Origin of the sequence: Rhodoplanes sp. SY1 (assembly GCF_046000175.1) — a bacterium.
GTDB lineage: Bacteria > Pseudomonadota > Alphaproteobacteria > Rhizobiales > Xanthobacteraceae > Rhodoplanes.
Map to the genome: position 1 here is coordinate 55,206 of NZ_JBEOMB010000005.1, position 57,671 is coordinate 112,876.

At 70.8% G+C, this 57,671-nt stretch carries 42 protein-coding genes (2 of these 42 cut by a window edge); 21 read left to right on the forward strand and 21 right to left on the reverse strand.

The window, feature by feature from the left end; genetic code table 11:
* From fliD to ABTU92_RS01530, 3 genes are all read right to left on the reverse strand, one after another.
* Window positions 1-739, reverse strand: partial view of a flagellar filament capping protein FliD gene (fliD, locus tag ABTU92_RS01520; RefSeq protein WP_408086974.1) — the 5' end (the start) only. It extends 935 nt beyond the left edge of the window; 739 of the gene's 1,674 nt are visible here — the first part of the coding sequence; the start codon lies at window positions 737-739; the stop codon falls past the left edge of the window.
* 68 nt (window positions 740-807) lie between these two features.
* Complete coding sequence (locus tag ABTU92_RS01525; protein WP_408086976.1) at window positions 808-1,647, reverse strand: flagellin; 840 nt, start codon at window positions 1,645-1,647, stop codon at window positions 808-810.
* Window positions 1,648-1,787: 140 nt separating this feature from the next.
* Window positions 1,788-2,447: an RNA polymerase sigma factor gene (locus tag ABTU92_RS01530; protein ID WP_408086978.1), complete on the reverse strand. Its 660-nt coding sequence runs from the start codon at window positions 2,445-2,447 to the stop codon at window positions 1,788-1,790.
* 539 nt (window positions 2,448-2,986) lie between these two features.
* Here ABTU92_RS01530 and nifJ point away from each other — a divergent pair.
* The 3 genes from nifJ (at window position 2,987) to ABTU92_RS01545 (ending at window position 9,010) form a co-directional block, all read left to right on the forward strand.
* Entirely contained in the window at window positions 2,987-6,646 is a 3,660-nt protein-coding gene (gene nifJ, locus ABTU92_RS01535; RefSeq protein ID WP_408086980.1) for a pyruvate:ferredoxin (flavodoxin) oxidoreductase, read from the forward strand.
* Window positions 6,647-6,785: 139 nt separating this feature from the next.
* On the forward strand, window positions 6,786-7,802 hold the full coding sequence (locus ABTU92_RS01540; RefSeq protein WP_408086982.1) for a dihydroorotate dehydrogenase-like protein: 1,017 nt from the start codon (window positions 6,786-6,788) through the stop codon (window positions 7,800-7,802).
* Window positions 7,803-8,062: 260 nt separating this feature from the next.
* Window positions 8,063-9,010 carry a hypothetical protein gene (locus tag ABTU92_RS01545; RefSeq protein ID WP_408086984.1) on the forward strand — a complete coding sequence of 316 codons (948 nt, stop codon included), beginning with the start codon at window positions 8,063-8,065 and terminating at the stop codon, window positions 9,008-9,010.
* Here ABTU92_RS01545 and ABTU92_RS01550 read toward each other — a convergent pair.
* The 3 genes from ABTU92_RS01550 to ABTU92_RS01560 all read right to left on the reverse strand — a co-directional run bounded on the left by ABTU92_RS01550 (window position 8,980) and on the right by ABTU92_RS01560 (window position 14,193).
* Window positions 8,980-9,555, reverse strand: coding sequence for an SRPBCC domain-containing protein (locus tag ABTU92_RS01550; RefSeq protein WP_408086986.1), 576 nt, complete (start codon window positions 9,553-9,555; stop codon window positions 8,980-8,982). The two genes, ABTU92_RS01545 and ABTU92_RS01550, sit on opposite strands and share 31 nt — an antisense overlap.
* A 131-nt stretch (window positions 9,556-9,686) precedes the next feature.
* Window positions 9,687-11,693, reverse strand: a complete 2,007-nt coding sequence (locus tag ABTU92_RS01555) for a protoglobin domain-containing protein (RefSeq protein WP_408086988.1) — start codon at window positions 11,691-11,693, stop codon at window positions 9,687-9,689.
* A 160-nt stretch (window positions 11,694-11,853) separates the two neighbouring features.
* On the reverse strand, window positions 11,854-14,193 hold the full coding sequence (locus ABTU92_RS01560) for an amidase family protein (protein ID WP_408086990.1): 2,340 nt from the start codon (window positions 14,191-14,193) through the stop codon (window positions 11,854-11,856).
* A 236-nt stretch (window positions 14,194-14,429) separates the two neighbouring features.
* On the opposite strand from ABTU92_RS01560, the gene ABTU92_RS01565 reads away from it, so the two are divergent.
* The 3 genes from ABTU92_RS01565 to ABTU92_RS01575 all read left to right on the forward strand — a co-directional run bounded on the left by ABTU92_RS01565 (window position 14,430) and on the right by ABTU92_RS01575 (window position 16,318).
* A complete protein-coding gene (locus ABTU92_RS01565; RefSeq protein WP_408086992.1) occupies window positions 14,430-15,632 on the forward strand; it encodes an AI-2E family transporter in 1,203 nt (400 codons plus the stop codon).
* A gap of 103 nt (window positions 15,633-15,735) precedes the next feature.
* Window positions 15,736-16,038, forward strand: a complete 303-nt coding sequence (locus ABTU92_RS01570) for a type II toxin-antitoxin system RelE/ParE family toxin (RefSeq protein ID WP_408086994.1) — start codon at window positions 15,736-15,738, stop codon at window positions 16,036-16,038.
* Window positions 16,031-16,318, forward strand: coding sequence for an addiction module antidote protein (locus ABTU92_RS01575; RefSeq protein ID WP_408086996.1), 288 nt, complete (start codon window positions 16,031-16,033; stop codon window positions 16,316-16,318). Before ABTU92_RS01570 ends, ABTU92_RS01575 begins: the two co-directional genes overlap by 8 nt.
* A 29-nt stretch (window positions 16,319-16,347) precedes the next feature.
* Here ABTU92_RS01575 and ABTU92_RS01580 read toward each other — a convergent pair whose 3' ends face one another.
* Genes ABTU92_RS01580 through ABTU92_RS01590 form a run of 3 tightly spaced genes read right to left on the reverse strand, consistent with a single transcriptional unit; the run spans window position 16,348 to window position 18,512 of the window.
* On the reverse strand, window positions 16,348-16,635 hold the full coding sequence (locus ABTU92_RS01580; protein ID WP_408086998.1) for a type II toxin-antitoxin system HicB family antitoxin: 288 nt from the start codon (window positions 16,633-16,635) through the stop codon (window positions 16,348-16,350).
* A gap of 9 nt (window positions 16,636-16,644) precedes the next feature.
* Window positions 16,645-17,340 carry a hypothetical protein gene (locus tag ABTU92_RS01585; RefSeq protein WP_408087000.1) on the reverse strand — a complete coding sequence of 232 codons (696 nt, stop codon included), beginning with the start codon at window positions 17,338-17,340 and terminating at the stop codon, window positions 16,645-16,647.
* The gene (locus ABTU92_RS01590) at window positions 17,337-18,512 is read right to left on the reverse strand and encodes a vWA domain-containing protein (RefSeq protein WP_408087002.1); all 1,176 of its coding nucleotides are present in this window, start codon (window positions 18,510-18,512) and stop codon (window positions 17,337-17,339) included. Before ABTU92_RS01590 ends, ABTU92_RS01585 begins: the two co-directional genes overlap by 4 nt.
* A 266-nt stretch (window positions 18,513-18,778) precedes the next feature.
* Between ABTU92_RS01590 and ABTU92_RS01595 the strand changes: the two genes are divergently transcribed.
* The 7 genes from ABTU92_RS01595 (at window position 18,779) to ABTU92_RS01625 (ending at window position 28,894) form a co-directional block, all read left to right on the forward strand.
* Window positions 18,779-19,540, forward strand: coding sequence for a hypothetical protein (locus ABTU92_RS01595; RefSeq protein ID WP_408087004.1), 762 nt, complete (start codon window positions 18,779-18,781; stop codon window positions 19,538-19,540).
* A 12-nt stretch (window positions 19,541-19,552) separates the two neighbouring features.
* On the forward strand, window positions 19,553-19,990 hold the full coding sequence (locus ABTU92_RS01600; RefSeq protein ID WP_408087006.1) for a phage holin family protein: 438 nt from the start codon (window positions 19,553-19,555) through the stop codon (window positions 19,988-19,990).
* A 4-nt stretch (window positions 19,991-19,994) separates the two neighbouring features.
* Window positions 19,995-21,404: a DUF3618 domain-containing protein gene (locus ABTU92_RS01605; RefSeq protein ID WP_408087008.1), complete on the forward strand. Its 1,410-nt coding sequence runs from the start codon at window positions 19,995-19,997 to the stop codon at window positions 21,402-21,404.
* Between the two features lie 144 nt (window positions 21,405-21,548).
* A complete protein-coding gene (locus tag ABTU92_RS01610) occupies window positions 21,549-22,535 on the forward strand; it encodes a YihY/virulence factor BrkB family protein (protein WP_408087010.1) in 987 nt (328 codons plus the stop codon).
* Window positions 22,536-22,648: 113 nt separating this feature from the next.
* Window positions 22,649-24,835, forward strand: a complete 2,187-nt coding sequence (locus ABTU92_RS01615; protein WP_408087012.1) for a hypothetical protein — start codon at window positions 22,649-22,651, stop codon at window positions 24,833-24,835.
* A 337-nt stretch (window positions 24,836-25,172) separates the two neighbouring features.
* Entirely contained in the window at window positions 25,173-27,176 is a 2,004-nt protein-coding gene (locus ABTU92_RS01620; protein WP_408087014.1) for an FAD-dependent oxidoreductase, read from the forward strand.
* Window positions 27,173-28,894 (forward strand): [Fe-Fe] hydrogenase large subunit C-terminal domain-containing protein, encoded by a 1,722-nt coding sequence (locus ABTU92_RS01625; RefSeq protein ID WP_408087016.1) that lies wholly within the window; start codon window positions 27,173-27,175, stop codon window positions 28,892-28,894. Before ABTU92_RS01620 ends, ABTU92_RS01625 begins: the two co-directional genes overlap by 4 nt.
* Before the next feature lie 34 nt (window positions 28,895-28,928).
* Here the strand turns inward: ABTU92_RS01625 and ABTU92_RS01630 are convergent, their stop codons facing one another.
* Window positions 28,929-31,961 carry an autotransporter domain-containing protein gene (locus ABTU92_RS01630; protein WP_408087018.1) on the reverse strand — a complete coding sequence of 1,011 codons (3,033 nt, stop codon included), beginning with the start codon at window positions 31,959-31,961 and terminating at the stop codon, window positions 28,929-28,931.
* Window positions 31,962-32,216: 255 nt separating this feature from the next.
* Entirely contained in the window at window positions 32,217-33,272 is a 1,056-nt protein-coding gene (locus ABTU92_RS01635) for an NAD(P)/FAD-dependent oxidoreductase (RefSeq protein ID WP_408087020.1), read from the reverse strand.
* A 166-nt stretch (window positions 33,273-33,438) separates the two neighbouring features.
* On the opposite strand from ABTU92_RS01635, the gene ABTU92_RS01640 reads away from it, so the two are divergent.
* Window positions 33,439-33,900: an acyl-CoA thioesterase gene (locus ABTU92_RS01640; RefSeq protein WP_408087022.1), complete on the forward strand. Its 462-nt coding sequence runs from the start codon at window positions 33,439-33,441 to the stop codon at window positions 33,898-33,900.
* A gap of 140 nt (window positions 33,901-34,040) precedes the next feature.
* Here ABTU92_RS01640 and ABTU92_RS01645 read toward each other — a convergent pair whose 3' ends face one another.
* From ABTU92_RS01645 to ABTU92_RS01655, 3 genes are all read right to left on the reverse strand, one after another.
* Window positions 34,041-34,361, reverse strand: coding sequence for a 2Fe-2S iron-sulfur cluster-binding protein (locus ABTU92_RS01645; protein WP_408087025.1), 321 nt, complete (start codon window positions 34,359-34,361; stop codon window positions 34,041-34,043).
* Between the two features lie 308 nt (window positions 34,362-34,669).
* The gene (locus ABTU92_RS01650; protein WP_408087027.1) at window positions 34,670-35,068 is read right to left on the reverse strand and encodes an Hpt domain-containing protein; all 399 of its coding nucleotides are present in this window, start codon (window positions 35,066-35,068) and stop codon (window positions 34,670-34,672) included.
* Window positions 35,069-35,307: 239 nt separating this feature from the next.
* Entirely contained in the window at window positions 35,308-35,451 is a 144-nt protein-coding gene (locus tag ABTU92_RS01655; protein ID WP_408087029.1) for a hypothetical protein, read from the reverse strand.
* Between the two features lie 426 nt (window positions 35,452-35,877).
* On the opposite strand from ABTU92_RS01655, the gene ABTU92_RS01660 reads away from it, so the two are divergent.
* Window positions 35,878-43,032, forward strand: coding sequence for a hypothetical protein (locus ABTU92_RS01660; RefSeq protein ID WP_408087031.1), 7,155 nt, complete (start codon window positions 35,878-35,880; stop codon window positions 43,030-43,032).
* Window positions 43,033-43,371: 339 nt separating this feature from the next.
* On the opposite strand, the gene ABTU92_RS01665 is transcribed toward ABTU92_RS01660, so the two are convergent.
* The 3 genes from ABTU92_RS01665 to ABTU92_RS01675 all read right to left on the reverse strand — a co-directional run bounded on the left by ABTU92_RS01665 (window position 43,372) and on the right by ABTU92_RS01675 (window position 46,235).
* Complete coding sequence (locus ABTU92_RS01665; protein WP_408087033.1) at window positions 43,372-44,217, reverse strand: MlaD family protein; 846 nt, start codon at window positions 44,215-44,217, stop codon at window positions 43,372-43,374.
* Between the two features lie 90 nt (window positions 44,218-44,307).
* Window positions 44,308-45,090: an ABC transporter ATP-binding protein gene (locus ABTU92_RS01670; RefSeq protein ID WP_408087035.1), complete on the reverse strand. Its 783-nt coding sequence runs from the start codon at window positions 45,088-45,090 to the stop codon at window positions 44,308-44,310.
* A 2-nt stretch (window positions 45,091-45,092) separates the two neighbouring features.
* Entirely contained in the window at window positions 45,093-46,235 is a 1,143-nt protein-coding gene (locus tag ABTU92_RS01675; protein WP_408087037.1) for an ABC transporter permease, read from the reverse strand.
* 109 nt (window positions 46,236-46,344) lie between these two features.
* On the opposite strand from ABTU92_RS01675, the gene dgcA reads away from it, so the two are divergent.
* Both dgcA and ABTU92_RS01685 read left to right on the forward strand, forming a co-directional pair.
* On the forward strand, window positions 46,345-47,328 hold the full coding sequence (gene dgcA, locus ABTU92_RS01680; protein WP_408087039.1) for an N-acetyl-D-Glu racemase DgcA: 984 nt from the start codon (window positions 46,345-46,347) through the stop codon (window positions 47,326-47,328).
* A gap of 138 nt (window positions 47,329-47,466) precedes the next feature.
* Window positions 47,467-47,967, forward strand: a complete 501-nt coding sequence (locus tag ABTU92_RS01685; protein ID WP_408087041.1) for a hypothetical protein — start codon at window positions 47,467-47,469, stop codon at window positions 47,965-47,967.
* Here ABTU92_RS01685 and ABTU92_RS01690 read toward each other — a convergent pair.
* On the reverse strand, window positions 47,904-49,046 hold the full coding sequence (locus ABTU92_RS01690; RefSeq protein WP_408087043.1) for an MFS transporter: 1,143 nt from the start codon (window positions 49,044-49,046) through the stop codon (window positions 47,904-47,906). The genes ABTU92_RS01685 and ABTU92_RS01690 overlap by 64 nt on opposite strands.
* Before the next feature lie 178 nt (window positions 49,047-49,224).
* On the opposite strand from ABTU92_RS01690, the gene ABTU92_RS01695 reads away from it, so the two are divergent.
* Window positions 49,225-52,266 (forward strand): hypothetical protein, encoded by a 3,042-nt coding sequence (locus tag ABTU92_RS01695; RefSeq protein WP_408087045.1) that lies wholly within the window; start codon window positions 49,225-49,227, stop codon window positions 52,264-52,266.
* 158 nt (window positions 52,267-52,424) lie between these two features.
* On the opposite strand, the gene ABTU92_RS01700 is transcribed toward ABTU92_RS01695, so the two are convergent.
* The 3 genes from ABTU92_RS01700 to ABTU92_RS01710 form a co-directional block, all read right to left on the reverse strand.
* On the reverse strand, window positions 52,425-53,420 hold the full coding sequence (locus ABTU92_RS01700; protein ID WP_408087047.1) for a threonine/serine dehydratase: 996 nt from the start codon (window positions 53,418-53,420) through the stop codon (window positions 52,425-52,427).
* 184 nt (window positions 53,421-53,604) lie between these two features.
* The gene (locus ABTU92_RS01705) at window positions 53,605-54,291 is read right to left on the reverse strand and encodes a class I SAM-dependent methyltransferase (protein ID WP_408087049.1); all 687 of its coding nucleotides are present in this window, start codon (window positions 54,289-54,291) and stop codon (window positions 53,605-53,607) included.
* Window positions 54,292-54,343: 52 nt separating this feature from the next.
* On the reverse strand, window positions 54,344-55,126 hold the full coding sequence (locus tag ABTU92_RS01710; RefSeq protein WP_408087051.1) for a UDP-2,3-diacylglucosamine diphosphatase: 783 nt from the start codon (window positions 55,124-55,126) through the stop codon (window positions 54,344-54,346).
* A gap of 190 nt (window positions 55,127-55,316) precedes the next feature.
* On the opposite strand from ABTU92_RS01710, the gene ABTU92_RS01715 reads away from it, so the two are divergent.
* From ABTU92_RS01715 to ABTU92_RS01725, 3 genes are all read left to right on the forward strand, one after another.
* Window positions 55,317-56,447: a ceramide glucosyltransferase gene (locus ABTU92_RS01715; RefSeq protein ID WP_408087053.1), complete on the forward strand. Its 1,131-nt coding sequence runs from the start codon at window positions 55,317-55,319 to the stop codon at window positions 56,445-56,447.
* A 98-nt stretch (window positions 56,448-56,545) separates the two neighbouring features.
* Window positions 56,546-57,100, forward strand: a complete 555-nt coding sequence (locus ABTU92_RS01720; protein ID WP_408087055.1) for a hypothetical protein — start codon at window positions 56,546-56,548, stop codon at window positions 57,098-57,100.
* 121 nt (window positions 57,101-57,221) lie between these two features.
* Window positions 57,222-57,671, forward strand: the 5' portion of a protein-coding gene (locus ABTU92_RS01725; RefSeq protein WP_408087057.1) for an SDR family oxidoreductase. Its footprint extends 330 nt past the window's final position; only the first 450 of its 780 coding nucleotides appear in the window; it begins with the start codon at window positions 57,222-57,224; its stop codon lies beyond the right edge, outside the window.

Below are 57,671 nucleotides of genomic sequence, written 5' to 3' on the forward strand. Positions count from 1 at the left end.
TGATCGCGTCCTGGGCGGCCTGCAGCTCGTTGGCGAAGGCGCCGTCTTCGTCGATGATGCCGAGCGTCCCGAGCACGTCGTCACCCGATACCGCCGCGGCCGTGATGTCCTTGCCGGTGTCGGTCGCCGTGAGGACCAGCTTGTACGAGCCCGAGGTGACCTGCAGCACCGTCGCCTTGACGCCGCTGGTCGCGCTCGTGTCGTTGATCGCCTCGGCGAGGTCGGCGAGGCTCATGTCCTCGGTGACCGTAATCTCGACCGCGGAGCCGCCCTCGACCTGAAGGCTGAACACGCCGGCCGATCCGAGTGCGGTCGTCTTGCTGCTCTGCGAGTCGCTCGCGACCTTGTGGGACGTGGCGAGCTGCTTGACGACGAGGTCGTAGGTCCCGACGTCGACGTCCCGATCCGCCGTCACCGAGACGACGCTGCTCGCGTCGACGTCCCCGTTGGCGGTGAGATAGGAGGCTCGATCCCCGAAGACGTCGTCGTCCTTCGCCAAAGTTCCGGAGGGTGCGCGCAGCGCCTGGGCGGCGTCGGCGATGTCCTGCAGCAGCGACTGCATCTCCTCGTAGGCGGCGATCTTCGCCTCGTTGGCCGTGATCTTGGTCTCGATGGCGTCGGCCTTGGTGAGCTTCGCCGCGACGGCCTCCTCGATCAGCGCGTCCCAGTCGGTGCTGACCGCGCTCGACGTCGTCGACGTGCTAGACGTGTTGGTCGTGACGCTGCTGATGGTGGTCATGGCTCACTCGCTCTGCGTTCCGGGCCGGGGTGGTGCCCCGGCCCGGCCGTCTCCTGTCGGGACCTGCGTCACTGCAGCAGCTTGAGCAGCTCCTGCGGCATCTGGTTGGCCTGCGCGGCGGCCGCGACGGCGGCCTGGGTCTTCACCTCGGCCGACGAGAGCTTCGCCTGCTCGGCCGCGATGTCGACGTCGGCGATCGCCGAGTTGGCGGCCTCGAGGTTCTCGTTCTGCGTCTCGATCGAGTCGGCACGGAACTCGAAGCGCGACATCGCGGCGCCGAAGCCGGCGCGGGCGTTGGAGACCGCGTTGATCGCCGTGTCGAGCGCCGTGAGGGCGGTGCCCGCGTTGGTCGTGGACGTCACGTCGGTCGAGGCGAGGCCGGACAGCAGTCCGCCGGTGCCGGTGGTGAGGTCCACCATGGTGAGAGCGATCGTGTCGCTGGAGCTCGAGCCGACCATCACGTTGCCGCTGGTGAAGGTCGAGGTGGCATCGGAGTCGAGCAGCGACAGGCCGTTGTAGCGGGTGCTCGCGCCGATGCCGTCGATTTCGTCGATCAGCGCCTGATATTCCGCGTCGATGTAGGTGCGCTCGGTGGTGCCCATCGTCGACGACGACGACTCGGAGGCCAGCGTCTTCATGCGTTCCAGGATGTCGCTGATGTTGCTGGCTGCGCCGTCGGCGATCTGCAGCACGGCGATGGCGTGCGAGGCGTTGGTGGCGGCCTGGTCGAGCGCGGCGATGTCGGACTGCAGCTTGGTGGAGATGGCGAGACCGGCGGCGTCGTCGGACGCGCGGTTGATGCGCGATCCCGAGGCGAGCTTGCCGAGCGAGCTCGACTGGTCGTCGGCGTTGCTGTTCAGGTAGCGGACGGCGGTGTTGGCGGCCGTGTTGGTGGAAATGACGGGCATGGCTCTCTCCTCGCGTCGAACGTCTGACCCGCGCCCGGTCGCCGGGCGGCGGAGCGGCGCGGATCATCCGCGGCTGAGAGTTCAACGAGGCGTCCGGCGAAGGACGGGCGGCGAAAGTTTCGCGGGCCACGCCGGCGTGGTTAATCGTCCGTCAACGCCTGCCGGATGTCGGGCTCCGAGCGGCGCAGCAGCTTGCGCAGCTGCTGGCGGGCACGCTTGAGGAGCGACTCGACCGCCGCCACGGTGGTGTCCATCACGTCGGCGATCTCGGCGTTGCTCATGGCCTCGTGATACGACAGGATGATGGCGATCCGCTGCTGGTCCGGGAGCCGGTTCATCGCGGCGTCGAGCAGCTCGGAGACCTCGCTGCGATGCATCGCCGTCACGGCGTCGGGGGCACCGTCGGCGACCTCGCCGACCGCCTCGACGTCCTCGTTGCGCGGCCGGCGGCGCAGGTCGATGCAGCGGTTGGTGACGACGCGGTAGAGCCAGGTGGAGAACTTGGCGCGGCCGCACTCCCAGCGATGGCGGTGGGTCCACACCTTCAGGAGCGAGTCCTGCACCACGTCGTCGGCGTCGGCCCGGTTGTCGAGGATGCGCAGCGCCAGCGCGAAGGCGCGGTCGACGTGTCGCTCGACCAGGGTCCGGAACGCCAGCTCGTCGTTCTCGCCGATTCGCCGGAGCAGCTCGTCGTCGTCCGGCGCGCCGGCGTTCTCCACGGCGGGGCTCACCGCATCCGTCGTCGGCTCGGGGGACGCACGAAAGGCGGGGTCGTCCCAGGACACGCACGCAACCGTCATGACACTCTCTCCCCAGCGACCGTGGCCGACCCGAAGGCGCACCCACACGAGGCTCCCGAGCATTCAACGGGCGGCGGGAACTATTCAGGCGGAGAATTTTCGGTCGATCTGGGATTATTTCAGTCTTTACACTCGGAATTTTCTGCCGAGCACTGGGAAGAAAATTCCTATCATAGTATAGTTTTCGCGTCTTAAATAATTGCTGCACCATACGGAAGTGGACACCGCGGCGAGACCGGCATCCGCCCGCGCGACTTGCGTCGTGATGGCGCCCATGACTCCGGCTGGTCTGTGCAACGCCGCGCCTCCAGGCGGGACGACCCGCGCCGGCCGGGCGATCCGCCCGCCGCGTCCCGCACACGCTCGCGGTTTTCCGGCACCACTGTGGGGCACAACACGGCCCGACGAACGCCGCCGGGCCATTCCCGAACGCGGGGGCGGCACTGCGCAGGACATTTATATCGCATGACGCAGGTCAAGCGAGCCGGGTTGGCCGTGGGCTAGGGTGCCGGCTTCCCTTTCGGCGACTGGAGGCGTTCATGCACGGGGTGGAGCGGCGAGACGGGCAGGTGGCGAACCGCACGCGCTCGATCGTCGACGGCAACGAGGCGGCCGCGTCGATCGCCTACCGGCTCGCCGAGGTGATCGCGATCTACCCGATCACGCCCTCGTCCAACATGGGCGAGTGGGCCGACCAGTGGAAGTCCGAAGGGGCGAAGAACATCTGGGGCACGATCCCGGACGTCGTCGAGATGCAGAGCGAGGGCGGCGCCGCCGGCGCGCTCCACGGCGCCCTGCAGGGTGGCGCGCTGGGCACGACCTTCACGGCCTCCCAGGGCCTGCTCCTGATGATCCCCAACATGTACAAGATGGCGGGCGAGCTGACCTCGGTGGTCATCCACGTCGCCGCCCGCGCGGTCGCCACCCATGCGCTGTCGATCTTCGGCGACCACTCGGACGTGATGGCGACGCGGCAGACCGGCTTCGCGCTGCTGTCCTCCGGCTCGGTCCAGGAGGCGGCCGACCTCGCCCTCGTCGCCACCGCCGCGACGCTCGAGAGCCGGGTGCCGTTCCTGCATTTCTTCGACGGCTTCCGCACCTCGCACGAGGTCAACGTCGTCGACCTGCCGACCGACGACGACCTCCACGCGATGGTCGACGACCGCTTCGTGCGCGCCCATCGCGAGCGCGCGCTGTCGCCGGACCGGCCGGTGCTGCGCGGCACCGCGCAGAACCCCGACGTGTTCTTCCAGGCCCGCGAGGCCTGCAACCCGTATTACCGGGCCTGCCCGGAGATCGTCCAGGACGTGATGGACCGGTTCGGCCGGCTCACCGGCCGCACGTATCGCCTGTTCGACTATGTCGGCGATCCGGACGCCGAGCGCGTCGTGATCCTGATGGGCTCGGGCGCCGGCGCCGCCGAGGAGACGGTCGAGGCGCTGCGCGCCAAGGGCGAGAAGGTTGGCCTCCTGAAGGTGCGGCTGTTCCGGCCGTTCGCGACCGAGGCGTTCCTGTCCGCCCTGCCCGCCTCGGTGAAGTCGATCGCCGTGCTCGACCGCACCAAGGAGCCGGGCGCCGTCGGCGAGCCGCTCTATCAGGACGTGATCACGGCGCTGGCCGAGCGCATCGCCTCGGGCGCCGCGACCACGATGCCGCGGGTGATCGGCGGGCGCTACGGCCTGTCCTCGAAGGAGTTCACGCCCGCCATGGTGAAGGCCGTCTTCGACGAGCTCACCAAGCAGGCGCCGCGCAACCACTTCACAGTCGGCATTCTCGACGACGTCTCGCACACCAGCCTGGAGGTCGACCCGTCCTTCTCGACCGAGCAGCCCGGCACGGTGCGGGCGCTGTTCTACGGGCTCGGCGCCGACGGCACGGTGGGCGCCAACAAGAACTCGATCAAGATCATCGGCAAGTACACGCCGAGCTACGTCCAGGGCTACTTCGTCTACGACTCGAAGAAGTCCGGCTCCGGCACGGTGTCGCATCTGCGCTTCGGCCCCGACCCGATCCGCTCGACGTACCTGATCAGCCGCGCCAACTTCGTCGCCTGCCACCAGTTCCAGTTCCTCGCCCGCATCGACATGCTGGCCGGCGCCGAGGACGGCGCCACCTTCCTGCTCAACGCGCCCGGCGCGCCCGAGGAGGTGTGGGACAAGCTGCCGCGTCAGGTGCAGGAGACGATCGTCGCCAAGAAGCTGCGCCTGTTCGTGATCGACGCCTACGCGGCGGCCCGCGAGGCCGGCATGGGCAACCGCATCAACACCATCATGCAGACCTGCTTCTTCGCGATCTCCGGCGTGCTGCCGCGCGAGGATGCGATCGCGAAGATCAAGCAGTCGATCCAGGACACCTACGGCAAGCGCGGCGCCGCCGTGGTGCAGAAGAACTTCGCGGCCGTCGACACGACGCTCGCCCGCCTGCACGAGATCCCGGTGCCGGCAGCCGCGACCTCGACGCTCGCCATGCTGCCGCCGGTGTCGCCGACGGCGCCCGCCTTCGTGCGCGACGTGCTCGGCGAGTCGATCGCCGGCCGTGGCGATCTCCTGCCCGTGAGCGCCATGCCGGTCGACGGCACCTTCCCGACCGCCACGGCGCAGTGGGAGAAGCGCAACATCGCCCAGCAGATCCCGGTGTGGGACACCGACATCTGCATCCAGTGCGGCAAGTGCGTGCTGGTCTGCCCGCACGCCGTCATCCGCGCCAAGGTGGTCGACCAGGCGGCGCTCGAAGGCGCGCCCGAGACCTTCAAGCACGCCAAGGCGAAGTGGCGCGAGTTCGACGGCTGGCGCTACGCCCTGCAGGTCTCGCCCGAGGACTGCACGGGCTGCAAGCTGTGCGTCGAGGTCTGCCCGGTGAAGAGCAAGACCGAGACCAAGCACAAGGCGCTCAACATGGCCGAGCAGGAGCCCCTGCGCGCGGCCGAGAACACCAACTGGGACTTCTTCCTGTCGCTGCCGGAAGTGCCGCGTGAAAAGGTGCGGCACGACAACGTCAAGGACGTCCAGCTCCTCGAGCCGCTGTTCGAGTTCTCCGGCGCCTGCTCGGGCTGCGGCGAGACGCCCTACATCAAGCTGCTCACCCAGCTGTTCGGCGACCGGCTCATGATCGCCAACGCGACCGGCTGCTCGTCCATTTACGGCGGCAACCTGCCGACCACGCCCTACTCGGTGAACGGCTGCGGCCGCGGCCCGGCGTGGTCGAACTCGCTGTTCGAGGACAATGCCGAGTTCGGTCTCGGCATGCGGCTCGCCGCCGACAAGCAGATGGAGTTCGCCCGCGAGCTCGCCACGCGGCTCTCCGGCCGGCTCGGCGACGGCCTCGTCACGGCGCTGATCGAGGCCGATCAGACCAAGGAGGCCGGCATCGAGGCGCAGCGCATCCGGGTCGCCGAGCTCAAGCGGCTGCTCGCGAGTGCCGAGGACGACGAGGCGAAGGCGCTCGTCGCGCTCGCCGACAGCCTGGTGCGCAAGAGCGTGTGGCTGCTCGGCGGCGACGGCTGGGCCTACGACATCGGCTATGGCGGCCTCGACCACGTGCTCGGCTCGGGCCGCAACGTCAACGTGCTGGTGATGGACACCGAGGTCTACTCCAACACCGGCGGCCAGATGTCGAAGGCGACGCCGCGCGGCGCGGTCGCGAAGTTCGCGGCCGGCGGCAAGATCACGAGCAAGAAGGACCTCGCCATGGAGGCGGTCGCCTTCGGCTCGGTCTACGTCGCCCGCATCGCGATGGGCGGCGGCGACATGCACACCGTGAGGGCCTTCCAGGAGGCCGAGTCCTATCCGGGGCCGTCGCTGATCATCGCCTACAGCCACTGCATCGCGCACGGCTACGACATGACCATCGGTCTCGACCAGCAGAAGGCCGCGGTGCAGTCCGGCTACTGGCCGCTGATGCGCTTCGACCCGCGGCTGTGGGACGAGGGCAAGAACCCGTTCCAGCTCGACTCCAAGCCGCCGACGATCCCGTTCAAGCAGTACGCCTACAACGAGGCGCGCTACACCATGCTGGTGCGCTCCAACCCGCTGGCGGCCCGCGAGCTCCTCAAGCATGCCCAGGACGACGTCGAGCGCCAGTGGCGCGTCTATGCCGACCGCGCCGAGATGGCCGGCCGCGGCGACACCCCGGACGTGACCCCGAAGCCGGCCGCCGACGACGACGCGGCGCCCGCCGCCGCGAACGGGGGCGACGAGTGAGGAGTGTTCGTCATTCCGGACGCCGGCCGCAGGCCGGCTGTCCGGAATCCATAACCCCGGCCTGTGTGTATGGATTCCGGGCCCGCGGGCTGCGCCCGCGCCCCGGAATGACCAAGGAAATCGCGCGAAGGAGCGCCGCATGACCGACCTGACGACCCGCTATCTCGGGCTGAAACTCGGCTCGCCTCTGGTCGCCTCGGCCTCGCCGCTGTGCGACTCCGTCGACGGCATCTGCCGCCTCGCGGACGCCGGGGTCGCCGCCGTGGTGCTGCCGTCGCTGTTCGAGGAGCAGCTCACGCTGGAGAGCCTGGCGCTGCACGCCGACCTCGAGCGCGGTGCCGACACGTTCGCGGAGGCCGCCGGCTTCTTCCCCGATCTGCACACCTACAATCTCGGCCCCGACGGCTGCCTGGAGCTGATCTGCCAGGCCAAGGCCCGGGTCGACATCCCGGTGATCGCCAGCCTGAACGGCGTCACGGTCGGCGGCTGGATCGAGTACGCCAAGCTGATGCAGGACGCCGGCGCCGACGCGCTGGAGCTCAACACCTACTCGATCGCGGTCGATCCCGAGAAGAGCGCCGCCGAGATCGAGGACGGCTATGTCGAGCTCCTGAAGGCCATCAAGGCGCAGATCAAGATCCCGGTCGCCGTGAAGCTGTCGCCGTTCTTCTCGGCGCCCGCCAACATCGCCCGCCGCCTCGGCGAGGCCGGCGCCGACGGGCTGGTGCTGTTCAACCGGTTCTACCAGCCCGACTTCGACATCGAGGAGCGCGAGGTGGTCGCCTCGCTGGCGCTCAGCCGGCCCGAGGAGCTTCTGGTGCGGCTGCACTGGGTGGCGATCCTGTACGGCCGGGTGAAGGCCGACCTCGCCATCACGGGCGGCGTCCACTCCGCCACCGATGTGGTCAAGAGCGTGATGGCGGGTGCCAAGGTCGCCTGCATGACCTCCGCCCTGCTCCAGCACGGCCCCGGCTATGCCAAGGCGCTGCTGCGCGACCTCGCCGCCTGGCTGGATGCGCACGAATACGAGTCGGTCAGCCAGATGTGCGGCTCGATGAGCCGCGACGCGATCCGCAACCCGTCCGCCTACGAGCGGGGCAACTACATGAAAGTGCTCAGCTCTTACACGCTTCGCGACGACATCCTGGCGGTGTGACCGCCGGCCGCGCGGTCGGCTTCACCATGACGGGCGGTCCTTCGGACCGCCCGTTTTCGTTGCCACGCCCGCGCCGCATTGATCACGCTTTCTTGAGGTGCCGCTCCGGGGGGAGGGCCGGGTCGAAAGACCCATTAACCAGACGATAACCCTGCGGGACGAGGATGGCTCGTCGTGCAGGCGGTGGTCGAACCCCGTCGCTGCAACCTGCCGCCGGCGCCCGAAGGCGCCGCCACGAGAACAGAAGATCCGGGTTCGCAATGACTGCCACTTCCGCCGGTTCAGGCGACAACGTGTCCTTCTGGTCGGCGCTCGCGGGGGCGGTCGGCTGTGGCGGCCTGATGTTTTTCGTCGCCCTGCCGCTCGCCGTGTCGAGCCCCTTCCCGACCCCGAAGGAGCGGCACTGGATCGTCGAGCACACGCGGCCGGTCGCGCTGCTGCCGGCCGATCACGACGCGGACGACGCGGCCGAGGCCGAAGCCGACCTCGAATCGAGCGAATCGGGCCCGGAAGGCGGCAACGGCAGCCCGGCCGACGTACTCTCCTGGGAACCGACCTTCACGCTCGCCGCGGCCTCGATGGTCGAGGTGGACCCGACCGAGACCGGCAGCCTCGGCCTCGGCCGGCGCGCCGTCGCCAGCCTGCCGCCGGCCGCGTTGGACGACGGGCCGCGCGACGAGATCGACGACTATCTCTGGGAAGCCTATCTGCGCACGCCGATCAAGAAGGACGGCTCCGGCGACTTCACCTGGAAGGATCCGGCCGCCGCCAAGCGCATGGGCATGTCGCTGAAGGACTATGTCATCCGCGGCATGGACCGCGACTTCCGCGAGACCCTCTATCACATGGGCAAGGCGCTGGAGGCCGACGGGCTGCGCTGGTCGATTCTGAGCGCCTTCCGCGACGACTACCGCCAGCGCCTCGCCTCCGGCCTCAAGGCCCGCACCGGCTACTCGCTACACGGCGGCAGCATCCGCACCGGCGGCTACGGCCACGGCCGCGCCATCGACATCACCATCGAGCCGGGCGGCGACGCCTCCGAGGTGTGGCGCTGGATCGACCGCCACGGCGCCCGCTACGCCATCGCCCGCCCGATGCCGGGCTACGACCCGGCCCACATCCAAGCGCGCGGCAACTATCAGCAGATCGCCTCGTCGCTGCGCGCCAAGCGCAGCCGCTACGCCGGCGCGGTGTCGCCGCGCGACTGATCCGCCCGCGACCGATCGCCGTCCCGGCCGGCCGCCAGCAGACCGGCGAGCCGCTCGAGATTGCCGGCGACGCCGTCCGGCATCGGCGATGCCAGCGCGCCGTCCCGCGCCTCCTTGCTGGCGTACCGCATCGCCATCCCGAGCCGTGTCCCGCCGTCGACCGGCGTGAAGGTCAGCGTCACCTCGACGTCGCCCGGATCGCCGGCGCAGCTGCCCATCGCGAATCGCTCGACGCCGACGATCCGGCGGCCCGGCTCGAGCGCGCGATAGACGCCGTCGAGCCGCATCTCGGTGCCGTCGGGACCGCGCCAGCCGAGCCGGTAGACGCCGCCCACCCGCGGCTCGATCTCGCACGCCACCAGGCTCCAGCCGGGCGGCCCGGCGAGCCACCGGCGCATCAGGTCGGGATCGGACCAGCCCTGGAACACGCGCTCGGGGGGCACCGCGAACATCCGGGTGAGCACCACCATGTCGTCGCCCTGAGGGATGACCTGCAGGGCGCCGATGGTCTCGACGGACGAGTCGGTCCGGGTCGTGTCGGTCATCGGGGGCTCCCTCGTTCGGCCGGGCCGCCACGGCCCGACTGTCCCGAGGACGCAGGAGCGCCCGCCCCACCGACACGGCGGAGAAAATAGACGAGCGAAATCCCGGGCCGGCGCGCTCCCGCCGACGCCGGTCAGGAGGCCCGGCGCGTCTCGCCGTAATGGGCGGCCATGTCGGCCGCCAGCCGGTCGAGGCCGCGGACGATCTCGTCGGAGAGCTTCTCCAGCTCGGCGAGCTTGGTCCGGGCGAGCGCCGTGTGGCCGTCCTTGACCGCCGCCAGCGCGCCGAAGCCGGCCTGGTGGAGCGACAGATGCGGGTGCGCGATCGCCTTGAACGACGCCAGCTCGGTGAGGACGTCGTCGCCGACATTGTCGTACCACTTGCCGAACCGGCAGGTGTGGTGCGTCACCTCCCCCTCGCCCGCCGCCGCCTTGCCGCCGACCACGTCGCGCACCCGCGCCACGAAGGCGCGATGATCCTGCTTGGCCGTCTCGATCAGCAGCGCGAAGTACTTCTTCGCCAGCCCGTCGACCTGCGCGCTGTCGAGCTCGTCGGTGAAGTTAACGTGGTGGATGCCCTCGCTGCACGCCACCACGGTGCCGTGTACCCGCAGCCCTTCCGACGGGACCGAGAGCACCACGGCGGCATGGCTCGCGATCCGGCCGCCGCCGTGCAGCAGCGCGCCCGCCTCCGAGAGATCGAGGATCCGCACCGGCTCGGTGGTTCCGCCGGACGCCACCTGCGCGTCGATCATCACGCCGCGCCGGCGATAGCGCCGCCGCTGCGCCACCGCCGAGGCGGTGCGCACCGCCTTGGTCAGCATCCGGCCGAGCGTGCCGACCACGGCGTCGAGGCTGCGGGTGGAATCGTGCACCGAGAGCGAGGCGCCCTGCGCCTTGGTGACCCGGCCGAGCACGTCCTCCATCAGTCGGCTCACCTCGCCGACATGGGTGGCCGTCTGGCCGACGTTCTGGGCGATGTCGCTGGTCGCAGCCGACTGCTCCTCGACGGCGGCCGAGATCGACGAGGAGATTCCCTCGAGCTCGCGGATCGTCGCGGCAACCTCCTCGATCGCCGTCGCGGTGCGCCGGACGACCTCCTGGATGCGGCTGATCTGGCCGGCGATCTGCTCGGCCGAGCGGCCCGACTGGTTGGCGAGCGTCTTCACCTCGGCGGCGACCACGGCGAAGCCCTTGCCGGCCTCGCCGGCGCGTGCCGCCTCGATCGTGGCGTTGAGGGCCAGCAGGTTGGTCTGCGAGGCGATGTCGCCGATCAGGCCGACCACCTGGCCGATCTCGTCGGCCGCCTTGTCGAGATTGTCGACGACGCTGCGGGTCTCCTTCATGCGGCCGTCGGCGGTGCGGGCCGCCGCCGAGGCGCGGTTCACCTGGCGGGCGATCTCGGCGATCGAGGCGTGCAGCTCCTCGGCCGCCGCCGCCACGGTCTGGGCCGAGGCGAGCGCCGTGCCGGCCGCGCCGGTCGCCGAGGTCGCGTCCTCGGTCACGGCCTCGCTGACCATCTTCATCGAGTCGGCGCTGTCCAGCAGCGACTTGTTGTAGGTGCCGACGGTCGTCACCGTGTCGAGCACCTGGCTGTTGATGCGCTCGATCGTGGTCTCGGCGTCCTCGCGTCGCGCCTTCTCCATCTCGTCCCAATAGGTCGAGAGCGCGGAATCCATGTCGATCATCACGGCGCGGCTGACCGCCGCCTGGACGGCGGCGACGTGCCGGCGCTGCGCCGCGGTGAGCAGCACGCTCTTGTCGGCCATCACGGCGGCGAGCAGCTCGGCCTGCAGCATGCCGTAGCCGAGCATGTACCAGTGCGGCGACAGGCCGATGCGGTGATGCGTCTGGCCGATGCGCCTGGCCGACTCGCGGTAGCGCTCGTCGAACAGCCCTTCGAACAGGTACGACCAGTGCTTGGTCTGCGCCTCCTTGGCATAGGCCATGCGCTGTGCGCTCTTGAACATCGCCGCGAGCGGCGGGATTGCCGCGGTCTTCTGATAGAACGTGTCGAGGATGCGCGGCAGCGCCGCCATCAGGACGGGCTTCACCTCCTTCAGCAAAGCGACATTGTCCGGCTCGAAGGCGATGTAGGAGAGGTCGGTCTTGAATTGCTCGTCGGCAATGGCGTCGGTCATGCCCCACCCGTCCTGGCCTGATGGAATAGCGTGATACCTTAGCGCCGCAACGGTGGATGGCCGGTTAATTTCGATCTAATCAGGCCCCTACAAATCGCATGGGCAGCCCCGACATCGCGCATCTCATCACATCCAACATAGCCGGTTCTGACTATACACCTCACCCACGCCGCCTCCGCGGGATCGGGCCGAAGGCGGGCGGCGGGATGCGCCGGCGCGACGCCGCCTCGTAGGCCGAGGCGACCTTCAGGATCACGTCCTCGCGGCCCGGCTCGGCCCGGAAGACGAGCGAGAACGGCAGGCCGGGCGCCGGAATCGTCGTCGGCGTCCGCGACGGGGCCGAGACATAGCGGGTGCCGTCCGCCGACAGCGCGAAGACCGGATCGTAGACGGTCGTGACATACCCGGCCGGCACCAGCACCTCGGTCAGGCCGGCGTTCGGTCCGTACAGCGACTCGGGCGCGAGGTTGTGCAGGATGTCGTGCTGGTGCGGATGGCCGATCAGGCCGGGCGGCCACGGCGTATGCAGCCGCACCAGCGCATCGAGGCGGTTCTCGAGCATCACCATCATGTCGACGCGGCGGAGGAGCTCGCGCAGCATGATGCGCTCGTTGACGCCCTGGCGGCCGCCGAGGGCGTTGCGCGGATCGGCGATCTCTTCCCAGTTCCGGAAGGCGGCGCGCTGATCGTCGCCCCAGAACTTCGACCGCGCATTCAGCGTCGGCCAGTCGGCGAGCGTCTCGGTGACGCCCTGCGCGGCCCAGTCTGCGGCGCGCCGTGTCAGATACTGGCTGATGTGGAAGCGGAACGTGGACGCCAGCTCCTGCTGCTGGATGGTAGCGATGTCGAATTTCTTCGGCGGCGCGATCCGCCCCTCGGCGAGCGCGACGCAATAGTCGATCGGCGTCAGGGTGCCCGAGCCGAACACCTTGCCGGGCAAAAACTCCGTCGGGACGATCGCGTCGGCGAACTCCTGGAACAGCGGGCGGCCGTCGCGGCCGAGCCGGAACAGCAGATCCGGCATGAACACCGGCACCAGTCGCGCCAGCGCGGCCGTGAAATCGACCGTCATCGCCTCGATGTCGGGATCCGGCGTCCACGACGGCTCGCGTGATTCCACCAGCGTCGCGCCGAGCTTTTCTCCTATGATCTCCTTGATCTCGCGCGCCGCCGCCGTGACGATCGGCCCCTCGGCGAGCGAGCCCTCCGGCACTCGCATCGACTCGCGCACGACGCCGAGCCTGATCCCCGTCAGCTCGCCGGGCACGCCCCTGCCCGTCGTGTGGACCGCGTAGCCGCTCGCCAGCACGGACGAGCGTGGCACCGTCGTGTAGACGTCGCGCGGATCGTAATAGCCAGTCTCCGCATCCTTCAGCGCATCGAGAATTTTCGCGCAGTCGGCGAGCGTGCGGGCATGGATGCCGGAGCGGTCGCAATAGATGTCGGCCCCGATGGCGCCGCCGTCGAAGCCCAGCATCGCCTTGTGGGGCAGGATCAACGCGACGGCGTTGTGGTTCGAGGGGCCGCGGCAGGAGGCGCGCGTCTCCTCGCCGAGGCTCGCCATCACCAGGTTGGTCGACACCGAGAGCGCCGAGCCCGAGCTCGAGCCGAGCGAGGCCGCGCGCCGCGTGTCGTAGGGGTTCGCAGGCGTGCCGCCCCAGCTCGACCGCTGATAGCCGAGCGTCGACGCGATCACGCGGTCCGGCTTGTGGCGTCCGCCCGGATCGCCGCCGCCGCGGCCGTTGTATTCGGTGCACACCGCCTTGGCGAAGATGATGGCGCCCTTCTTGCGGAGCTGCTCGACCAGGACGTGATCACGCGCCGGCACGTCGACGTCGTAGCGCGCATCGCCGCCGCCGGTCGAGCGCATATCCTTGGTGTCGAACGGGTCCTTGAACGAGAAGACGACCCCGTAGAGCGGCAGCTTTTCGAGATCCGGATCGCGTCCGTACTTTGCATCCAAGGCGGCCGCCTGCTCCAGCGCATCCGGATAGCGACGAAAGATCTCGGCGCCGGGCGGCGCATCCGGCGGCAGCGGGCCGTCGTCGGGATGGCGGTCGAAGTCGCCACGGAAGGTCACCGAGCGTTCGCCCCGGATGTTGATGGTCGAGAGCGCATTGACCTGGCCGGCGTTCGGCTTGCCGACCACCATGCCGTACTGCTGCTGCACCGACGGATCGGACGCGGTCGGCTCCATGCGGCCGAGATCGAGCGGCGGCCCCTGATAGCGGTCGAGGTCGGGCAAGAGGTCGGCGGCCTTCACGGTCTCGGTCGCGAAGGCGAGCGGCGCCCCCCCGCGAACCGTGCCGGCGGCCGTCGGCACCGGCGCGCCGTCGGCCGTCACCAGGAGGCTCGCCGGTCCGTTGAAGGCGCGCACCCGGTCGATGTAGTGCTGCACGATCTCGACGCAGGTGATCTCGCCGGCGCGGATGGCGGCGTGCATCTCGTCGATCGTGGCTTCCTCGAGCTGGAACGGGGACGGCGCGGCCTGCCCGGGCATGACGGCTCCTTCGCGGGGTCGTGTGGGGATCGGGGGGTCGGTGCGGCGGAGAGGGGTGCGGGGCCGGCCGCGGTGGCAGCCGGTCCCCGATTAGAGCGCGGCCGCGCCGGTCCGGCAACCGGCGGCGGCGGTCCGTGCGGTGGCCGGAGGCTGCCGGGTGCGGTGCACCGCGAGGTCGGCTATTCTCCCGCCGCCGCCGCGATCGTCGCGCCGGCCGCGCGACCGACGAGCCCCCGATGACGACCCCGAAGGATCCCGCCCACCCGGACGCCTCCAAGGAGGTGCTGGCCGCCAAGCTCGCCTCGACGGCCAGCCTGATCGAGCGGATGACGGCGCTCGCCGTGTTCGTCGCGCTCCTGCTCGGCGTGTTCCTGGTGGTGAAGCCGTTCATCACCGGCATCCTGTTCGGCGGCATCCTCGCCATCGCCACCTGGCCGCTGCGCGATTTCCTGGTGCGGCACGGCTTGTCGACCGTGCTGGCCGCGAGCCTCCTGCTGCTCGCCGCCATCGCCACCATCGGGCTGCCGGCCGTCTTCCTCGCGCCCGGCCTCGCCGAGCGGCTGGTGAAAGGCCTGCAGCAGGCCCAGACCTATTTCGCCGGGATGCCGGAGCTGCCCGGCTGGCTCGCCAACATCCCGTTCATCGACGAGCCGATCCGCCGCGTCTGGACCGACCTCGCCGACCCGAGCAGCATCGTCCAGGAGGTGTTCAAGTCCTACTCGGCCGAGCTGCAGCGGGCGCTCGTCGAGATCGCCAAGGCGTTCGCCGACGGCATCTTCCAGGTGCTCGTCTCGCTCGCCGTCGCGACGCTGCTGTGGCTGCAGGGCGAGACGATCGGCCACGCCATCCGCGACGTGACGGTGCGGCTCGGCGGCGACACGGCCGGCGCGGCGCTCGACACGGCGGCCGACTCGGTGCGCGGCGTCGCCTACGGCATCGTCGGCACGGCCGCGATCCAGGCCGGGCTGATGACCTTCGGGCTGCTGCTCGCCGGCGTCCCGGGCGCCGCTGTGCTCGGCTTCGTCTCGATGCTGATCGCGCTCAGCCAGTTCGGCATCCTCCTCTCGATCATCTGGGGCGGCGCCGGCTGGTGGCTGTTCACGCTCGGCCAGACCGGCTGGGCGATCTTCATCGTCGCCTGGGGCATCATGGTCTCGACCGTCGACAACGTGATCCGCCCCTGGCTGGTGAGCTTCGGCGCCCCGCTGCCACTCACCCTGATCATCTTCGGCGTGCTCGGCGGCTTCCTCGCCTTCGGCTTCCTCGGCCTGTTCATCGGCCCGACGCTATTGGGCGTCTTCGTCAATCTGCTCGACGCCTGGCGCCGCGCCGCCGCCCCGTCGGCGTCGCCCGAGGCAGTTCCGCCCTCCGGCCCCTCCGCCCTGGCGCAGGGCATCGCCCCGGCCGTGCAGAAGGACGCGCTGGCGCCGGGGGAGTGAGGGGGGCTGATCGACAGACATCAGGGCGAGGCCGGGTGCGCTGCCAACCTTGCGCTTCTGTAGCGTATACGCTACATTCTTTGAGAGTTCGGGGCGAGCGACGATGACCGAGGTCTACCAGACCGAGGCATTCTCCCGGTGGCTTCGCGGTCTGCGGGACGTCAGGGCGCGGCAGAAGATCGTCGTCAGGCTGATGCGGCTCGCCGACGGGAACCCCGGCGACGTCGCCCCGGTCGGAGGTGGGATCAGCGAGCTTCGCATCCACGACGGCCCAGGCTACCGAGTCTACTACGCGCACCGTGGCGACGCCTTCGTTGTCCTCTGCGGCGGCGACAAGTCCTCGCAGCCCCGCGACATCGAAATGGCCCGACTGGTGTTGACGGATTTGGAGAAGGACGATGCCTGAACTGAAAAAGTTCGACGCCGCCGAGTTTCTCGACACCCAGGAGGACGTGACCGCGTTCCTGGCCGAGGCATTTGAGACCGGGGACGCTTCGTTCATCGCCAAGGCGATCGGCACCGTGGTGCGGGCGCGCGGAACGACCGAGGTCGCACGCGAGACGGGGCTCTCGCGTGAAAATCTCTATCGCGCCCTCAATGGCGAGACGCGCGTCGAGTTCGACACCGTCATGCGCGTGCTGGGCGCTCTCGGGCTGGAGCTCGAGCCGAAGCAGCGGGCGGCCTGAACGGGGCGCGCCGAAAGCGTTCTTCAAAATCACTCCGCCGCCGCGGCCACGCGGAACGGCACGGCCGCCACGACGGCGTCGGCCGCATCCTCACGGAACGCCGGATCGCTTCGCAACTCGTCGATGGTGCGGGGCGACGGGATCGCCGCGCCGTCGAGATCCGACCAATCTTCCGCCGCGAAGACGAGCACGGCCGCAGCGTTCTGGATCGCCTCGTCGATCGTGTCGCCGGCCGTGATCACGCCGGGCACGTCCGGGAACGACACACCGTAGCAGCTCTCGGGATCCTTGTGGATCAGGGCGATGTAGTGGGCCATCAAAACCGGCTACTTCGAAGGCCTTCGCCAGACACGAAATTCGTTAACAATATCGAAATAGATCGAAAATTTCCCAACGACATGAACCAGACATCCATTCACCCTATTGCCTAACTCACTCGCACGGTGAAAAACTTCTTGTTGAAGCACACTTGCAGCTTCATGTTCAGCATCTTCATCCAAGAGAAGAAATGCAGGATTTGAGTTTGGGTAGACGATAAGGTGCCTCGCTCTATCGGATGCTAAAAAAATTACTCTCTTTGTCTTCCTGTCGACCGCTTTGAGCACATCGTCGGCCCAAACTTTCTCCGCCCAGGCCTCGCCAGGTTCGTACCTGCCTTTTTGTTCACGGCCTTGTCTGGACAGGTATCTGCCAATTGGCAGAATGCCCCCCCGGGTTTCAACCTGCTGAAACTCCTTCTGGTCGGACTCGCCGGTGGCTTGAGTCACTTCAATCCAGTACTCCTGCATTCCAGCGGTTATGACGAAGTCAGGCTCGCGTTCAACTTCGCATCCCTTACGAACATAAATCGGCAGGTCAAAGTAGCCGACTCGAACTGCAGGCTCCAGGAACATCCTCAGAACAAACCATTCTTCGGCCGCTTTAGCGCGCTTATTTGGCCCAGTCCGACGACCGACGCGCAATCCCAAGTCTCCAAACGCAACGTCAAAAGAATCAATCTGGTCAATACGACAACTATTCACCGCACCAGCTCCCGCATCGCGCGATCGAGTCCCTCCAGAGTCAGCGGGAACATGCGGCCGCCCATCAGCTGGCGGATCATGCGGATGGAGGACGTGTACTCCCACTGGTCCTCGGGCACCGGATTGAGCCAGACGCAGGCCGGGTAGGTGCGGGTGACGCGATCGAGCCAGACCTGGCCGGCCTCCTCGTTCATGTGCTCGACCGATCCGCCCGGCGTGACGATCTCGTAGGGGCTCATCGAGGCGTCGCCGACGAAGATCACCTTGTAGTCGTGCGGATAGGTGTGCAGCACGTCGAAGGTCGGCGTCGTGTGGTCCCAGCGCCGCTTGTTCTCCTTCCAGACGCGCTCGTACAGGCAGTTGTGGAAATAATAATATTCGAGGTGCTTGAACTCGAGCCGCGCCGCGGAGAACAGCTCCTCGGTCAGCGAGATGTGCCAGTCCATCGAGCCGCCGATGTCGAAGAAGGCCAGCACCTTCACGGCGTTGTGGCGCTCGGGCCGCATGTGGATGTCGAGATAGCCCTTGTGCGCCGTGCCCTTGATGGTGCCGTCGAGATCGAGCTCCTCGGGCGCGCCGGTGCGGGCGAATTTCCGCAGGCGCCGCAGCGCGATCTTGATGTTGCGGGTGCCGAGCTCGACCGTGTCGTCCAGATCCTTGAACTCGCGCTTGTCCCACACCTTCACGGCGCGAAAGTTCCGGTTGGTCTCCTGGCCGATGCGGATGCCTTCCGGATTGTAGCCGTAGGCGCCGAACGGCGAGGTGCCGCCGGTGCCGATCCACTTGTTGCCGCCCTGGTGGCGGCCCTTCTGCTCGGCCAGGCGCTGCTTGATCGTCTCCAGGAGCTTGTCGAGCCCGCCGAGCGCCTCGATCTGCGCCTTCTCCTCCTCGGTGAGGTATTTTTCGGCGAGCTTCTTCAGCCAGTCGGCCGGGATCTCGGCCGTGATCGCCTCGGCCGTGCTCTCGAAGCCCTTGAACACGGTGCCGAACACCCGGTCGAACTTGTCGAGGTTGCGCTCGTCCTTCACCAGCAGCGCCCGCGACAGATAATAGAAGTCCTCGACCTTGCGCGCGGCGAGGTCGGCGTCCATCGCCTCCATCAGGGTCAGATACTCGCGCAGCGTCACCGGCAGGCCGGCGCTCTTGAGCGCATGGAAGAAGCTGATGAACATGCCGCCCTCCGGCCCGGGCCGGCACGGCCGCGGGCGTCGCGCGCCTGCTTACGCGCGGCGCCAGTATAGCCGCGCGGCCGCGCCGGTCGAGCCGGCCGCCGCGCCCCGCGGAACTCCGCCAACCCCCTGACGTTGAGCCGAAGATCGCGGCCGACGCGGCGCGGCGCGGCGATCGTGTCGCGCTCCGAAGAGTCGGCTCCCGCGTTCCATCGTCGAAACAGCAGCACGGCGCGGCACCCGCCGCGTCCGACAGGGATGGCGTCGCCATGCAGAACCAGTCCAGGCCCGGCTCGACCTCACCATCGCAAGCGCCCTCGGGATCATCGACCGCGGGGGGACAGTCCGCCGGCTCGCGTCCGGCAGGCACGCAGGCGGGCAGCCCGCAAGCGGGCTCCCAGGACGAGCTGCGGCGCGACGCCGAGCAGATCGCCGCGGAGGTGCGCCAGGCCGCCGGCCATGCGAAGCAGGCCGCCGGTAGCGTCAAGGACGAGGTCGCCGCCGCCGCCGCCGACATGCGCGACCAGGCCGCCGCCATGGCCGAGCCGCTGCAGCGCAAGGCGCGCTCGCTCGCCGAGGAGCAGAAGCGAGCCGGGGCGCAGCGCGTGCGCGGCGTCGCACGGGCGATCTCGTCGGCCGCCGACGACCTCGACGACGAGATGCCGCAGGCGGCGGCGTGGATCCGGCGCGGCGCCTCGCAGCTCGAGGATCTCTCGCAGTCGGTGCGCCAGAAGAGCGTCGAGGATCTGGCACGCGACACCGAGCGTTTCGCGCGCAACAACACGGCCGCCTTCTTCGGGCTGTCGCTGGTCGCCGGCTTCGCGCTCGCCCGCTTCCTCAAGAGCGGCGCGCCCGATCCGACCGGGCACGCGGGCGCGACCACGAGCGCGTCCGGATCGCCGCGCCGCACGACGAGCCCGCCCCTGCAGCCGCATCCGGGCAGCGCGACCGGCACCTCGCCGCGCAGCCCGGCCGCCACGGGGCCGGCGACGCGCACCAATCCGGCCGCCTTCCCCCACAACGAGTTCTGAGGAGAGACGATCATGGGTCTCGAAGACACTCGTCTCCACGACCAGCCCGTCCACGACCGGCGCGTCCAGGATCATCGCTCGGTCCCGGCGCTGTTCACGGATTTGATTCAGCAGGTCACGTCGCTGCTGCGCACCGAGACGCGGCTCGCCCGCACCGAGATGAGCGAGAAGATCGGTCAGGTCGGCACCGGCGTGGCGCTGGTCGCCGTCGGCGCCGTGCTGGTGATGCCGGGCCTCGTCATCCTGCTGCAGGCCGCCGTGGCGGCCATGATCGACGCCGGCTGGCAGGCCCATTGGGCCGCCCTCCTGGTCGGCGGCGCGACGCTCTTGGTCGGCGCCATCCTGGCGCTGGTCGGCGCCGGCCGGTTCAAGGCCGCGAACCTGACTCCCAACCGTACGCTGTCCCAGCTCCAGAGCGACGCGGCCGTCGCGCGCAATCAGGTGAGGTGATCCGATGCCGACCGCTCGCGAGATCGAGACCGAGGCCGAGCGCCAGCGCGCCCAGCTCGCCGACACGCTGGAGGCGCTGCGCGACCGGATGACGCCGGGCGAGATCGTCGACCAGGCGATGGAGTTCGCCCGCGGCCACGGCGGCGGCGAGTTCGTCCAGAATCTCGGCCGTCAGGTGCGCGCCTCGCCGCTCCCGGTGGCGCTGGTGGCGACCGGGCTCGCCTGGCTGATGTTCGCGCCGCGCCGCGCGCCGGCGCCCTCGATCGTGCCGGAGCCCTCGCCCTATCCGAGTCCGACGACCCGCACCGCCTCGCAGCACGACGGCACGGCCCGTCACGCCGCCGACGCGGCGAGCAGCGCGGTACATGCGGCGAGCGGCAAGGCGCGCGGCGCCTACTCGTCGATGGCGTCCGGGGCGAGCGGTGCGGCCGCCTCGGCCCGCGATGCCGCAGGCGGCGCCTACGAGAGCGCCAGCGACGCGGCTGGCCGGGCCGCCGGTCTCGCGTCGAGCGCCGCCGACCGCGCACGCCGCGGCGCCCGAGACGTCGCCCATGATCTCGGCGACCGCGCCGCGTCGGCCGGTCGCGGGGCGTACGATGCCGCGACGGGGGCCTACGACCACGCCGCGGATCTCGGTCACGAGGCCTACGACCGTGCCGCCGATCTCGGTCACGGCGCCTATGCGCGGGCCCGCTCGATGGGCGAGAGCATCGCCGACCAAGCGTCGCACGCGCAGGCCGGGCTGATGCGGATCGTCCGCGAGCAGCCGCTCGTGGTCGGTGCCGTCGGCCTCGCGCTCGGGGCGCTCATCGGCGCCGCCATGCCGCGCTCGCGGACCGAAGACGAGCTGATGGGCGAAGCCGCCGACGACATGAAGCAGTCGGCATCCGAGGCGGTGCGCAGCTATTACGGCGAAGCCAAGGACGCGGCCGGCCGCGTCGCCGAGCGGGTGCGCGAGGCCGCCGAGGAGCAGGGTCTCACGACCGACTCGGCCCAGGGGGCGGCGCAGGGGGCGGCGCAGGATCTCCGCGACCGGGCGCGGGACCTCGGCGGCAAGGCGAGCGAGCTCGGCGACAAGGTCGCGGCGGTCGCCGAAGCCGCCAAGGAGAGCACCCGCGAAGAGCTCGACCACGCCAAGGAGAAGCTCGCGGCAGACGCCGACAAGACGGTCGGGAAGGGCGAGGCTGGCCTGAGCGAGTCGGGCAAGGATGAGATGGGCAAAGGTGCCGCCGGCAAGAGCGACGTGCGGCGCAACCCCGTGCAGCGCGACACGATGACGGCCGGTTCGGCCACGCCCGGCCAGTCGGCCGGGGTCGGCCAAGCGACGCACTTCGCATCACCCGGCACGCCCTCGACGTCGGGAACGAGTCGCCCGGGCCAGCAACCGAGCCAGCCGGGCAAGCGTCCGAGCTGAATGGACACGCCCCCCGGCCGGCGCTCCAGCGCCGGCCGGTGCGTGCCTTCATCCTGCGCAGCCACGTCGCGCGGCGCGATCACAGGTCATTTACACACCTCCGCGATGAAGCCCCCCTCCCCTCCACCGGACCGGTCGCCTCTCGTGGTGCTCGGGTTATCGGCTGCGCTGCTGGCGCTCGGCTATGGCCGTCGCGAGGCCACACCCGCGACGACGCTGCGCCGCGACGATCTCACACCGTCGCAGCAGCGACCGAAACGGCGCGGCTGGTGGCCGGCCCTGAAGGGCGTCTACCGGCGCTTCACCGAGGATCGCGTCACCTCGATCGCCGGCGGCGTCACCTTCTTCGCGCTGCTGGCGCTGTTCCCGGCGATCGCCGCGCTCGTCTCGATTTACGGCCTGTTCACCGATCCGCGCCAACTCACCGGGCAGATCGATCAGCTCTCGACCGTGCTGCCCGGCGGCGCCATCGAGGTGGTCAGCGGCCAGCTCCAGCGCCTCGCCGAGCAGGGTCGCTCCAGCCTCGGCGTCGCCTTCCTGATCAGCGTCGGTGCCGCGCTGTGGAGCGCGAATGCCGGCATGAAGGCGATCTTCGATGCGCTCAACATCGTCTACGACGAGGACGAGAAGCGCAGCTTCGTGATGCTGAACGTGCAGTCGCTGCTCTTCACGCTGGCCGGGCTGGTGCTGCTGATGCTGGCGCTGTCCGCCGTCGTGGTGGTGCCGATCCTGTTCGGTTATGTCGGGCTCGCCGGCCCCGCCGCGACGGCACTGCAGTGGGGCCGTTGGCCCATACTTCTGCTGGTGCTCGCCTTCGCGCTCGCCGTGATCTACCGGTTCGGCCCGAGCCGCCGCACCGCGCGCTGGCGCTGGATCTCCTGGGGCAGCGCCTTCGCGGCGATCGCCTGGCTCGGCGCATCCGCGCTGTTCTCCTGGTACGCGGCGAATTTCGGCAGCTTCAACGCCACCTACGGGACGCTCGGTGCGGTCATCGGCTTCATGACCTGGATCTGGATCTCGTCGATCGTGATCCTGGTCGGCGCCGAGCTGGACGCCGAGCTCGAATGCCAGGACCCCGAAATGCCGCGCAAGACCCCCGAGGGCGGGCTCGGACGCGCGTCCCGCGCGTGATGGCGCGCCACCGGCCGCCGCCCCGTCATGCTTTCGCCGCTTTGTCGCCGCGCCGCCGTATAGAACGAAGCCCATAGAGCTTCGGGTGAAGGCCGGGGTGACGGGAGACGATCATGGCGGGGTGCGGGATCCAGGGCGCGAGAGCGCTGGCGAGGATGCTCGCGGCGAGCCTCGCCGCGACGGTTCTCGTCACCGGAGCGTCCGCCCAGACTCCGCTCGCGCCGCCCCCTGAGGCGGTCCCCGGCACCGGCATCCCGTCGATCACGGTCCATCCCGATCCGAACGCCCAGCCGGCCGTGCCGGCGATCGTGCCGGCGCCGCTGCCGGAGCCGGCGATCGGCGTCGCCATCGACTGGCAGGTGAAGAACCGCTTCCGCCTGTTCCGCGACGAGAAGGACTTCCAGCGCCACGTGACGGCGGCAGCCGCCGGGCGCAGCGTGCTGGCGACCGAGCAGGCGCTCGCCGCCGAGACGGACGGGCGCGGCTGGGCGCGCGACACCGTGGTGCGGCTGTGCACCGACGCGGCCGGCCGGGTCGCCGACGAGTGCCTGCGCGACGGGGTGCGCGAGTCGTATCTCGCGCCGGCCGATCATCGCATCGAGGCGCGGCTCGCCGGCGCCGTCGACCCGGCCGCCCAATGCACCTGGACGTTCGAGGACGGCGACTCCTTGCCGCGCAGCGTCACGGCGCCGTGCGCCGAGCCGGTCAATCTGCGCGTCGTGTTCGGCAAGCCGACCATCGCGGTGGTCGACATCGTGGCGCCCGACGGCGCCGCCACGGGCCAGCCGCCGCGCCGCGCCACCACCGAGATCCTCGTCCAGGATCTGCTGATCGCCGGGCTCGGCGACTCGATCGCCTCGGGTGAAGGCAATCCGGACCGGCCCGTGGTGCTGTCCGACGAGGGCTTCTGCTTCCGCCGCTTCGGCGGCGGCGGCCGCAACGAGTTCTTCCGGCCTGGCCGAGCGGGCTTCAAGGGCGACAAGGCCTGCGAGTCGGGGGGCGGCGGCATCGGCAGCGACAGCGACCGGGCCGAATGGGCGCGCCTCTCGGCGCGTTGGATGAGCGCGCCCTGCCACCGCTCGCTCTACGGCTATCAGCTGCGCGCCGCGCTGGCGCTCGCCGTCGAGAACCCGCGCCTCGCCGTCACCTTCCTGCCGCTCGCCTGCACGGGTGCCACCATCGAGACCGGCCTGTTCGCCGGCCAGCCGTCGCGCGAGCTCAACTGCGGCACCAGCGGCACCGCGTCCTGCCCGCGCCAGATGCCGGGCCAGATCGCCCAGCTCCGCGACCTCCTCGCCAAGGCCCGGAAGGCGCACCCGCAGCGCGGCCTCGACCTCGTGTTCCTCACCGTCGGGGCGAACGACGTCGATTTCTCCGGGCTGGTCGCCGACGTGATCATCGACGCCTCGGCCGAGCGCACGCTGTTCCGCCGCGCCGGCGTCATCGGCACGGTCGAGGGCGCGCAGCGCGCCATCGACACGACGCTGCCGACCGGCTTCCACCGGCTGCGCGGCGCCTTGAAGCCGCTGCTCGGCGGCAGCCTCGACCGCCTCGTCTACGTCTCCTACGGCCATCCGGCGCTGTCGCCGCAGGGCGGTGCGTGCCCGACGAGCCGCGACGGCTTCGACGTCCATCCGGCCTTCGGGGTGGACGGCGACCGGCTCGCCCGCATCTCGCAGTTCGTCGAGCGCGGCTTCTTCCCGCGCCTGAAGGCGCTCGCCACCTGCACGGGCGGCGTCGCCTGTGCCGATCCCGGCCGCGACCGCATGACCTTCGTCGACGCCCACCAGCCCGCGTTCGCCGACCACGGCTTCTGTGCCCGCTCGGCCGCGGATCCGGCGTTCGACCGCGACTGCTTCGCCACCGACGGGACGAGCTTCGCGACGAGCCCGGTCGAAGGCGCGACCGCCCCGCTGAACTGCGCGGCGCGGCCGTCCGATTTCCGCCCCTACGCCCCGCGGGCGCGCTGGATCCGCACGGCGAACGACAGCTACTTCGCCGCCATGACGTTCCCCGAGGGCGTGTCGCCGACCATGCAGCCGAGCGACCTGCACGACGCCACCTGGGGCGTGCTCTCGGCCGTCTATGGCGGCGCCGTCCATCCGACCGCCGAGGGCCACGCCGCCATGGCCGACGCCGCCCTGCCGGCCGCCCGCACCGTGCTCGGCCTGCCGCAGCCGGACCTGGCGATCACGGTCGAGCCGCTGCCGCCCGCCCTGCCCGCGTCGGGCGCAGCCGGTCCGCTGCCCGTCCCTCCGGCGCCGCAGACGGCCGGCTCGGGCGCCTTTCCCGGGCGCTGAGCGGCCGACACGCGCGGCCGCGCGGCCGTCACGACACTGTCGTGCCAAGTCCGGCCGGCGATCATGCGCCGGCCGCATGGCCGGTCCTGCAACACGGACTTGCGAACGGCACGCTTGTCGCGCCGCGAGTCGAACGGCACGTTTTGCAGCGCACCCCCAAAATGTCCCCGGGAGCGGACGCCCGCTCCACCGCACGAGCCCGTGACCGGCCCGCCGCGACCCTCGTGTCGCGCGAGGGCGACCGCGGGTTCCACCGGATGCTTCGGACGGATCGGTGGAGTAGGATGGCCATGGCCGGCGCACCCCCGCTATCCGAAGCCAGACAGTGTGGGCAGCCATGACCGAGGTCAGCTACGGCGTCTGGGACGGCATCGTCTTCGACAACCGCGATGGTGCCACCCCGTTTCCGGCGAACGCCTTTCCGGAGCTCGCCAACGTCGACGATTTCGATCCGAAGAACCGAATCCGTGCCTTCTTCGGCGACCGCGGCTTCTTCATCTTCGATCCGACCGTCAGCCTGGTCGACGCGCTGTGGCGCCAGATGGTCGAGGCGGCTGACCAGTCCTGCGGCAAGTGCACGCCCTGCCGGATGGGGACCGTGCTGGTGCGCGACGCGCTCGACGCGCTGCGCCGGGGCCGGCCGAGCCCGCTCGGCCTCGCCGAGATCGAGCGGCTCGCCGTGCAGATGACCGACACCTCGATGTGCGGCCTCGGCCAGACCTGCGCGAGCGCCCTGCTCGACGCGCTCCGCGGCTTCCGCGACGTGATCGAGGCCGAGATCGCCCGCGGGCCGCAGCCCGAGCAGCACGGCATGGCCTACATGACGGCGCCCTGCATCGAGGCCTGCCCGTCGCGCATCAACGTGCCGCGCTACATCGACTACATCCGCGACGGCAAGCCCGAGCACTCGCTCGGCGTCATCCTGCAGAAATACCCGATGGCGGCGACCTGCGGGCGCGTCTGCGTGCGCTTCTGCGAGATGGCGTGCCGGCGCAAGTTCGTCGACGAGGCGGTCGGCATCAAGACGCTCAAGCGCTACGTCGCCGACCAGCAGACGGGATCGCGCGCGCTCACCTTCGGGCGCGAGCTGATCGCCCAGCCGCTCGGCGCCGACATGCGGGTCGCCGTGGTCGGCGCCGGCCCGGCCGGCGTCTCCTGCGCCTACCACCTGCTGCTGCACGGCTATCACGTCGACATTCTCGAGGCGATGGGCGAGGCCGGCGGCATGGCGGCGATCGGCATCCCGTCCTACCGCCTGCCCAAGTCGGTGCTGCGCAAGGAGACCGACATCATCACCGAGCTGGGCGGCCGCTTCCTGTTCGACCGTGCGCTCGGCCACGACTTCACCATCGACGACCTGTTCTCCCGCGGCTACCGGGCCGTGTTCCTCGCCATCGGCTGCCAGCAGGGCATCCGGCTCGGCGTGACGGACGAGGATCCCTCGATGCCCGGCTACAAGTCCGGCATCGGCTTTCTCCTGGAGGTGCACGATCACGTCGCCGGGCTGAAGGCCGTGTCGCTGTCGGGCGAGGTGATCGTGGTCGGCGGCGGCAACGTCGCCATGGACTGCGCCCGCTCGGCGCTGCGCATGGGCGCCGACAAGGTCCACGTCGTCTATCGCCGCACCCGCGAGGACATGCCGGCGGACAGCGAGGAGGTCGAGGCGGCGATCGCCGAGGGCGTCGCCTTCCACTTCCTCACCAACCCGGTCCGCATCGTCTCGGCCGACGGCCGCATCACCGGCGTCGAGCTCGCCACCATGCGCCAGACCGAGCCCGACCGTCACGGTCGCCGCGGCGTCGAGCCGGTGCCGGGCACCGAGCGCATCATGCCCTGCGTGACCCTGATCGCGGCGATCGGCCAGCAGGTCGCCAAGGGCGCGCTGACGGCCGACGACGGCATCGCCTTCGACCGCTGGAACTGCGTCGCGATCGACACGGTCGATCTCTCCACGTCGCGGCCCGGCGTGTTCGCGGGCGGCGACTGCGCGTCGGGTCCCTCGACCCTGATCCACGCGATGGCGAACGGCCTGAAGGCCGCCCGCTCGATCGACGACTGGATCCAGAAGGGCCACACCTGCTTCCAGGCGCGCACGCGCATGCGCCAGATCCTCAACGACAACAAGATGCTCGCGGACGACGCCGTCGAGGTGCCGGTGAAGCCGCAATACCGCGTCCACCATCCCGAGCTCGACCCGACCGTGCGCAAGCTGATGTTCGAGGAGGTCGAGCAGACGATCAGCCCCGAGCAGGCCTATCGCGAGGCCAAGCGCTGCATGCGCTGCTACCGCACCTACTCGGTGATCACCGAGCGCGCCATTCCGGAGGGAACCTCGCCATGAGCACGACCGAGATGGTTCCGACCGGCACGCCCGCCGCCGACGCGCCCGCCGACGCCGCGACCCTGAGCGCCACCATCAACGGCAAGGCCGTGACGGGCCGGGCCGGCGAGACGATCCTGGAATGCGCGCGCCGTCACGGCGTCTACATCCCGACGCTGTGCGAGCTGCACGACATCGACCACGCGCCCGGCACCTGCCGGGTCTGCCTGGTCGAGATCAAGATGCCGCACGCCGACAAGACGCATCTGGTCGCGTCTTGCACGACGCCGTTACAGGACGGGCTCGACGTCAACACTCGCACGCCGGAGCTGCGCGAGATGCAGCGCCTGCAGGTCGAGCTGCTGCTCGCCGACCACGACCAGGACTGCGCCACCTGCATCCGCCACGGAAAATGCGACCTGCAGGACGTCGCCCAGTTCGTCGGGCTGCGGCAGAACCGCTTCTTCGATCCGGCCCGCGTCGCCGCCCGCCCCGTCGACGAATCCTCGCCGGCCCTGATCCGCAACATGAAGCGCTGCATCCGCTGCCAGCGCTGCATCGCCATCTGCCGCGACGGCCAGGGCGTCGACGCGCTCATCCAGATCAACAGCGGCCTCGACACCGCGGTCGGCCTGCGGCACGGGCTGACGCAGAAGAACTCGGCCTGTGTCACCTGCGGCCAGTGCGTCCTCGTCTGCCCGACCGGCGCGCTCGGCGAGCGCGACGAGACCGACCGGGCGCTCGAGATGATGTACGACCCCGAGCTGATCACGGTGGTGCAGTTCGCGCCCGCCGTGCGGGTCGGCTTCGGCGAGGAGTTCGGCCTGCCGCCCGGCACCAATGTCGAGGGCCAGATCATCACGGCGCTGAAGCAGCTCGGCGCCTCGATCGTGCTCGACACCAACTGGGGTGCCGACCTCGTGATCATGGAGGAAGGCACCGAGCTGCTGCACCGGCTCCGGGAGAGGAACGACCCGAAGCGCGTCCGCGTCATCTCGATCATGCCCTGCATCGCCAAGAAGGACGAGATCGTCCGCCGCCAGCTGATCCACGACGGCGTGCCGGAGGTCGATGTCGTGCTCTCGACGCGCGAGTTCGCCCGCATGTTGCAGCGTGAGCGCATCGACCTCAAGACGCTGCCGCCCTCGACCTTCGACAATCCCTACATGAGCGAGTACTCGGGCGCCGGCGCGATCTTCGGCACCACGGGCGGCGTCATGGAGGCGGCGATCCGCACCATGTACTACGTGGTCAACGGCCGCGAGCTGGAGCATGTCGAGATCGAGCAGCTGCGCGGCTTCGAAGGCGTGCGCACCGCGACCGTGGAGCTCGGCGGCGACATCGGCGCCGTCAAGATCGCCATGTGCCACGGTCTCAAGCCGACCCGGCAGATCGTCGAGGAGGTGCGCTCCGGCAACTCCGATCTCGACTTCGTCGAGATCATGGCCTGCCCGGGCGGCTGCGTCGACGGCGGCGGCACGCTGCGCTCCAAGAAGGCCTATCTGCCGCATGCGCTGAAGCGCCGCGAGACGCTGTTCGGCATCGACAAGACCAAGGCCGTGCGCCAATCGCACCGCAACGAGCAGGTCCAGGCGCTCTATCGCGACTATCTCGGCACGCCGAACTCCGAGAAGGCGCACCACCTGCTCCACACCTATTACACCGACCGCAAGATCGAGATGACCCAGACGGTCCGCGAGGTGTGGGCCGACATCAAGATGACCGGCAAGGTGTATTGAGGCGGATGGACTCGCGGCCGCCCGCCGCCGCGGCTCACCACGCGACCGACAGCGAGCCCATGCCGCCGTAGATCTCGGTGTCGTTGGCGAACTGGCCCTCGAAGCTGCCGCGCAACGTGATGCCGCGGGACAATTTCAGCTCGGCGCCGGCCGAGACGAGCGCCGAGTCGCCCGGCAGCGTCGCGCCGAACACCGTGAAGCCGGAGCCCGAGAGATTGACGAAGCTCGCGTCGAGCGCCCGCTCGGTCGAGAACTCGTGCGCCCAGGCGAGCCGGCCCCGCACCGTCAGGGCCGCATCGGCGGAGCGCCAGGCGGCGACGTCGAAGCGGGTGCCGAGCTCGCTGCGGGTCGCCGTCGCGGTCGTGTCCGCATAGCGCAGCGCGAAGCCGGCGAGCCCCGACGCATCGGCCTCCGCGTAGGTCGGCGTGTGGAAGGCCTGCACCCGCATCGCCGCGAACGGCGTGACGCCGATCCCGCTGGTCGCCACGGTGCGCCAGCCCGCCTCGACGCGACCGCCGACCGCGTGGCCGGAATAATCGCCGAGCAGCCGGTCGGCGACACCGGGCAGCGAGACCAAGCGGTCGGTGCGCACATCGTGCCAGCCATACGAGACGGCGGCCGACACATAGGCCGGTCCGGCGCGCCAGCTGCCGTAGCCGCCGACCTGCAGCGTGTCGGCGCGGCCCGAGCCGAGCCCCCCGAGCGAGAACGAGGTCTCGCCGCCCGCCAGCGCGACGCCCAGCACCGCGTCGGGCGTGATCCGATAGTCGGCGCCGGAGGCGAGCCCCCAGTTGCGGGCGCCGAGATCGTGGCTGCCGGTATGCGCATCGCCTCGATAGGTCGCGTCGGCTCCGAAGGCGCCGGCCCACAGGCGCCAGTGCGGCCCGAGATGGGCGGTCGGTGGCGCCTTCACGGCGCGCTCGATGGCGGCGCCCCCGGCCCCGCGCGCCGTCGCGCCCGGCGCCGACGCATAGGCGAGCGCCGGCGCGCCCGGCGCCACTCCGCCCGCCGCCCGCGAGCCGGCGAACGGGTCGAGCATCAGCTCGAGGAACTGGTCGGTCTGGCGGAACGCCGCCGTCGCCGCACCGGTCGCGATCTCGCCGGAGAGCTGCGTCAGCGCATACGGGATCGACGGCGCGGCGAGCACGGTGGTGAACAGGCCCGTCAGTCCCGGGCCGGTGTTGTAGGCCCGGTCCAGCGTGCGGCCGACCTGACGCTGGTTCTCGCTCAGCCCGGCGAGACCGGCGAGCGCCAGACTGATATCGACCACGACGTTGTTGCCGACGACGCCCACCACGGCCGTGTACCAGGGCGGCAGGCCGGACGACGACACGCCGGAGAACGCTCCCGTGAGGCCGCCGGCGGCGGTGAGAATCGTGTAGTGCCGCGCCGCCGTCTCGCCCGGCAGCAGCGTGACCGCGACCGTGCCGGCGAGCGCCGCCGCGCCGGTGACGCGGGTGAGGTCGGACGCGGTCGACGACAGCTCGACCGCATAGACGCTGCCCGATCCGAAGGTGAGATTGCCGTTGATCGTGACGGTGCCGATCGAGTTGCCGGGTGCGAGCGTGCCGTTGATGGTGGCCGAAGGCAGCGCGCCGGAGCCGCCGATCGCCGCCCCGTCCGCGACGACGAGGCCGCTCGACGAGGCGATCGAGCCGTTGACGATCAGGGTGCCGGCCGTGACGAGCGTCGAGCCCGTGTAGGTGTTGGTGCCGGCGAGCGTCAGCGTGCCGGTGCCGACCTTTTCCAACGAGCCCGGCCCCGGCGTGCCGCAGCCGCAGGCCGAGTAGTCGGCGATCCGGCCCGTCACGGTGGTCGACTGATTGTTGCCACCGACCACCAGGGTGTTGCCGCCGCCGATGTAATAACGACCGCTGCCGGCGATCGAGCCGGCCGTGATCCGGCCGTTGCCGTCCGCTCCCGTGCTGCCGCCGAAGTCGACGACGCCGGTGCCGTTGGTCACGAAGGCCGCGAGCCCGCCGGTCGCGAAATCGAAGAAGTCGGTGCGGCCGCCCGAATTGGTGACGACGGTGGCGTTGCCGGCCGTGCTCCAGGCGTTGAAGACCGTCTCGCCGCCGGAATTGTTCACGATCGTGGCGTTGCCGGCGGTCGTGTGCGACCAGAACAGCGTCGTGCCGCCGTCGTTGACGATCCTGGCCGAGCCGGCCGACGTCGTCTCGGTGCCGTAGCCGAGCCCGAAGCTTGTGAATCCGATCGCCTGGTTGGTGATGGTCGCAGAGCCGGCGGTCGCGTCGCCCGTGAAGGCGAGCTGGCCCCACTGGCTGTTGGTGATGATCGCGCTGCCGGCCGTGCTCGTGTCGCCGAACTGAATGCCCGAGTGCTGCGTGTTGGTGATGGTCGCCGAGCCGGCCGTGGTCGCGGCCGCGAACATCATGGTGCCGTAGTTGGTGTTGGTGATCGTCGCGGCGGCCGCCGTGGCGGTGCCGTAGAACTGGAGGAGCGAGCTGTCGTTGGTGATGGTCGCACTGCCGGCGCTGCTCGCACCCGTGAAGCTGAGTGTGCTGCTTGACGTGCTGACGATGGTCGCGTTGCCGGCCGTGCTGGCGTTGTCGAACGTAAGCGCGGCCGTGAAGAGGTTGTAGGTCGCGTTGCCGGCGCTGCTCGCGTTCTGGAACACGATCAGGCCGCCGCCGAACAGGTCGAAGGTCTGCGTGGCCGACGAGGTGTTGACGACCCCGGCGCCGGTGATGTCGAAGCCGGCCATCACGTTGATCGTGTAGGCCGGCGCATCGCTGGTGAAGACGATGGTCTCGATCGCGGCCGGGGACGTGATGGCGAGCGCCGGGCTCGCGATGTTGGGAAACGTCGCCGTGGTGGTCGGAACCACGTTGGTCGACCACTCGGCCGGATCGTCCCAGGTGCCGCTGCCGGTGCCCGTCCAGGTCGCCTGCGCCAGCGCCTGCCCGGCGAGCAGGCCCGCGAGCGCCGTGCTGCCGAGGAGCGCCGCCGAGATGCGCCCTGCACGGCCGCGCCGGCCGGAGCGGCTGCCCCGCGCCCGCACCGTCGTGGCAGTCGCACGCGGCGACATGATCGGCTGGCGATCCACTCCCGTCCCCCTGACCTCAGCGGACGGTGCGCCGTCCGGCATAGCCGACCAGGTGCCCTAGCCCGGTCGCGCTATACGGGTCATTACGGACTGAAATCGCCCATTAGCAACTGGGAAAAATTGGGTGGACCGACGCGCCCGGGTGGAATCCAAACGCGCGTGTCGTCACGACAATACCGCTCCGACGTTCAGCGGCGTCGCGCCAATTCGTGATTCCCGAATTCACGCAGGGCCTTATGCCGCTGTGCGAAAACGTCAGCTCACCCCGAGCTTCTTCTGCAGGCTGGTCGACGACGTGGTGTACTGAAATACCACCCGCTTGTCCGGGAACACGTATCGGACCGCCGCATGGGCCATCAGGGCGCCCTCGTGGAAGCCGGACAGGATCAACTTCAGCTTGCCCGGATAGGTGTTGATGTCGCCGATGGCGAACAGGCCAGGCACGCTGGTCTCGAACCTTTCGGTGTCGACCTTGACCAGGTTGCCGTCGAGTGCGACGCCCCAGCTCGCGACCGGGCCGAGCTTCATGGTCAGGCCGAAGAACGGCAGCATCGCCTCGCACAGCACCTCGATTATCCGGCCGTCGGCGGTCTTCACCAGCGCCGCCTCGAGCGCCCCGCCCTCGCCGGCCAGGTCCATCACCTGGCCGATGATCAGGTCCATCTTCCGTTCGGCGACCAGCGCCCGCATCTTGTCGACGGTCGCGGGCGCCGCGCGGAACTCGTCGCGCCGGTGGACGAGCGTGATGCGGTGGGCCACCGGGTGCAGGTTGACGACCCAGTCGAGCGCCGAATCGCCACCGCCGACGATCATCAGCCGCTTGTCCCGGAACGCCTCCATTTTTCGCACGGCGTAGAAGACCGAGGAGTCCTCGAACGCCTCGATGCCCTTGATGGGCGGTCGCTTGGGTTGGAACGAGCCGCCGCCGGCGGCGATCACCACCACCTTGGCCTCGAGCACGGTGCCGCGGTCGGTCGTGCAGCGGAACCCAGCGTCGCCGATCCTCTCCACCGTCTCGACCATCTCGCCGAGCGTGAAGCTCGGGCCGAACGGCGCGATCTGCTCCATCAGGGCATCGACGAGCCCCTGCCCGGTGATGCGCGGCACGGCCGGGATGTCGTAGATCGGCTTCTCCGGATAGAGCTCGGCGCACTGGCCGCCGACCTTGGGCAGCACGTCGACGACATGCGCCTTGATGTCGAGGAGGCCCAGCTCGAACACGGCGAACAGGCCGCACGGGCCGGCCCCGATGATCAGGGCGTCGGTCTTGATCGGGGCGGTCGCGGTCGGATCGATCAGCGGATCGGTCATGGTGCCTTCGCTGCGGCGGACGGGGGTGCCGGGTCGAGCCGCGGCGCAGACCACGACTGCATGCGCGCGGCTTGCGACACGCTCGGCGGCGCCGCACAACAGGTCGCCGCGACCGCGGCGGCTCGGGGTCCGAGCCTGTAAGCCACGCCCGCGAGGACTGCAACCCGTGACCGACGAGAGGACCGCGCGCCGGCGGCAACCGCCCCGGCCGGACGATTTTCCCCACCGGGTCGTCCACACCATCCGGTTCCGCGACCTGGACGCGCAGAACCACGTCAACAACGCCGTCTTCCTCACCTTCTTCGAGGGCGGCCGGGTGCCGCTGCTGCGCGATCCCCGCTACGGGCTGTGGGTCGAGGGCGCGACCTATGTGCAAGCCAACCTGAACATCGATTACCTGGCGGAGGTCCACTATCCGGGCGAAGTGGTGATCGGCACCCGTGTGGCGCAGGTGGGGACGAGCTCGCTCGTCTTCGACCAGGCGGTGTTCAACAAGGATCGCTGCGCCGGCCTCGCCCGGTCCACCCTGGTGCTGATCGACCGCGAGTCGCGAAAACCGCGCCCGTTCCCGGAGGCGATCGCCACCCGCCTGCGCGCCGGCGGCGGCGCCGTGCCCGAGGTGGGGTGAGGCTGGTCGTTCCGGGGCGCGGACCACAGGTCCGCGAGCCCGGAACCCATATCCCCGGTTTCAGTGGCTCACGACAGACAGGGGCTATGGGTCCCGGGCTCGGCCCTGCGGGCCGCCCCGGGACGACGGATGTCGCGCCATCACGCCTGCCGTTCGGGCGTCTGCACCACGAGGCCGTCGAGCTCGTCGCGCACCTTGATCTGGCAGGACAGGCGCGAGTTCGGCCGCACGTCGTAGCCGAAGTCGAGCATGTCCTCCTCCATGGCGGTCGGCGGGCCGACGATCTCGCGCCACGCCTCGTCGACATAGACGTGGCAGGTGGCGCAGGCGCAGGCGCCGCCGCATTCGGCGTCGATGCCGGGCACGCCGTTCTTGACGGCGGTTTCCATCACGGTCGCGCCGGGCTGGGCCTCGACCGTGCGGGACGATCCGGTGAAGCTGACGAAGGTGATCTTGGCCATCGGGAGTGCGGAACGCTCTGAAATGTTCGCTCGGGGGTTCGGGATCGGCCCGGCGCGGCGCCGGACCGAGGCTCTGCTGGACGCTCTCTAAAGAGTCTCCGCCAGACGCTCTCTATAGAGTCTCCAAAGAACCGACCAGCCCCGAAGAATCAGATGGCCCCGGCTTTGGACCGGGGCCACTGTCCGCCGGACGATGTGAGGGGGGGAGGGGGGCTCGTCCAGCTTCCAACTCGAAATGGGGGCGGCGGCGCGCTTTGCAAGGACCGGGCGAGGCACCGCCCTGCCCCGCTTCACTCTGCCGCACGATATTACTCCACCGCACGATCCTGTCGCAGCCGGGCGATCGCGGCGCGCGCCTCGGCCGCGGCCCGGTCCATGGCGGCGAGCGGCACCTCGACCGCCGCACCGGTCGCCACGGCCGCCTCGATCGCCTCGGCCGCCGTGACGATCTCCCACGCACCGACGCCGCGGGCCGAGCCCTTCAGCGTGTGGGCGAGCGTCGCCATCGCGGCCGGCGGCGCCGTGTCCATGCGGGCGACCAGGAGGGCGATCTGCTGGTCGAACAGGTCGAGCACCTCGGCCTGCAGGTCGGCGTCGCCGAGCGTCATCCGGAACAGGTGCGCGAGATCGATCGGCGTCGCGTCCGGGTCCGCCGCCGGCAGCGGCAACGGCACGGCGGGAGGCTCGACGAGGAAGTGGCTGTGCATGGAACGCCCCGGTCTTTGTTCGACGCCTGACCTTGTTGTTCGCGCACTGTGGCCGGCCGACCGTCACTCCCGGGTAAACGCCGATGCGTGAGCGAGCCGGCGTGGCGCCGCCGCAACAGGTGGATTCACGAGCATCATCAATGGTGGATTAACCCGGCGTCGCGACATGCGCGGAATGCGGGCCGACCCACGCCGAGCCCTCGCGCCCTGTCCGCCCGGGAGGCGCCGACCGCCCCGCCTCAGGCCTTCGGCGGCTCGCGGCCGATCGCCCGCCAGCCCGCCTCGGTGAGCCGGCAGACCAGCCAGTCGGGCTTGAGCGGGTTGTCGAACCACGGCCGCGCCCAGCCGTGCGCCACGCAGGACTCGACGGTCTTGCGCGGCACGGCGCGCCCGTCCCGGTCGAAAAGCGGGAGCTTTCCACCCGGCTCGTTAACGCCTCGTTCGAGATAGCGGCGCTGCGGATCGGTCGGCCGCAGAGCCGCCGCATTGTCGCCCCCAAGATGAAGCGGCTGGTCCAGGGGGAGATGGTCGTCCGGGAGCCGTTCGTCCGGGAGCCGTTCGTCCGTGCGAAGGGGCAGAGCTGCTGGCATGGGCGCACCCGTTAACGATGATTAAAAAAGGGTTACCGAACTTGGTTTCCCTGGGGCTTCCACCTCTCTAGGATAGTCACACCACGGGGGGGAATCCCAGCGGCATCGTCATTCCCGCCTGCGGCAGCGTGTCCGAGACGGCGTGCGGTCGCACGCCCCGGACACCTTATCCACAGGGCCTCAGTCCTGTTCAGCGTAGCTTGCGAGGCGACGAGCGACATGGCGAACACTCCGAAAAAGGCCAAGGATCCGACAGAGGTCGCTCTGTCGGCCATTCAGGAGGCCCTGAATGTGGGCGGCTCCGCGCCGGCCCAGACCCCTGCTTCGGACACTCCCGCGATCCAACCCGACGACCGGCGCGACCGTTCGCCGCCGCCCTCGTTCGGCCCCGATCCGCTGCCGCCGCCCGGCTTCCCCGCCGGCTTCCAGGACCCGATCGCCCGCCGGATGGACGAGCCGCTGACGGTTCCGGCCAACGACGATCGCGAGACCATCGGCCAGGTGCTGCAGTCGCTGCAGCGCCGGCCGGCCCGCACGCCCTACCTGGCGGCCGGCCTGTTCAGCGCCGCCTGGGGCATCTCGGCGGTCGGCCTCCTCCTCGCCTATGCGGGCGAGATCGGCGTGCTGATGAACCAGGGCGCCGTCGCCGTGCCGCTGGTGTTCGGCATCCTGTCCGGCATCGCCGCCCCGATCGTGTTCTTCTTCGTGCTCGCCAACATGGTGTCGCGCTCGCAGGAGCTGCGCATCGTCGCGCAGGCGATGGCGCGCGCCGCCATGCGCTTCGCCGAGCCGGAGAGCGTCGCCTACGACAGCGTCGTGAACGTCGGCCAGGCGATCCGCCGCGAGGTCGCCGCCATGGGCGACGGCGTCGAGCGCGCCATCGCCCGCGCGGTCGAGCTGGAGACCCTGGTCAACAACGAGGTCGCCGCCCTCGAGCGCGCCTACAACGACAACGAGGTGCGCATCCGCAACCTGCTCGACGGCATCGCCCAGCAGCGCGAGACGCTGGTCGGCGAGGCCGAACAGGTGCGCAGCGCCATCTCCAACGTCCATCTCGACCTGTCGCACGACATCTTCACGGTCTCCGAGGTGGTGGGCGAGCGCTTCAACGAGGTGGCGGGCCGCATCACCCGCGCCCTGTCCGACAAGGGCGAGCACATCACGCTGGCGCTCGGCACCGCCGGCGACTCGATGATCGCGGCGCTCGCCGAGCGCGGCGGCGACCTGCTGGAGCGCCTGGAGCGCACCAGCGACGAGGCGACCCGGGCCATCGAGGCGGTCAGCGACCGCCTCGCCGACAGCCTCAACATCAAGACCGGGCACCTCAACGACGCCATCGTCGAGATCGCCGACAACATGCAGGACATGCTGGGCGGCCGCCTCGACAGCGTCGCCGACGAGTTCGCCCAGAAGACCATCTCGCTCGTCGAGCTGATGGAGAACCGGTCGCGCGAGATCACCGCCATGGTGATGGAGCACACCGACACCATCTCGGGCACCCTGGTCGACACCTCGAGCCAGATCGCCGAGACCATCGCCAGCCGCGTCGACGAGGTGAACAACACCCTCAAGGCCACCGGCGACTCGATCGTCCTCGACCTCAGCCTGCGCGGCGGCGACATCGTCTCCAAGCTGGAGGAGACCGGCACGGCCATCACCGACACGCTCGACCAGCGCGGCGGCGAGATGGTCGCCCGCCTGGAGGAGACCGGCAGCACCATCACGGTGACGCTGGAGGAGCGCGGCGAGACCTTCACCCGCACCCTCACCGACAGCGCCCATGCGCTGGCCGAGGCGGTCGGCACCCGCGGCGACGAGGTGCGCGAGCTGCTCGCCGCACGCCTGCGCTCCTTCGAGGAGATCCTCACCACCGGCAGCGGCGAGCTCGCCGAGCAGCTCGGCTCGCGTGGCGACCAGGTCCGCGACATGCTGTCCGAGCGCCTGCGCGCCTTCGAGGAGATGTTCACGACCGGCGGCAGCGAGCTGGCCGAGCGCATCGGCCGCGACAGCGCCACGCTGGCGAGCCTGATCACCCGCCATCTCGCCGAGTTCGACCGCACCGTGAAGACCTACGGCGGCGATCTCGTCGAGCGCATCGGCGAGCGCACCCAGGAGATCAACGAGACCCTGAAGGTCTATCTCGACGGCTTCGACACCCGCGTCGGTGCCAAGTCGACCGAGGTCGCCGACCTTCTGGAGACCCGCCTGGTGCGGTTCCAGGACGCGCTCGACCAGCGCACCCTGACGATCGGCGAGACGCTCACCACCCGCGTCGCCGACATCAGCAAGACAGTGGGCGAGAGCAGCAAGGAGGTCGTCGCCGCGCTCGACCGCCGGGTCGAGGCGATCACCGGCCTGATCAATGCCGGCGGCCAGCAGTTCATCGACGCCGTCGGCGGCAAGATGAGCGAGATCGACGGCACGCTCGCCACCCGCTCGAACGAGGTCACGACCGCGCTCGACGGCCGCATCGTGCGCCTGGAGGAGCTGCTCGTCACCCGCGCCGCCACCCTGACCGGCGAAATCGAGAGCCGCAGCCAGGCCGCAGCCGAGCTGCTGCTCGGCCGCGCCGAGAGCCTGACCGCCTCGGTCGAGGCGCGCAGCAGGGCCGCCGCCGAGGAGATGCTGGCCCGCGCCGAGAGCCTGACCAGCGACGTGGAGACGCGCAGCAAGGCGGTCGCCGACGCCCTCGTCGACCGCACCCAGGCGGTCACCCACGAGATCGAGATGCGGACCCGCTCGGCCGCCGACGCCCTGCTCGGCCGGGTCGAGACGCTCTCGGCCGACGTCGAGACCCGCAGCACCGCCGCCATCGCCGACCTGGTCGGCCGCCTCGGCACCGCCACGGCCGACATCGAGACCCGCACCCGCTCGGTCGCCGACCTGCTGGTCGACCGCGCCGCGACCGTGACGCACGACATCGAGACCCGCACCCTGTCGGCCGCCGACCTCCTGGTCGGCCGCGTCGGCACGGCCGCGGCCGACGTCGAGACGCGCAGCACCACGGTCGCCGACCTCGTGGTCGGCCGCATCGCCTCGGCCGCGGCCGAGGTCGAGAGCCGGAGCAACGCCGTCGCCGACCTTCTGGCCGGCCGGATCGCGTCGGCCACGGCCGAGGTCGAGAGCCGCGGCAACGCCGTCGCCGATCTCGTGGTCGGCCGCATCGGCATCGCCACGTCCGAGATCGAGTCCCGCGGCAACGCCGTCGCCGACCTCCTGGTCGAGCGCATCGCCGCCGCCACGGCCGAGGTCGAGAGCCGCGGCAACGCCGTCGCCGAGCTCGTGGTCGGCCGCATCGGCACCGCCACGGCGGACATCGAGACGCGCGGCAACTCCGTCGCCGACACGCTCGTCGCCCGCATCGGCACCGCGACGGCCGACATGGAGGCGCGCTCGAACGCCATCGCCGATCAGCTGCTCGGCCGCGCCGACATGGTGACGACCGACATCGAGGTCCGCACCCGCGCCGCCGCCGACCGCCTGGTCGAGCGCACCGCCGCGGTGGCGAGCGACATCGAGCAGACCGCCGGCACGGCGGCCGAGGGCTTCGCGGCCCGCATCGACCGACTCGCCGCCGAGATCGAGGGCCGCAGCAGCTCGTCGTCCTCGTTCCTGCTCGAGCGCTTCGAGGGCTTCGCCCGCGACATCGAGGTGCGCAGCAACACCGCCGCGTCGTTCCTCGGCGAGCGGATGGACACCTTCGGCATCGAGCTGGAGGCGCGCTCCGGCACCATCGTGGCGGCGCTCGCCGACCGCGCCCAGACGGTCGCCCACGCGGTCGAGAGCCGCACCGGCACGGCCGCCTCGCTGCTGGTCGAGCACGCCGAGCGGGCCACCCGCGCCCTGGAGGAGCGCAGCACCGCCGCGACCGAGCTCCTGACCGGCCGCTTCGAGACCGCCGCGCGCGACGTCGAGACCCGCAGCAACGCCGCCACCGAGACGCTGGCGACGCGGCTCGAGCAGGCGACCCGCGAGATCGAGCATCGCAGCCGCGAGGCGACCGCGACGCTCGCCGGCCGCATCGAGCAGCTCGCCGAGGCCGTCAAGGTCAACACCATGGAGGCCGAGATCGCGCTCGAGCGGCTCGGCGAGACCACGGCCAACGCGGTGCGCAGCAGCGCCGCCGACGCCGAGTCCAGCATCCTGCGCGCCTCGGGCGTGTCGACCGACCAGCTCCGCTCCGTCGTCAGCGACATCCAGGAGCTGCTCACCACCGTGTCGTCCGGCGTCGCCGGCACCCTCAAGCAGGACGCCGTCGACCTCGAGCGCCTCCTGACGACCACCTCGTCCAACGTCAGCGGCGTGCTCAAGCAGGACGCCGCCGAGATCGAGCGGCTGCTCCGCTCGCTGTCGTCCGGCGTCTCGGCGACGCTGCGCCAGGACGCCGCCGAGGTCGAGCGCTCGCTGTCGACCGTCACCGACGGCATCACCCAGACGCTGCGGCACGACGCCGGCGAGTTCGAGCGCAGCCTGACGGCGCTGTCGGTCGGCATCTCGAGCCGGCTGCGCCAGGACACGGCCGAGGTCGAGCAGGCCCTCACCGGCCTGTCGAGCGAGGTCAGCGGCACGCTGCGGTCCGACGCCGCCGAGATCGAGCGCACGCTCACCGGCGTGTCGTCGAGCATCGGCGCGACGCTGAAGCAGGACGCCGGCGACGTCGAGCGCACCCTCACGGCCGTGACCAGCCATCTCGGCGACACCATCAAGCGCGACGCCGCCGACCTTCAGCAGTCGCTGACCACCGTGTCGTCGACGGTCGGCGAAGCGCTCAAGCAGGACGCCGGCGAGGTCGAGCGCACCCTCACCGCGGTGACGACCCATCTCGGCGACACGCTCAAGCGCAACGCCGCCGAGGTGCAGCAGTCGCTGACCGGGCTGTCCACCGAGGTCGCCGCGACCTTCGTCGGCAAGGCCGACGAGATCGCCGGGGCCATCGAGAAGCGTTCCGGCGAGCTCAACCGCGTGCTCGACGAGAAGAGCAGCGGCCTCCTCTCCGCCATGACGGCGAAGAGCAGCGAGTTCACGGCCGGCATGGGCCGGGTCACCGACCACGCCGTGAAGTCCATCGAGGCGAAAGCCTTCGCCTTCACCCAGACCATGATGGACAACTCCAACGAGCTCGCCCGCGTCATCACCGAGGCCAGCACCAAGGCGACCGACACGGTCAACAAGAGCCTGAAGGACCTGCAGGAGACGTCGCGCGTCGCCGTCACCGACTCGGCCGCGGCGCTGACCAAGCGCATGCAGGACTGGCAGGAGATCACCCGCTCGACCGTCGCCCAGTCGGCCACCGGCCTGACCCAGAAGCTGCAGGAGCTGCAGGAGGTCACCCGCACCACGGTCGCCCAGTCGACCACGGCGCTGGCCCAGAAGGCGCAGGAGCTGCAGGAGGCGACCAAGACCGTGGTGGCGCAGTCCACCGCGGCCCTCGCCCAGGCGACGCAGGAGATGCAGAAGGCCGCCACCACGTCGGTGACGCAGTCGACCGCGGCCATCACCCAGAAGACCCAGGAGCTGCAGGACACCACCACGCGCCTGGTCGGCCAGTCCGGCAACGTCCTGTCGGCGCGCGCCCAGGAGCTGCAGAGCGCCACCCGGCTCGCCGTCGAGCAGTCGACCGAGTCGATCCTCGGCCGCATCGAGGAGCTGCAGAAGGTCTCGCAGGAGGCGATCGACCAGTCGAAGCAGACCGCCGTCGCCACCGTCTCCGAGATTCTCGAGACGCACGGCATGCTGCGCTCCGACACGACCGCGCTGTTCGAGCGGCTGCGCGAGGCGAACGGCCTGATCCAGGAGGTTCTGGGCGGCGCCCAGGACAATCTCGGCGCCATCGAGCAGGGCCTGTCGGCGCGCGTGACCGAGTTCGTCACCACGATGAACGAGCTGCTCGCCCGCACCAACCAGACCACCGACCGGGTGAACGAGCACATCGGCACGTTCCAGGACATCTCCGGGCGCGTGATGACCGAGCTGGGCGAGATCGTCACCCAGTTCGACAGCCACGGCCGGTCGCTCACCGACATGGTCGAGCTGATCGAGGGCTCGAACCGGCGCAGCGAGGAGGTGCTGTCGGAGCGCCGGACCGAGCTGGAGAGCATCGTCACGACGCTCGACGGCCGCACCGAGGATCTCGACCTGCGCCTCAAGCGCTTCTCGGATCTGCTCGAGGAGTCGCTCGGCGCCGCCGAGGGCCGGGCCCGCGACATCGCCCGCATCGTCGCCGAAGCCTCGTCGCAGGGCGCCCGCGCCATCGCCGAGAACCACGAGCGTGTCCGCTCGACGGCCGAGGAGGAGCGCCAGCGCACCGCCGAGAGCCTGCGTGGCGTCTACGAGCAGGCCTCGAACGAGGCGCACGCCCTGTTCCGGCAGACCGCCAACGAAGCCGAGTCGATGCTGCAGACGGCGACCGAGCGCTTCACCGAGGTGCTGTCGAACATGAAGCACATGACCGCGGAGATGCAGCGGGAGCTGGAAGGCACCCGTCAGGAGCTGCGCCGCGGCATCCTCGAGCTGCCGCAGGAGACGGCCGAGAGCGCGGCCCAGATGCGGCGCGTCATCGTCGACCAGATCGAGGCGCTGGCGGAGCTCAACCGCATCGTCGCCCGCCACGGCCGCACCCTCGACACCACCGCGGCCGAGCCGGCCCGGCGGGCCTATCGCGAGGAGCCCGAGCTGGCGGTCGCCTCCGGCGGCGGCGGTCGCAGCCAGCCGGTCGCCCGCGGGCCGATGCGCGAGCCCCCGCAGGCCGCCCGCGCCGAGGTGCCGATGGGTCCGCCCGCCCCGCCCCCGGCCCCGCCGCAGGCGCCAGTCGCGCGGCGTCCGGTCGAGCGGATGCCGGCGCCCGAGCCGCAGAGCCCGGCGCCGCCCACCGCCCCGACCAATGGCGGCCGCGGCGGCTGGCTCTCCGACCTCCTGAGCCGCGCCTCGCAGGACGACGACGACGACCAGCCGCTGCGTCGCGGCGGCGAGGCTCGGCCGCAAGGCCCGGCCCCGCGCGCCGAGGCTCCGGCCGACGAGCGGGCGACCCGCTACACGATCGAGTCGCTCGACGCGCTGTCGGTCGACATCGCCCGGATGATCGATCACGACGCCGCCGCCGAGCTGTGGGACCGCTACAATCGCGGCGAGCGCAACGTGTTCTCGCGCCGGCTCTACACCCCGCAGGGCCAGAAGACCTTCGACGAGATCCGCAAGCGCTACCGGGCCGACCGGGAGTTCAAGCAGACCGTCGACCGCTACATCGGCGAGTTCGAGCGGCTGCTCGAGGAGGTCTCGCGCAACGATCGCGGCCAGGTCGTCGCCCGCACCTACCTGACGTCCGAGACCGGCAAGGTCTACACCATGCTGGCCCACGCGGCCGGCCGGTTCGACTGAGGCCGGCCGACCGGGAACGAACGAGAGGCGTCCAAACAGTCGTGACAAGCGACAGGACGAAAGGCGGCGCCCCCGGGCGCCGCCTTTTTTCGTTCGGGCCTGTCGATATGGAGATGGGGGCGGCAGCCCCCGGCTTCATGCCCCGGACGCGGTGCAGCGCGCAGCGGTGCACCGCAGAGCCGGGGCCCATCGGCCTGGCGGTGCAGTTACGGTGGCGGACGGCTGCGGCTCGCGGCCCCTGGGTCCCGGTTCACGGCGCGTTGCGCCGCGCTCGGGACACGAGGCTCACCCGGAATGAGCGAGAGCAGCCGGCTCTCGCACCGGCCCTACGCCCCTGCCCTACCGCGTGCGGCTGCCGGCGGGCTGCGCGGGGGCGCCGCCGAACAGGAGGCGGCTCGGGTTCTGGTCGATGTTCTTGACCGCCTGCTCGAGCGTCGAGATGGCGCGCCGGCCGTCGACCGCGAGGCGCTCCCATTCGCGCAGGCCGGTCTGGCTGAACCGGGTCAGGCCGCTCGACATCTGGCCGATGTTCTTGTCGAGATTGTCGGCGAGCGTGCGGATCGAGCGGGCCGCCGCCGCGACGTCCTCGAGCTTGTTCTCGGCGCCGGTCATCACCGCCTCGGCCTTCGCCACGATGCGGTCGATGCGCTCGGAGTTGTCGGCCAGCGTCTGGGTGAAGGACTCCATGTTCCGCAGCGTGTTGCGGAACGACATCTCGTTGTCGGCGACGAGCGAGTCGAGCCGGCGCAGCACGCTGCGGGCCGCCGAGGTGACGTCCTGGCCGGCCGTGAGGTCGGCGCGCAGGATCGGCGGATCGAGCACGGGCGCGGTCGCGGAGGCGCCGCGCAGCGAGACCGAGGCGAAGCCGGTGAGGCCCTGGAAGTCGAGGCCGACATGGGTGTCGGTGCGCAGCGTCACGGCGCGGTCGACCGCGATCCCGACTATCACCTGGCGGGGCGCGTCGGGATCGATGCGCACGGTGGTCACGTCGCCGACCCGGATGCCGTTGAACAGCACCCACGAGCCCGGCCGCAGGCCCGACACGGCGCCCTCGAACACCACGTCGTAGCGCTTGCGGTCGAGGCCGCCGGGCGGCGCGCTGAACCAGTAGACGAACGTGAAGGCGCCAACCACGACGGCCAGCGTGAACAGTCCGACCAGGATGTAGTTCGCTCGCGTTTCCATCGTCGACCTGCCCCGCCCTCGAACCCGCCCGTCCCCGAACCCGTACCCGTCTCGTCCGTCCGCGGTGCGCGCCGCGCCCTTCGTCCCCGGTCAGGCGACCGCGGCGGCGGAGCCGACCCGCGACCGCACGCCCCGGAAGTAGGACCGGATCCACGGATGATCCGACGCCAGCATGGCATCCATCGGGCCGACCGTGACGACGGTCCGGTCGGCCAGCACGGCGATCCGATCGCAGACCGCGTGCAGGCTGTCGAGATCGTGGGTTACCATGAAAACCGTGAGCCCCAAAGTCTGCTGCAGGGTCTTGATCAGGCTGTCGAACTCGGCGGCCCCGATGGGATCGAGCCCGGCCGTCGGCTCGTCCAGGAAGACGATCTCCGGATCGAGCGCCAGCGCGCGGGCGAGCGCGACCCGCTTGATCATGCCGCCCGACAGCTCGGACGGGATCTTGTCGCAGACGCTGGCGTCGAGGCCGACCATCTCCAGCTTGGCGATCGCCACCTCGTCCATCAGGCGGCGCGACAGCGCGAGATGCTCGCGCATCGGGAACTGGACGTTCTGCAGCACGGTCAGCGAGGAGAACAGCGCCCCTTGCTGGAACAGCACGCCCCAGCGCCGCTCCAGCGCCCGCCGCGCCCGCGCACCGAGCCGCGCCGGATCCTCGCCGAACACCGCGATGGTGCCGGAGCGCCGCGGCAGCAGGCCGACGATGGTGCGCAGCAGCACCGATTTTCCAATACCCGAAGCCCCGACGCAGCCGAGGATCTCGCCGCGCGTCACGTCGAGCGACACGCCGTCCAGCACGGTCGCGTCGCCGAACCCGCTGACCAGGTCGCGCACGCCGATGACGATCTCGGTCGAGGGCGCCAGCATGGTCACATCCCGATCGTCGCGAAGAACATGGCGAACAGCCCGTCGAGCCCGATCATCAGGAAGATCGACTTCACCACCGAGGCCGTCGTGTGCAGGCCGAGCGACTCGGTCGAACCCTTCACCTGCAGGCCCTCGACGCTGGCGACGACGCCGATGACCAGCGCCATGAACGGCGCCTTGATCATGCCGACCGCGAAGTCGTCGAGCGAGATCGCGTCGTGGAGGCGCGACAGGAACACGTCCGGGCTCATGCCGCCGTACAGCCAGCAGACCAGGAAAGCGCCGTAGAGCGCCGCCATCGACCCGATGAAGCTCAACGCCGGCAGCGCGATCACCAGCGCGGCGACGCGCGGCAGCACCAGGATCTCCAGCGGGTCGAAGCCCATGGTGCGCAGCGCGTCGGTCTCCTCGCGCATCCGCATGGCGCCGAGCTCGGCCGTGTAGGCGCTGCCCGAGCGGCCCGCCACCATGATGGCCGTCATCAGCACGCCGATCTCGCGCAGCACCAGGATGCCGACCATGTCGACCACATAGGTGTCGACGCCGAAGCGGCGGAAGTGAAACAGCCCCTGCTGGGCGATGATGCAGCCGATCAGGAACGTCATCAGCAGGATCACCGGCACGGCGCGCCAGCCGACCCGGTCGAGATGATGCACCGTGGAGGTGAGGCGGAACGTCCACGGCATCGCGGCGGTGCGTAGCGCCACGACGGCCAGCTCGCCGAACATCTGCACGATCAGCAGGAGGTCGCGGACCAGGCCGACGACCGTCGCGCCGAGCCGGGCCAGCGCCTCGGCGATCGGGTTCGGCCGAACCCGCGCCGGCGGGCTGCGGTTCGCCGTGTGGACCACGTCGACCAGGGTGCGATAGCGCGCCGGCAGGTCGACGACGGCCGCCTCGCGGCCGCTCGCGTCGAGGCTGCGCACCAGCCGCTCCAGCAGCCACGCCCCGAAGGTGTCGAGCCGCTCGACGCCGCCCATGCGGATCTCGACCCGACGGCTGTCGGCCGGCACGCCGCGGGCGCGGCGCAGCGCGCTCTCGACCAGGCGCTCGAGCTCGCCGGCCCGGTCCGCCGTCCACGACCCGGCGGCGGCGAGGGCCAACCGCCCGTCCGTGACGCTGGCATCGAGCAGACGGTCGCTCATCGCAGGCTCCGGGGGCGCGATACGGGATCCTCCCGATTCGCCGATCCCGATACTTGACACCGCAGCGCCGGCCTGTCGAGGTCCCGGTGAACCGCATCGGGGCCGTTCCATGGCATTGAAAATTTCAGCAAGATCAGAAGCTTGGCCGATCGCTGGGACGTTCACGATCAGCCGCGGAGCGAAGACCGAGGCGTGCGTCGTGGTCGCCTGCGTGTCGGACGGGACACACCTCGGGCGAGGCGAATGCGTCCCCTACCCGCGCTACGGCGAGAGCGTCGAGAGCGTGCTGGCGGCGATCGAGGCGATGGGCCCGGCGCTGGCGGCGGGCCTCGACCGCGCGGCGCTGCAGGAGGCGATGCCGGCGGGCGCCGCCCGCAACGCGATCGACTGCGCCCTGATCGACCTGGAGGCGAAGCGCGCCGGGGTGCCGGCCCATGTGCTGCTCGGCCTGCCGGCGCCGCAGCCGCTCACGACGGCTTACACGATCTCGCTCGGCACGCCCGAGGCGATGGCCGCCGCGACGGCGGCCGCGGCGCATAGGCCGCTCCTCAAGGTGAAGCTCGGCGGGGCGGACGACCCGGCCCGGATCGCCGCGGTGCGGGCGGCGGCGCCCGCCGCCATCCTGATCGTCGACGCCAACGAGGGCTGGACGCCGGCCGACCTGGAATCGAATCTCGCCGCCTGCGCGGCCGCCGACGTGAAGCTCGTCGAGCAGCCGTTGCCGGCCGCGGACGACGCGGCGCTCGCCGCCGTGCCGCATCCGGTGCCGGTGTGTGCCGACGAGAGCGTGCACGACCGCGCGACACTGGAAAAGCTCCGCGACCGCTACGACGCCGTCAACATCAAGCTCGACAAGACCGGCGGGCTCACCGAGGCGCTCACCGTCGCGGCGGAAGCGCGCGCGTTGGGATTCGAGATCATGATCGGCTGCATGGTCTCGACCTCGCTCGCCATCGCGCCCGCCGTGCTGGTGGCGCAGGGTGCAGGCTTCGTCGACCTCGACGGACCACTCCTGCTTGTGGACGACAGGCCACACGGATTGATCTTCGAGGGCAGCATTCTCCATCCCGCTACCCACGTGTTGTGGGGCTGAGATTTTCCGGATTGAGGGAACAAACCTCGGCAGGTACGAATCCTGCAGGGCCGATCCGGGGGGACGGCTTTCACGGGGGAATGGAGCATGCGGATTGCAGCCTTGTGCCTCGGCGCGTCGCTCGCCGTGGGAGCCATAATGCCCGCCGCCGCCGACGTGCTGATCACGTCCGACACGGGCGGCATGATCGGCGACTACGTGACGCGCTGGCAGCGCGTGCGGCAGAGCGGCGAGCGCGTCGTGATCGACGGCACCTGCCTGTCGGCCTGCACGATCGTGGTCGGCATGATCCCGCGCGACCGCCTGTGCGCGACCCGCAACGCGGCACTCGGCTTCCATGCCGCCTGGCTGCCCGACGCGGCCGGCCGCCGGGTGACCAGCCCGGTCGCGACCCGGGCGCTGTGGGGCCTCTATCCCGGCAGCGTGCGGCGGTGGATCGCGCAGCGCGGCGGCCTCACCCCGAACATGCTGATGATGCGCGGGCGGGATCTCGCCGGCGTGGTGCAGCCCTGCGAGGGGGCGGCCCGGCGGGTCGCGTCGGCGCCGCGGCGAGCCGGACCGCCGCAGACGCGCAGCTATCGCCGGGCGACCAGGGCGATCGCGACGCCGGCCGTCGCCGAAGCCGCCATGGCCAGATAGGCGAAGCTGCCGAAGGCCGTCACCAGAAGGCCCGAGGCGCCCATCGTCGCGGCGAAGACGACCGCGACGACGCTCGCATAGTCGCCCTGGGCCGTGGCGCCGCGATGCTCCTCGGCGAGGAAGTGCATGGCGCCGAGATGGGCGGCGCCGAACGACAGCGCATGCAGACACTGCAGCCCCGGCAGCAGCACGGCTGGCGGGTCGAACGCCATCACGGTCCAGCGCAGCACCGCGCCGGCCCCGCCGAGCACCAGGAGATCGACCGGACGCAGCCGAGCCGCGACGCGGCCCGAGAACGCGAACAGCACGATCTCGGCCACCACGCCGATCGCCCACAGCGCGCCGATCTCGAGCCCGTCCAGGCCCTTGGCGGCCCATTGCAGGCTCGCGAAGCCGTACAGCACCGCGTGGCTCGCCTGGATCAGGCTGCCCGCCGCCGCCACGGCGACGAAGCGCCCCGACCGCCACGGGCTCGGCCGCACCGCCGCCGGGCTCGCTCCTTCGGGCTGCGGAAGCAGCGGCCGCAGCAGGCTCGCCGTCACGGCGGCGGCGACCAGGGCGGCGGCGAGCGACCACACGACATTGGGCGGCCCGAGCCGCTCCAGCAGCAGGCCGCCGGCCAGGTTGGCGACGATGAAGCTCGCCGAGCCCCACATCCGCACCGGCCCGTAGGCGCGGCCGCGCTCGGCCAAGCCCCTGAGCGCGAAGGCGTCGGCGAACGGCAGGATCAGGGCCTGGGTGATCGACGCCGCCGCATAGGCGGCCAGGATCGCCGGGAAGCCGTGCGACTGCTCGAGCAGCACGAAGGTGGCGACCGTCACCCAGCAGGCGGCGATCAGCGGCCCCTTCAGCCAGCCGCGCTTGTCGGCCAGCCGGGTCGTCAGCGGCACCACCACGGGCCGGGTCGCCATGGCGAGCGCCAGGACGAGGCCGATCTCGCGCGCATCGAGCCCGCGGTCGGCGAGCCACACCGGGAGGAACGGGAGCTGGATGCCGGCGAAGACGAAATAGGCGGCGTAGAACGCGCCCATCCGCCGGGCGAAGCCGTCGTCCGGCAAAGTCCTGTTAAGTAAAGGCATCTCGCGGATTGCGCTCCGGTGGCGAGTCGGGCAGAGCTTTAGATCGCGGTCGCCGAAGTGGAAACCGGTTTCGCGTCCGGCCCCGCTCCACGCTTCGCCCCGGGACTCGAGGCCCGCGGGCGAGTTCGGTTCTTGCCGGTCCGAGCCTTTCCGGTTCGACGAGTTCCGATCGCACCGGGTGACCATGTCCGACGCGCTCTCCGCTTACCCGCCGAACCCGGATCCCGATCCGGCCGAGCCGCCGTCGCCGACCGACATCGAGTATGCGGCGATCGCGGAGGCGTTGGCGGAGACCCGGCGCGGCCGCTGGTTCCTGGAGGAGCACGCGCGGCGGACCCGGCTGGAGGAGATGGATCTCCTCGCCCTGATTCTCGGCCGCATCGAGGTGGCGGTCGCCGATTTCCGCGACGAGACGGTCGCCAAGCTGGCCGAGCCGGCCGTGCCGCCGGCGCTGATCGACACCCTGCCGAAGGCGCTCGGGCGGATCGAGGAGCGGCTCGCCGCCCTGCCCGCCCCGCCGGCCGATCGCACCGCCGAGGTCTTGGGCGCCATCGACCGGGTCGCCGCGGCCGTCGCGGCGCAACCCGAGCCGGCCCCGACCGTCGACCCGGAGGCCGTGGCGGCGGCACTGGCCCGCATCGAGGCGGCGATCGCCGAGCAGACGTTCCCGGAGCCCGAGATCCGCGCCGTCGATCTCGTTCCGCTGACCCGCATCGAGACGGCCCTCGGCGAGCTGCACGCCGCGTTCGCCGGGCTGACGATTCCGGAGCCGGAGGTCCGGACCGAGGATTTGGCGCCGCTCGCCCGCATCGAGGCGGCGGTCGCCGAACTGCAGGCCGCGCTCGCCGCGCAGAAGATCCCCGAGCCCGAGGTGCGGGCCGAGGACCTCGCCCCGCTGGCGCGAATCGAGACCGCGGTCACGAGCCTCCACGCCGCGGTCGCGGCACTGCAGGCTGCGCTCGCCGCCCAGACGATTCCCGAGCCCGAGGTGCGGGCCGCGGATCTGGCTCCGCTGGCGCGCATCGAGACGGCGGTCGCCGAGCTGCAGGCCGCGTTGGCCGCCCAGAAGCTGCCGGAGCCCGAGGTGCGGGCCGCGGATCTGGCTCCGCTGGCGCGCATCGAGACGGCGGTGGCCGAGTTGCAGGCCGCAGTGGCCGCACAGACGATGCCGGACCCCGAGGTGCGCGCCGAGGATCTGGCTCCGCTGGCGCGCATCGAGGCGGCGGTGGCCGAGTTGCAGGCCGCAGTGGCCGCACAGAAGATGCCTGAGCCCGAGGTGCGCGCCGCCGATCTCGCCCCGCTGGCGCGCATCGAATCGGCGCTCGACGACCTGCAGGCGTTCCTCACCGCGCCGCGGGCCGAGGAGCCGCCCGCGCAGCCGCTCGACGCCGCGTCGATCGACCGGATCGAGGCGACCCTCGCGGCCTTTCAGACCACCATGCAGGCGGCGCTCGCCGAGCCGCGCCCGGCATCGCTGCCGGCCGTGGCCCTGGAAGACCTCGCCCCGCTCGCCCGCATCGAGGCGGCCGTCGCCGAGCTGCAGTCCACGGTCGCCGGGCAGAAGGCGCCCGAGGCCGTGATCGGCCCCGACGGCCTCGCACCGCTGCAGCGGATCGAGACGACGGTCGACGCCCTGCACGCCGCGCTGCCGCCGGCCGGCTGGACCGACGATCTCGTCACGGCGCTCGGACGGATCGAGAAGGCGCTCTCCGAGGAGCGCGCCCCGCCGGCCCTCACCGGGATTCTCGAGGATCTGGTCGCCGCGCTCACCCGCATCGAGGCCGTGGTGATGCGCGAGCCCGACGCCCAGGACGCGGCGACGCGGGTGCGCAAGGAGGTGTTCGCCGCCGTCGACCGCATGGAGAGCCTGGTCGAGGCGACGCTCGGCCCGCTGCGCAAGTCACCGATCGTGTCGGAGATCCGCGCCGAGCTGGTGTCGCTCGCCGGCGCCGTCGAGAGCGTCGGCACCACGGTCGCGGCGCTGTCCCACGAGCCGGATCGCGCCGCCGAGCAGACCGAGGCGATGGCCGGCCTGCTGCGCGAGCAGAACGACTGGCTGCGCCGGCTGGTCGAGATGGTCGGCCGGCTGCCGGTCGCACCCGCCGTGCCGGAGGCGCCGCCGCCGGCGGCGTGGGCCGACAAAGCAGTGACGCCGCCGGCCGAGATCGCCGCCGTGGACATCCCGGACACGCGCATGTCGGAGGAGCGTGCCGGAGGTCCTGCGACCGGGTCGGCGGACTTCGACCGGCTGGCCGCGACCGCAGCGGCCGAAGTCGACGCCGAGATCGCGGTCGCCGAGGTTACGATCTCAACCTCGACGATCATGGAGATCACCCGCGACGACGCCGGCCCCGTCGAAGCGGTTGCGCACGCGGAGGACGTCGAGGTCGCATCGGCCGCGACGCTGGTGATCATCGAGCCGCTCGCCGACGATGTGGTGGTCGAGACCGCCGGGGACGACGTGATCTCGGCCGCACCCGACGCCATCTCGCCGGAGCCGGACGCCCGCCCCGCAGAGCCGGAGGCGCTCGCGGCGCCGATCCCGGCCGCGGCGCCCACGGCCGACACGGCGACGGCCGAGGCCCCGGCGATCCCGACGGTCGACTTCGATTTCGCCGTGACGCCGGCCCTCGCGACCGAGCCCGCCGATGTGCCTGCCGCATGGCCGCAGGACGAGCCCGCCGCGGCCGTCGCCCTCGCGACGGCCGCCGAAGGTTCCGAGAGCGAGGCCCCGAGTAGCGCGTCCACAGGTAGCGCGCCCCCGAGCCCGCCCGAGAACGAGATCGCGCCGGTGCCCGAGCCGGTCTCGGAGCCGCCGCGCGGCACCATCACGACCGGCATCACGCCGTTCCACGTGCCGTCCTGGCTGGTCGGCGACGACGCCGAGGCCGCGGCGGCGGCGGGCGGGCTCCTGCGCCCCGCGGCAACTCTTGAGACGGAGCCACTCCCCGCGCGCACCGGCCCCGATCCGGTGAGCGCCTACCGGTTCTCGATCGGCGACGTGCCGACCGGCGCGGGCGCGGGCGCGCGCGCCGCCCTGATGCATCCGGCCCTCAACCTGCTCGCCCGCATCCAGGAGGCGCAGGCGGCCGACGAGGCCGAGGCCGCCGAGATGGCGGAGGCGACGGAGCCGCCGCCGCCGATGCACACCGTGCCGATCGACCCGCTGGCGCCGCTGAAGACGCTGACCGAGGAAGAGAAGATCGCGCTGTTCAGCTGAGCCGTAGCATCGAGTTCATCAGCTCCGTCATTCCGGGGCGCAGCGAGGCTACGAACCCGGAATGTAGGGGGACAGGCTCTTCTTCTTCGGCTGAATTCCGGGTTCGGCGCGATGCGCCGCCCCGGAATGACGACCGAGGAACTCGCTCGAGATCGTGCTCAGCCGATCAGCTTGCAGAACATCTCGGCGTCGACATTGCCGCCCGAGAGGACGACGACGACGACCTTGCCGCGCGCATCGACGCGGCCGTTCAAGAGCGCCGCGAGGCCGACGGCGCCGCCCGGCTCGACGACGAGCTTCAGCTCGTGGAAGGCGAGCGCCACGGCGCGGCCGGCCTCGGCGTCGCTCGCCGTCACGCCCCGCACTCCCATCCCGAGATTGAGCGGGAACGTCACGCTGCCCGGCGTCGACATCAGGAGCGCGTCGCAGATCGAGCCGCTGGTCCGTTCGTTGCGCTCGCGCTTGCCGCTGTCGAGCGAGCGCGCATAGTCGTCGAAGCCCTCCGGCTCGGCCGTGTAGATCTGTGCCCGCGGCGCCTTCGCCTTGACGGCGATCGCCGTGCCGGCGGTGAGCCCGCCGCCCGAGGCGTTGACCAGCACGATGTCGGGCGCGAGCCCCTGCGCCGCGAGATCGATCATGATCTCGCGCCCGACCGTGCCCTGCCCGGCGATCACCAGCGGATGATCGTAGGGCGGCACCACGAACGCGCCGCGCTCGCCCGCGATCTTTCGCGCGATGGCCTCGCGGTCCTCCTTGTCACGATCGTACAGCACCACCTCGGCGCCGTAGCCGGCGGTGCGCACCTGCTTGCTCTTCGGCGAGTCGGCCGGCATCACAATCGTCGCCGGGATCCCGAGCAGCTGCGCGGCGGCGGCGACGCCCTGCGCATGATTGCCGGACGAGAAGGCGACGACGCCGGCGGCGCGGCGCTCCGGCGGGATCGACGCGCAGGTGTTGTAGGCGCCGCGGAACTTGAACGAGCCGGTGCGCTGCAGCGTCTCCGGCTTGAGGAAGACTCTCGCGCCGGTGAGGTGATCGAGCACCGGGCTGGCGACGAGCGGCGTGCGCACCGCGACGCCCTCGATCCGGGCGGCGGCGGCTTCGATGTCGGCGATGGTGGGCGGAGCGAAGGACGAGGCGGGGTCTGTTGTCATGGCGCCGGACCCTAGCCCGCAGCGCCCGAAGCGACAAGATGTGCGCCGGATCCTCCCGGCCTGCCGGAAACAACCTCGGCATCTGACTCCGCTCATCCCGGCGAAGGCGGGGATCCAGGATCGCTCTGCCGCGTCGCCCTTGGTCCCCGCCTTCGCGGGGACGAGCGGAATTGGCTGCGACAAGCTACGCCGCGGCGCGCGCGGCCTGATCGGGCAGACGGCGGAAGCGCACCAGCGTGTAGATGCCGAGCGGCTTGATCGGCCGCCGCTCGATCAGCGCGACGGCGCCGTGCCGCTCCGCCCAGGTGGCGAGCCGGGCGAACGGGAACTCCGGCCGCAGCCCCATTTTTCGCGCCGGGCGCGCGAGCAGGCGCTCCAGCACGGCGGTCAGCCCCTTCTCCGAATAGAGATGGTTGACCAGGATGATCTCGCCGCCCGGCCGCACCACGCGGGCGCATTCGTCGAGCACGCGCTCCGGATCCGCGACCAGCGTGATCACGAACTGCGCGACGACGCAGTCGAACGTCCGGGCCTCGAAGGCGAGGTCGGTCGCATCCATCACCATGACGGATTCGACGTGCGGGAACCGCCCGGTGGCGAGCCGCGCCTCCGCCTTGGCGACCATCGGGGCCGACATGTCGATGCCGACGACGCGAGTCGAATGATCGTAGTCGGAGAACGAGAGCCCCGTCCCCACTCCGACCTCGAGAACCCGGCCGCCGACCCGGCGGGCGGCCTCCGCGGCGGCGCGCCGGCCGCTCTCGAAGATCGGCCCGCACACCATGTCGTAGAGCGGCGCCCAGCGGGCATAGGCCTTCTCCATCACGTGGCGTTCGGGATCCGCGATGGTGTCGGGACGCGACTGCGACATCGGCAACTCCGGAAGAGCGATAATGATCAGGACGACCGCTGCGGCGACGCGATCACGCGGCCTGAGCCGCGATCGTCGCCGGCTCGGGCTCGACGCTCTCCAGCCGCTTCGTCCAGGAGATGATCTCGAACCGGCCGTCGAAATGCTCGGCCACCGCGGTGCAGCTCTCCACCCAATCGCCGCAATTGATGTAGTGGGTGCCGAAGCTCTCGTGCATGATGGCGTGATGGATGTGGCCGCAGATCACGCCGTCGACGCCGTGGTGCTGCGCCTCCGCGGCGAGCGTCTTCTCGAAGTCGCCGATGTAGTTGACGGCGTTCTTCACCTTCAGCTTCGCCCACTTGGAGAACGACCAGTAGCCGAAGCCGAGCCGCCGCATCAGCCCGTTGACGAGGCGGTTGAGCGTGATGGCGAGATCGTAGGCCTTGTCGCCGAGCAGCGCCAGCCAGCGCGCCTGCGAGATGACGAAATCGAACAGGTCGCCGTGGATGACCAGATAACGCCGGCCGTCGGGCGTCTCGTGGATGGCGTGCTCGACCACCTCGATGCCGCCGAAATGCGTGCCGTAATAGCCGCGCAGGAACTCGTCGTGATTGCCCGGCACGTAGATCATGCGGGCGCCCTTGCGGCCCTTGCGCAGGAGCTTCTGGACGACGTCGTTGTGGGCCTGCGGCCAGTACCAGCTCGACTTCAGGTGCCAGCCGTCGACGATGTCGCCGACCAGATAGACCGTGTCGGCCTCGTGCCAGCGGAGAAAGTCGAGCAGCTTGTCGGCCTGGCAGCCGCGGGTTCCGAGATGGACGTCCGAGATGAACAATGTGCGGAAGCGCCGCAATCCGTTCTCCGTCACGCCCCGCCCCCTTCAATGATCGCATCAATGATCGTGAACATTTCCGGGTTCTGACAGAGTCCTGTTGCGGTTCGATGACGCACCGCACGGCGTCTGTGAACCGCACCCGAGGTGAGCCGCATCCGATCGGTGGTGCCGTCATCGCATCGTCATGCAGGCGTTGTAGTCGCCGGACATGACACTCCTCGGACTCGCTGTCGCCTTCTGCGGCCTGACCGTGCTCGTGCATGTCGCGAGCGTCGCCATCGCATCGTGGCGCTGCCGCGCGCCCTCGCGCCCGCTGGCGCCGATGCCCGGAACACCACCCGTCACGGTCGTGCGGCCGGTGTGCGGCATCGAGAACTTCATCGAGGAGACGCTCGCCTCGACATTCCGGCTCGATTATCCCGACTACGAGATTCTGTTCTGTGTCGCCTCTCCGTCGGACCCGGTGATCCCGCTGGTCGAGACGCTGATGGCGCGGCATCCGCAGGTTCCGGCGCGGCTGCTGATCGGCAACGATCCGGTCAGCAGCAATCCCAAGCTCAACAACTGCGTGAAAGGCTGGCACGCGGCGCGCCACGACTGGATCGTGCTCGCCGACTCCAACGTGCTGCTGCCGGCCGACTATCTGCAGCGGCTGCTGGCGACCTGGCGGGCCGACACCGGCCTCGTCTGCGCGCCGCCGATCGGCAGCCGGCCGGACGGCTTCTGGGCCGAGGTCGAATGCGCCTTCCTCAACACCTATCAGGCGCGCGCCCAGTATGTCGCCGACACGATCGGGCTCGGCTTCGCCCAGGGCAAGACGCTGTTCTGGCGCCGCGACGTGCTGGAAGCCGGCGGCGGCCTCGAGGCGCTCGGCGCCGAGGTCGCCGAGGATGCCGCCTCGACCAAGGTGGTGCGCGGGCTCGGCCTGAAGGTCCGCCTCGCCGACGCGCCGTTCGAGCAGCCGCTCGGCCGCCGCCGCGCCGCCGAGGTGTGGCGCCGGCAATCGCGCTGGGCGCGGCTGCGGCGCGCCTGCTTCCCGGGCTGGTTCCTGCCCGAGATTCTCACCGGCGGCGTGTTTCCGGGCCTCGCCTTGGCGATCGCGGTCGCCGCGCTGGACGGCCCGGTGCTGCCGCTCCTGGTGCTGTTCTGGCTCGCCTGGTACGGCGCCGAGATGGTGCTGGCCCGCGCCGCCGGCTGGCATGTCGGCCGCTGGTATCCGCTGCACGGCCTGCTGCGCGATCTGATGCTGCCGGCGCTGTGGCTCGACGGCCTCCTGGGCCAGTCCTTCGAGTGGCGCGGCAACGAAATCAGGGTCGAGGCCGACAGCCGCGCCGTCTGATCGCGCGCTCCGCTACCGTCGTTCCGGGTCGCACGGAACCTGTCCGGATGGGCCGACTTGGCCCCTCAGGACAAATTTCCAGCGGGCGGGAGCGACCCATGCGGACCAGCCTCACACGACACGTTTCGACCCGGACCTCTTCGACCCGGACCTCTTCGGCGCGCACCGCCGCGCTCGCGGCGCTCGCCGCGCTCGCCCTTGCGGGAGGCTCGACCCTCGCCATGGCCCAGGGTGGTGGTGGTGGCGGCGGCGGAGCCGGGGGTGGAGCGGCCGGCGGGGGAGCCGCAGGCGGGGCCTCGGGAGGCGCGGCGGGAGGCGCGGCCGGTGGCGCCGCGACCGGAACCGGCTCGGGCAGCTCCGGGATCGCGCCGAGCGGCACGCCGAGCGCCGGCGTCCCCTCGACCGGCTCGGTGTCGACGGGCGGCACCCCGATCGCGCCCGGCCCGGCGCATCCCGGCCAGGGGCTGAACAGCCCGGGCACGGCGACGACGCCGACCGGCCGCGGCACCACCGGCGCGTCGGTCGGCCCGACCCTGCCGAACAGCTCGGCCGCCAGCGGGTCCGGCACCTCGACGCCCTCGCTCAACGGCATGGGCACGCCCGACATCATGAACGGCATGCCGCGCAACGGCACCAACACGCCGGCGCGCTGAACCGGGGCGTCACGGGCCATCGCGGGCCGCCTCTTGCGGCCGGTCGTCTCCTGGTATCTGGTCTCGGCATCGCGGCGCTCCGCCGCCCGATCGTCAGGACCTTCGCCGCAGGACGACCGCCATGGATCTCGGACTCGCCGGCCGCACCGCCATCGTCTGCGCCTCCAGCCGCGGGCTCGGGCGCGCCTGCGCCCAAAAGCTCGCCGAGGCGGGCTGCACCGTGGTGATCAACGGCCGCGACCGTGATCACCTCACCGCGGTCGCCATCGAGATCGCCGAGAGCACCGAAGCGGCCGTGATCCCGGTGGTCGGCGACGTCGCGACGGCGGAGGGCCAGGCGGCGCTGCTGGAGGCGTGCCCGACGCCCGACATTCTGGTCAACAACAATGCCGGCCCGCCCTTCCGCGACTTTCGCGAGCTCGATCGCGAGGCGATCCTGAAGGGCGTCGTCGCCAACATGGTGGCGGCGATCGAGCTGACCCAGAAGGTGATCGACGGCATGCGGGCGCGCCGCTTCGGCCGCATCGTCAACATCACGTCGGGCTCGGTGAAGATGCCGCTGCCGGGGCTC

Bases quoted from the DNA above. Each gene is read 5' to 3' on its own strand.
- ABTU92_RS01525 (WP_408086976.1), bottom strand. From the start codon at position 1,647: ATGCCCGTCATTTCCACCAACACGGCCGCCAACACCGCCGTCCGCTAC.
- ABTU92_RS01530 (WP_408086978.1), bottom strand. From the start codon at position 2,447: ATGACGGTTGCGTGCGTGTCCTGGGACGACCCCGCCTTTCGTGCGTCC.
- nifJ (WP_408086980.1), top strand. From the start codon at position 2,987: ATGCACGGGGTGGAGCGGCGAGACGGGCAGGTGGCGAACCGCACGCGC.
- ABTU92_RS01540 (WP_408086982.1), top strand. From the start codon at position 6,786: ATGACCGACCTGACGACCCGCTATCTCGGGCTGAAACTCGGCTCGCCT.
- ABTU92_RS01545 (WP_408086984.1), top strand. From the start codon at position 8,063: ATGACTGCCACTTCCGCCGGTTCAGGCGACAACGTGTCCTTCTGGTCG.
- ABTU92_RS01550 (WP_408086986.1), bottom strand. From the start codon at position 9,555: ATGACCGACACGACCCGGACCGACTCGTCCGTCGAGACCATCGGCGCC.
- ABTU92_RS01555 (WP_408086988.1), bottom strand. From the start codon at position 11,693: ATGACCGACGCCATTGCCGACGAGCAATTCAAGACCGACCTCTCCTAC.
- ABTU92_RS01560 (WP_408086990.1), bottom strand. From the start codon at position 14,193: ATGCCCGGGCAGGCCGCGCCGTCCCCGTTCCAGCTCGAGGAAGCCACG.
- ABTU92_RS01565 (WP_408086992.1), top strand. From the start codon at position 14,430: ATGACGACCCCGAAGGATCCCGCCCACCCGGACGCCTCCAAGGAGGTG.
- ABTU92_RS01570 (WP_408086994.1), top strand. From the start codon at position 15,736: ATGACCGAGGTCTACCAGACCGAGGCATTCTCCCGGTGGCTTCGCGGT.
- ABTU92_RS01575 (WP_408086996.1), top strand. From the start codon at position 16,031: ATGCCTGAACTGAAAAAGTTCGACGCCGCCGAGTTTCTCGACACCCAG.
- ABTU92_RS01580 (WP_408086998.1), bottom strand. From the start codon at position 16,635: ATGGCCCACTACATCGCCCTGATCCACAAGGATCCCGAGAGCTGCTAC.
- ABTU92_RS01590 (WP_408087002.1), bottom strand. From the start codon at position 18,512: ATGTTCATCAGCTTCTTCCATGCGCTCAAGAGCGCCGGCCTGCCGGTG.
- ABTU92_RS01595 (WP_408087004.1), top strand. From the start codon at position 18,779: ATGCAGAACCAGTCCAGGCCCGGCTCGACCTCACCATCGCAAGCGCCC.
- ABTU92_RS01600 (WP_408087006.1), top strand. From the start codon at position 19,553: ATGGGTCTCGAAGACACTCGTCTCCACGACCAGCCCGTCCACGACCGG.
- ABTU92_RS01605 (WP_408087008.1), top strand. From the start codon at position 19,995: ATGCCGACCGCTCGCGAGATCGAGACCGAGGCCGAGCGCCAGCGCGCC.
- ABTU92_RS01615 (WP_408087012.1), top strand. From the start codon at position 22,649: ATGGCGGGGTGCGGGATCCAGGGCGCGAGAGCGCTGGCGAGGATGCTC.
- ABTU92_RS01620 (WP_408087014.1), top strand. From the start codon at position 25,173: ATGACCGAGGTCAGCTACGGCGTCTGGGACGGCATCGTCTTCGACAAC.
- ABTU92_RS01625 (WP_408087016.1), top strand. From the start codon at position 27,173: ATGAGCACGACCGAGATGGTTCCGACCGGCACGCCCGCCGCCGACGCG.
- ABTU92_RS01635 (WP_408087020.1), bottom strand. From the start codon at position 33,272: ATGACCGATCCGCTGATCGATCCGACCGCGACCGCCCCGATCAAGACC.
- ABTU92_RS01645 (WP_408087025.1), bottom strand. From the start codon at position 34,361: ATGGCCAAGATCACCTTCGTCAGCTTCACCGGATCGTCCCGCACGGTC.
- ABTU92_RS01650 (WP_408087027.1), bottom strand. From the start codon at position 35,068: ATGCACAGCCACTTCCTCGTCGAGCCTCCCGCCGTGCCGTTGCCGCTG.
- ABTU92_RS01660 (WP_408087031.1), top strand. From the start codon at position 35,878: ATGGCGAACACTCCGAAAAAGGCCAAGGATCCGACAGAGGTCGCTCTG.
- ABTU92_RS01665 (WP_408087033.1), bottom strand. From the start codon at position 44,217: ATGGAAACGCGAGCGAACTACATCCTGGTCGGACTGTTCACGCTGGCC.
- ABTU92_RS01670 (WP_408087035.1), bottom strand. From the start codon at position 45,090: ATGCTGGCGCCCTCGACCGAGATCGTCATCGGCGTGCGCGACCTGGTC.
- ABTU92_RS01675 (WP_408087037.1), bottom strand. From the start codon at position 46,235: ATGAGCGACCGTCTGCTCGATGCCAGCGTCACGGACGGGCGGTTGGCC.
- dgcA (WP_408087039.1), top strand. From the start codon at position 46,345: ATGGCATTGAAAATTTCAGCAAGATCAGAAGCTTGGCCGATCGCTGGG.
- ABTU92_RS01685 (WP_408087041.1), top strand. From the start codon at position 47,467: ATGCCCGCCGCCGCCGACGTGCTGATCACGTCCGACACGGGCGGCATG.
- ABTU92_RS01690 (WP_408087043.1), bottom strand. From the start codon at position 49,046: ATGCCTTTACTTAACAGGACTTTGCCGGACGACGGCTTCGCCCGGCGG.
- ABTU92_RS01700 (WP_408087047.1), bottom strand. From the start codon at position 53,420: ATGACAACAGACCCCGCCTCGTCCTTCGCTCCGCCCACCATCGCCGAC.
- ABTU92_RS01705 (WP_408087049.1), bottom strand. From the start codon at position 54,291: ATGTCGCAGTCGCGTCCCGACACCATCGCGGATCCCGAACGCCACGTG.
- ABTU92_RS01715 (WP_408087053.1), top strand. From the start codon at position 55,317: ATGACACTCCTCGGACTCGCTGTCGCCTTCTGCGGCCTGACCGTGCTC.
- ABTU92_RS01720 (WP_408087055.1), top strand. From the start codon at position 56,546: ATGCGGACCAGCCTCACACGACACGTTTCGACCCGGACCTCTTCGACC.